At 65.7% G+C, this 57,671-nt stretch carries 46 protein-coding genes, 1 pseudogene and 1 riboswitch (2 of these 48 only partly in view); of the genes and pseudogenes, 12 read left to right on the top strand and 35 right to left on the bottom strand.

The genetic code is table 11. The annotated features are described in order from the left end of the window. On the top strand, nt 1-355 hold the end of the coding sequence (yihG, locus tag NF616_RS16720; protein ID WP_252274425.1) for a 1-acylglycerol-3-phosphate O-acyltransferase, YihG family. Its footprint begins 554 nt before the window's first position; the window shows 355 of its 909 coding nt (coding positions 555-909); the start codon falls outside the window, past its left edge; it ends in the stop codon at nt 353-355. Nucleotides 356-407: 52 nt separating this feature from the next. On the opposite strand, the gene NF616_RS16715 is transcribed toward yihG, so the two are convergent. From NF616_RS16715 to NF616_RS16695, 5 genes are all read right to left on the bottom strand, one after another. Next, on the bottom strand, nt 408-2,558 hold the full coding sequence (locus NF616_RS16715) for a putative bifunctional diguanylate cyclase/phosphodiesterase (protein ID WP_252274424.1): 2,151 nt from the start codon (nt 2,556-2,558) through the stop codon (nt 408-410). Between the two features lie 26 nt (nt 2,559-2,584). Next, nucleotides 2,585-5,971 carry a CHASE domain-containing protein gene (locus tag NF616_RS16710; RefSeq protein WP_252274423.1) on the bottom strand — a complete coding sequence of 1,129 codons (3,387 nt, stop codon included), beginning with the start codon at nt 5,969-5,971 and terminating at the stop codon, nt 2,585-2,587. Between the two features lie 158 nt (nt 5,972-6,129). Beyond that, nucleotides 6,130-6,810, bottom strand: coding sequence for a YiaD family glycine zipper/OmpA-like lipoprotein (locus NF616_RS16705; protein WP_252274422.1), 681 nt, complete (start codon nt 6,808-6,810; stop codon nt 6,130-6,132). 78 nt (nt 6,811-6,888) lie between these two features. Next, nucleotides 6,889-7,533 (bottom strand): MBL fold metallo-hydrolase, encoded by a 645-nt coding sequence (locus NF616_RS16700; RefSeq protein ID WP_252274421.1) that lies wholly within the window; start codon nt 7,531-7,533, stop codon nt 6,889-6,891. Then, a complete protein-coding gene (locus NF616_RS16695) occupies nt 7,523-8,572 on the bottom strand; it encodes an AraC family transcriptional regulator (RefSeq protein ID WP_252274420.1) in 1,050 nt (349 codons plus the stop codon). The genes NF616_RS16700 and NF616_RS16695 overlap by 11 nt, the downstream gene beginning before the upstream one ends. 121 nt (nt 8,573-8,693) lie before the next feature. Here NF616_RS16695 and NF616_RS16690 point away from each other — a divergent pair, with 121 nt between their 5' ends. Next, the gene (locus NF616_RS16690; protein WP_252274537.1) at nt 8,694-9,524 is read left to right on the top strand and encodes a metal-dependent hydrolase; all 831 of its coding nucleotides are present in this window, start codon (nt 8,694-8,696) and stop codon (nt 9,522-9,524) included. Here the strand turns inward: NF616_RS16690 and NF616_RS16685 are convergent. From NF616_RS16685 to NF616_RS16670, 4 genes are all read right to left on the bottom strand, one after another. Beyond that, on the bottom strand, nt 9,517-12,234 hold the full coding sequence (locus NF616_RS16685) for a winged helix-turn-helix domain-containing protein (protein ID WP_252274419.1): 2,718 nt from the start codon (nt 12,232-12,234) through the stop codon (nt 9,517-9,519). The two genes, NF616_RS16690 and NF616_RS16685, sit on opposite strands and share 8 nt — an antisense overlap. Before the next feature lie 127 nt (nt 12,235-12,361). Then, nucleotides 12,362-13,729, bottom strand: coding sequence for a DUF1329 domain-containing protein (locus NF616_RS16680; RefSeq protein ID WP_252274536.1), 1,368 nt, complete (start codon nt 13,727-13,729; stop codon nt 12,362-12,364). A 34-nt stretch (nt 13,730-13,763) separates the two neighbouring features. After that, nucleotides 13,764-15,686: a DUF1302 domain-containing protein gene (locus NF616_RS16675; protein WP_252274418.1), complete on the bottom strand. Its 1,923-nt coding sequence runs from the start codon at nt 15,684-15,686 to the stop codon at nt 13,764-13,766. A 218-nt stretch (nt 15,687-15,904) separates the two neighbouring features. After that, nucleotides 15,905-17,587 (bottom strand): fatty acid--CoA ligase, encoded by a 1,683-nt coding sequence (locus NF616_RS16670; protein WP_252274417.1) that lies wholly within the window; start codon nt 17,585-17,587, stop codon nt 15,905-15,907. Between the two features lie 170 nt (nt 17,588-17,757). Between NF616_RS16670 and NF616_RS16665 the strand changes: the two genes are divergently transcribed. Next, entirely contained in the window at nt 17,758-18,933 is a 1,176-nt protein-coding gene (locus NF616_RS16665; RefSeq protein ID WP_252274416.1) for a thiolase family protein, read from the top strand. A gap of 54 nt (nt 18,934-18,987) precedes the next feature. On the opposite strand, the gene NF616_RS16660 is transcribed toward NF616_RS16665, so the two are convergent. Further along, nucleotides 18,988-19,617, bottom strand: coding sequence for a LysE family transporter (locus NF616_RS16660; RefSeq protein ID WP_252274415.1), 630 nt, complete (start codon nt 19,615-19,617; stop codon nt 18,988-18,990). An 80-nt stretch (nt 19,618-19,697) separates the two neighbouring features. On the opposite strand from NF616_RS16660, the gene NF616_RS16655 reads away from it, so the two are divergent. The 4 genes from NF616_RS16655 (at nt 19,698) to NF616_RS16640 (ending at nt 23,068) form a co-directional block, all read left to right on the top strand. After that, nucleotides 19,698-20,666 carry a 2-hydroxyacid dehydrogenase gene (locus NF616_RS16655; RefSeq protein ID WP_252274414.1) on the top strand — a complete coding sequence of 323 codons (969 nt, stop codon included), beginning with the start codon at nt 19,698-19,700 and terminating at the stop codon, nt 20,664-20,666. A gap of 30 nt (nt 20,667-20,696) precedes the next feature. Continuing rightward, the gene (locus NF616_RS16650) at nt 20,697-21,695 is read left to right on the top strand and encodes a methyltransferase (protein ID WP_252274413.1); all 999 of its coding nucleotides are present in this window, start codon (nt 20,697-20,699) and stop codon (nt 21,693-21,695) included. Nucleotides 21,696-21,728: 33 nt separating this feature from the next. Then, nucleotides 21,729-21,842, top strand: a riboswitch (yybP-ykoY riboswitch). 91 nt (nt 21,843-21,933) lie between these two features. Continuing rightward, nucleotides 21,934-22,515, top strand: coding sequence for a TMEM165/GDT1 family protein (locus NF616_RS16645; protein WP_252274534.1), 582 nt, complete (start codon nt 21,934-21,936; stop codon nt 22,513-22,515). A gap of 109 nt (nt 22,516-22,624) precedes the next feature. Beyond that, nucleotides 22,625-23,068, top strand: a complete 444-nt coding sequence (locus NF616_RS16640; protein WP_252274412.1) for an ester cyclase — start codon at nt 22,625-22,627, stop codon at nt 23,066-23,068. A gap of 34 nt (nt 23,069-23,102) precedes the next feature. Here NF616_RS16640 and NF616_RS16635 read toward each other — a convergent pair whose 3' ends face one another. Next, nucleotides 23,103-23,918 carry a M48 family metallopeptidase gene (locus NF616_RS16635; RefSeq protein WP_252274411.1) on the bottom strand — a complete coding sequence of 272 codons (816 nt, stop codon included), beginning with the start codon at nt 23,916-23,918 and terminating at the stop codon, nt 23,103-23,105. A gap of 192 nt (nt 23,919-24,110) precedes the next feature. On the opposite strand from NF616_RS16635, the pseudogene NF616_RS21455 reads away from it, so the two are divergent. Next, nucleotides 24,111-25,385, top strand: a pseudogene (locus NF616_RS21455) (methyl-accepting chemotaxis protein); the annotation flags it as partial. 15 nt (nt 25,386-25,400) lie between these two features. Beyond that, nucleotides 25,401-26,243 (top strand): methyl-accepting chemotaxis protein, encoded by an 843-nt coding sequence (locus NF616_RS21450; RefSeq protein WP_434091902.1) that lies wholly within the window; start codon nt 25,401-25,403, stop codon nt 26,241-26,243. Between the two features lie 111 nt (nt 26,244-26,354). On the opposite strand, the gene ispD is transcribed toward NF616_RS21450, so the two are convergent. The 23 genes from ispD to rpsB all read right to left on the bottom strand — a co-directional run bounded on the left by ispD (nt 26,355) and on the right by rpsB (nt 52,125). Next, on the bottom strand, nt 26,355-27,059 hold the full coding sequence (ispD, locus tag NF616_RS16625) for a 2-C-methyl-D-erythritol 4-phosphate cytidylyltransferase (protein WP_252274409.1): 705 nt from the start codon (nt 27,057-27,059) through the stop codon (nt 26,355-26,357). Continuing rightward, nucleotides 27,056-27,337, bottom strand: coding sequence for a septum formation initiator family protein (locus tag NF616_RS16620; RefSeq protein ID WP_252274408.1), 282 nt, complete (start codon nt 27,335-27,337; stop codon nt 27,056-27,058). The genes ispD and NF616_RS16620 overlap by 4 nt, the downstream gene beginning before the upstream one ends. A gap of 60 nt (nt 27,338-27,397) precedes the next feature. Beyond that, a complete protein-coding gene (gene eno, locus NF616_RS16615; RefSeq protein ID WP_252274407.1) occupies nt 27,398-28,687 on the bottom strand; it encodes a phosphopyruvate hydratase in 1,290 nt (429 codons plus the stop codon). A 72-nt stretch (nt 28,688-28,759) separates the two neighbouring features. Beyond that, a complete protein-coding gene (gene kdsA, locus NF616_RS16610; protein WP_252274406.1) occupies nt 28,760-29,605 on the bottom strand; it encodes a 3-deoxy-8-phosphooctulonate synthase in 846 nt (281 codons plus the stop codon). A gap of 153 nt (nt 29,606-29,758) precedes the next feature. After that, a complete protein-coding gene (pyrG, locus tag NF616_RS16605; protein ID WP_252274405.1) occupies nt 29,759-31,387 on the bottom strand; it encodes a CTP synthase in 1,629 nt (542 codons plus the stop codon). A gap of 157 nt (nt 31,388-31,544) precedes the next feature. Further along, nucleotides 31,545-32,861, bottom strand: coding sequence for a tRNA lysidine(34) synthetase TilS (gene tilS, locus NF616_RS16600; protein ID WP_252274404.1), 1,317 nt, complete (start codon nt 32,859-32,861; stop codon nt 31,545-31,547). A 56-nt stretch (nt 32,862-32,917) separates the two neighbouring features. Next, the gene (gene accA / locus NF616_RS16595; RefSeq protein WP_252274403.1) at nt 32,918-33,868 is read right to left on the bottom strand and encodes an acetyl-CoA carboxylase carboxyl transferase subunit alpha; all 951 of its coding nucleotides are present in this window, start codon (nt 33,866-33,868) and stop codon (nt 32,918-32,920) included. A gap of 276 nt (nt 33,869-34,144) precedes the next feature. Continuing rightward, nucleotides 34,145-37,678, bottom strand: a complete 3,534-nt coding sequence (dnaE, locus tag NF616_RS16590; RefSeq protein ID WP_252274402.1) for a DNA polymerase III subunit alpha — start codon at nt 37,676-37,678, stop codon at nt 34,145-34,147. Between the two features lie 74 nt (nt 37,679-37,752). Continuing rightward, on the bottom strand, nt 37,753-38,361 hold the full coding sequence (rnhB, locus tag NF616_RS16585) for a ribonuclease HII (RefSeq protein WP_252274401.1): 609 nt from the start codon (nt 38,359-38,361) through the stop codon (nt 37,753-37,755). After that, nucleotides 38,361-39,494, bottom strand: a complete 1,134-nt coding sequence (gene lpxB / locus NF616_RS16580) for a lipid-A-disaccharide synthase (protein ID WP_252274400.1) — start codon at nt 39,492-39,494, stop codon at nt 38,361-38,363. The genes rnhB and lpxB overlap by 1 nt, the downstream gene beginning before the upstream one ends. Before the next feature lie 2 nt (nt 39,495-39,496). Next, nucleotides 39,497-40,273 (bottom strand): acyl-ACP--UDP-N-acetylglucosamine O-acyltransferase, encoded by a 777-nt coding sequence (lpxA, locus tag NF616_RS16575; protein ID WP_252274399.1) that lies wholly within the window; start codon nt 40,271-40,273, stop codon nt 39,497-39,499. Beyond that, nucleotides 40,270-40,710 (bottom strand): 3-hydroxyacyl-ACP dehydratase FabZ, encoded by a 441-nt coding sequence (gene fabZ / locus NF616_RS16570; RefSeq protein WP_252274398.1) that lies wholly within the window; start codon nt 40,708-40,710, stop codon nt 40,270-40,272. Before fabZ ends, lpxA begins: the two co-directional genes overlap by 4 nt. Before the next feature lie 46 nt (nt 40,711-40,756). After that, entirely contained in the window at nt 40,757-41,815 is a 1,059-nt protein-coding gene (lpxD, locus tag NF616_RS16565) for a UDP-3-O-(3-hydroxymyristoyl)glucosamine N-acyltransferase (protein WP_252274397.1), read from the bottom strand. A gap of 2 nt (nt 41,816-41,817) precedes the next feature. After that, entirely contained in the window at nt 41,818-42,321 is a 504-nt protein-coding gene (locus tag NF616_RS16560; RefSeq protein WP_252274396.1) for an OmpH/Skp family outer membrane protein, read from the bottom strand. A 36-nt stretch (nt 42,322-42,357) separates the two neighbouring features. Then, nucleotides 42,358-44,742: an outer membrane protein assembly factor BamA gene (bamA, locus tag NF616_RS16555; RefSeq protein WP_252274395.1), complete on the bottom strand. Its 2,385-nt coding sequence runs from the start codon at nt 44,740-44,742 to the stop codon at nt 42,358-42,360. 75 nt (nt 44,743-44,817) lie between these two features. Further along, nucleotides 44,818-46,170 (bottom strand): sigma E protease regulator RseP, encoded by a 1,353-nt coding sequence (rseP, locus tag NF616_RS16550; protein ID WP_252274394.1) that lies wholly within the window; start codon nt 46,168-46,170, stop codon nt 44,818-44,820. 16 nt (nt 46,171-46,186) lie between these two features. Further along, nucleotides 46,187-47,377 carry a 1-deoxy-D-xylulose-5-phosphate reductoisomerase gene (gene ispC, locus NF616_RS16545; protein ID WP_252274393.1) on the bottom strand — a complete coding sequence of 397 codons (1,191 nt, stop codon included), beginning with the start codon at nt 47,375-47,377 and terminating at the stop codon, nt 46,187-46,189. Continuing rightward, complete coding sequence (locus tag NF616_RS16540) at nt 47,374-48,189, bottom strand: phosphatidate cytidylyltransferase (RefSeq protein ID WP_252274392.1); 816 nt, start codon at nt 48,187-48,189, stop codon at nt 47,374-47,376. The genes ispC and NF616_RS16540 overlap by 4 nt, the downstream gene beginning before the upstream one ends. Then, nucleotides 48,183-48,944, bottom strand: coding sequence for a polyprenyl diphosphate synthase (gene uppS / locus NF616_RS16535; protein ID WP_252274391.1), 762 nt, complete (start codon nt 48,942-48,944; stop codon nt 48,183-48,185). The genes NF616_RS16540 and uppS overlap by 7 nt, the downstream gene beginning before the upstream one ends. 1 nt (nt 48,945) lies before the next feature. Next, nucleotides 48,946-49,503 carry a ribosome recycling factor gene (gene frr, locus NF616_RS16530; RefSeq protein ID WP_252274390.1) on the bottom strand — a complete coding sequence of 186 codons (558 nt, stop codon included), beginning with the start codon at nt 49,501-49,503 and terminating at the stop codon, nt 48,946-48,948. Next, nucleotides 49,500-50,243 (bottom strand): UMP kinase, encoded by a 744-nt coding sequence (gene pyrH / locus NF616_RS16525; protein WP_252274389.1) that lies wholly within the window; start codon nt 50,241-50,243, stop codon nt 49,500-49,502. The genes frr and pyrH overlap by 4 nt, the downstream gene beginning before the upstream one ends. Nucleotides 50,244-50,399: 156 nt before the next feature. Beyond that, on the bottom strand, nt 50,400-51,263 hold the full coding sequence (tsf, locus tag NF616_RS16520) for a translation elongation factor Ts (protein ID WP_252274388.1): 864 nt from the start codon (nt 51,261-51,263) through the stop codon (nt 50,400-50,402). A gap of 121 nt (nt 51,264-51,384) precedes the next feature. Continuing rightward, nucleotides 51,385-52,125, bottom strand: a complete 741-nt coding sequence (rpsB, locus tag NF616_RS16515; RefSeq protein ID WP_252274387.1) for a 30S ribosomal protein S2 — start codon at nt 52,123-52,125, stop codon at nt 51,385-51,387. Nucleotides 52,126-52,381: 256 nt separating this feature from the next. Here rpsB and map point away from each other — a divergent pair, with 256 nt between their 5' ends. The 3 genes from map (at nt 52,382) to dapC (ending at nt 57,185) form a co-directional block, all read left to right on the top strand. Further along, nucleotides 52,382-53,182 (top strand): type I methionyl aminopeptidase, encoded by an 801-nt coding sequence (gene map, locus NF616_RS16510; RefSeq protein WP_252274386.1) that lies wholly within the window; start codon nt 52,382-52,384, stop codon nt 53,180-53,182. Nucleotides 53,183-53,267: 85 nt separating this feature from the next. Beyond that, on the top strand, nt 53,268-55,970 hold the full coding sequence (locus NF616_RS16505; RefSeq protein WP_252274385.1) for a [protein-PII] uridylyltransferase: 2,703 nt from the start codon (nt 53,268-53,270) through the stop codon (nt 55,968-55,970). A gap of 18 nt (nt 55,971-55,988) precedes the next feature. Further along, nucleotides 55,989-57,185 (top strand): succinyldiaminopimelate transaminase, encoded by a 1,197-nt coding sequence (dapC, locus tag NF616_RS16500; protein WP_252274384.1) that lies wholly within the window; start codon nt 55,989-55,991, stop codon nt 57,183-57,185. A gap of 15 nt (nt 57,186-57,200) precedes the next feature. Here the strand turns inward: dapC and NF616_RS16495 are convergent, their stop codons facing one another. Then, nucleotides 57,201-57,671: the 3' portion of a polysaccharide lyase family 7 protein gene (locus NF616_RS16495; RefSeq protein WP_252274383.1), read on the bottom strand. Its footprint extends 192 nt past the window's final position; the window shows 471 of its 663 coding nt (coding positions 193-663); the start codon falls outside the window, past its right edge; it ends in the stop codon at nt 57,201-57,203.

The following is a 57,671-nucleotide window of genomic DNA, read 5'->3' as shown; positions in this document are numbered from 1 at the left end:
CCTGACGCCACAGAAGCACGCCCAGCAGAACTCGCCTTTCAAGTACCTGCTCAAGCCCAAGGCCGGCGGCATCGCCTTCGTGCTGGACGCCATGGGCGAGCAGCTGGACGCCATCGTCAACGTCACCATCCACTACCCGAACGGCAATCCCGGCTTCTGGGACCTGCTGAGCGGCAACCTCGACGAGGTGGTAGTGCGCTTCGACAAGCTGGCCGTGCCCGGCGAATTCATCGGCCGCAACTACGACCAGGACGAGGAGTACCGCCTGCGCTTCCAGCAATGGGTCAATGCGCTGTGGGAGGCCAAGGACGCGCAGCTGGAGCGGCTGCACCAGCAGTTCCCAGGCCGTGGCTGAACGACCGGGCGCGCTCCTCGTCGCGCCTCGTTCCGCGTTCGACTGAACGGGATCAGCCAATCACCTGCGGCGGCTCGTCGGGCTGCCAGGTGCTCCAGTCCAGGCGCGCCGGAAAGGCCGCGGCCCGCGCCACTGGCAGCCCCGGCGCCACCAGGAAGCCCTGCATGGCCGTGCAGCGATGGGCGATCAGCCAGTCGCGCTGCTCCAGGGTTTCCACCCCTTCGGCGATGACCTCCAGGCCCAGATGGTGGCCGAGATCGATGATGGTGCTGACGATCGCCGCGTCCTTCGGCGAGTCGAGCATGTTGGCCACGAACAGGCGGTCGATCTTCAGGGTGTCCAGGTCGAAATGGCGCAGGTAGGCCAGCGAAGAATGGCCGGTGCCGAAATCGTCGATGGCGATGCGCACGCCCAGCGCGCGTAGCTGACGCAGTTGCTCGCGGGTGGCATCGAGGTCCTGCATCAGCGCCCCTTCCGTCACCTCCAGTTCCAGCTGCGACGGGTTCAGTCCGTGGCTCTCCAGTACCCGACGCAGCTCGTCGACCAGTTGCGGCATGCCGAACTGCACGGGGCTGACATTGAGGCTGAGCAGCAACTGGTCGCCGAACTGCGCCTGCCAGGCCCGGCACTGGCGCACGCCCTGATTGAAGATCCAGTCGCCCAGGCGATTGATCAGGCGCGTCTCTTCCAGCAGCGGAATGAACACGCCCGGCGTGATGGTGCCCGCCACCCGGTGCTCCCAGCGCAGCAGCGCCTCGAAACCGCGCAGGCGGCCGCTGGCCAGGTCGATCTGCGGCTGGTACACCAGCACGAAGTCGTCCTGCTCGATGGCGTTGCGCAGGCTCTCCTCGAGCATCAGCCGCGACCGCGCGCGGCCGTTCATCTCCGGCGAGAAGAAGCGGTACTGCTGGCGGCCGGCGCGCTTGGCCTCGTACATGGCCATGTCGGCGGAGCGCAGCAGGCGGTCGACCGTGTTGCCGCACTCGGGATAAACCGAGATGCCGATGCTCGCGCCCAGGGTGAAGTCGATGCCGTCGACCTTGTGCCGCACCGAGATGGTCTCGATCAGCTTCTCCGCCACCCGCGCCGCATCTTCGGGGTGGTCGAGGGTGTCCAGCAGCGCGGTGAATTCGTCGCCGCCCATGCGCGCGACGATGTCGTAAGGCCGCAGGCAGTGCTTGAGCTGCTCGCCGACCTTGCGCAGGATCTCGTCGCCGGCGTCGTGGCCGAGCGAATCGTTGATGCGCTTGAAACCGTCCAGGTCCAGGTAGAGCACGGCCATGCGCTTGCCGCTGCGGTCGATCCGCGACAGCGCGGTCTCCAGCGCCTGATGGAAACCGCGCCGGTTGTATAGGCCGGTCAGCGCGTCGGTGACCGCCTGGGATTCCAACTGGGCGTGCAGGGTGCGCACCACCGACATGTCCAGGGCTATCAGCACCATGGAGTTCTGGTACTGCGGCAACGGCGAGCAGGACAGCGCGGCCGGCAGATAGCCGCCGTCGCGGGTGGTGAGCACCGCGTCGTGCGCGCGGTAGGTCCGGCCGTCCCGCCAGTGCCGGTAGAACTCGCTGTCCTTCCAGTCGCTCGGCGCTTGCGGCGTGTGCAGGTGGGACAACAGCGCGCTGCCCTGCAGCTCCGTCACCGTGCAGCGGAGCATCTGCGCCATGGCCGGGTTGGCGAAGCGGATGATGCCGTCGCGGTCGATCACCAGGATGCCCTCGGAGGCGTTGTCCAGCACCGAGGCGTTGAAGGCGCGTTCGCGATCCAGCTGCTGGGTCAGCAGCTCCAGCTCGTGGCGGTGGCGCTCCTGCTCCAGCAACGCGCTGATCTTGTGCTTGAGCACACGCGAATCGAAGGGCTTGAGGATGAAGTCCACCGCGCCGATGGCATAGCCGCGCAGTACCGACTCCTCGGTGTGGGCAATGGCGGAGAGGAAGATGATGGGGGTGTAGCGGGTGCGCGAGCTGCCGCGCATCAGGCGGGCCACCTCGAAGCCGTCCATCCGCGGCATCTGCACGTCGAGCAGGACCAGGCCGACCGCCTCCTCCATCATGCAGCGCAGCGCCGCCTCCCCCGAATCGACGGTGCGCACGTTCCACTGGCCGTCGCCGAGCAGTGCCTCCATGGCCACCCGATTCTCCTCGCGGTCGTCCACCACCAGCAGTATCTGCTCGTCCGTCGCGGCCTCCTGCAATTGCGCCATCGGGCCCTCCTCTCCTCGCATCTGGTTCACCTCTGTACCCGGCGCTGCGCGTCGGGTTCCGCCAGCCAGCGATGCAGCATCTCCAGCAGGTCCTGGCGCGCCACGGGCTTGGCCAGGTAATCGTCGCAACCGGCGGTGATGCACTTCTCCCGGTCGCCCTTCATCGCGTGGGCGGTCAAGGCGATGACCGGCACGGTGCAGTCGCGCTCGCCCTTGAGGATGCGGGTGGCGGTGTAGCCATCCATGTTGGGCATGGCCATGTCCATCAGCACCAGGTCGCAGGGCTCGCGGCCGAACACCTGCAGCGCCTCCTCGCCATCCTTGGCGGTGATGACCGTCAGGCCGATTTCTTCCAGCAGCGCGGTCATCGCGTAGATGTTGCGGATATCGTCATCGACCAGCAGAACACGCCTGCCGTTCAGCTCGGAGTTGTCGGGCTGTGGCTCGAGCACATCGGCGAGGAACCCCTTGAGCGCGTTCGCCAGCGCGCCGACGTCCTCGCCGCTCTTGCGCGCCACCACCGCCGAGTAGCGGCGCAGGCGCTGCAGGTCGTGGCGGGTGACGTCGAGGCCGGTGTTGATCACCACCTGGCTGTCATGCAGCGGGCGCTGGCGATGCAGCGCCTCCAGCAGCAGGAAGCCGTCCTGCTCGGGCAGGTCCAGATCGATCACCAGGGCGTCGAAGGCCCTGGCCGCGTAGGCCTCGCGCGCCGCCTCGGCGCTGCCCACGGCGGTGACCACGAAACCCATCTGGCTCAGCTGCTCGCGGTAGTGCTCGCGCTCCACCTCCACGTCCTCCACCAGCAGCAGGCTGCGATTCGGCAGACCGCCGGCGGCGATGCCCTGGAACACCGCCTCCATATCGTCGCGACCGACCGGCTTGACTAGGTAGCGGGCGCCGTCGCTTCGCCAGTCCTGCGGTTGCGGCACGCAGGAGACGATGTGCACCGGCACCTCGCGGTACTGCACCAGGCCACGCAGGCGACGGTAGATCTGCCAGCCGCTGATGTCCGGCAGGAGGATGTCGAGTATCACCGCGACGAAGCGCTCCTCCTGCAGCAGGGCAATGGCCTGGCGGCCGGTGCGGCAGTGCACGCTGGAGAAGCCGTGGGCGTGCGCCTGTTCGGCGATCACCGCGGCGAAGTTGGGGTCATCCTCAACGATCAGCACCGCAGGGCCGCTGCCCACCCGCTGGGGAGGCGCATCGGGCTCCTCGTCGTGGGCCTGGGTGCTCAGCGCCACCACCGGCAGGCGCACGATGAAACGCGAGCCCTCCCCCGGCTTGCTCTGCAGGCTGATCCGGCCGCCCAGCACCTCGACCAGCTGACGGGTGATGGCCAGCCCCAGGCCGGTGCCGCCGAAGCGCCGGCTGGTGGAGCCGTCGATCTGCTGGAAGGCCTGGAAGATGCGTTCGTGCTGCGCCGGGTCGATGCCGATGCCGCTGTCGCGGACGACGAACTGCAGCGTCTCGCGCTCGTCGTCGAGCGACAGTGGCGAGCGACCGATGGACAGCTCCACCTCGCCGTGCTCGGTGAACTTGAGGGCGTTGGACAGCAGGTTGCGCAGGATCTGCTGCAGGCGTCCGCGGTCGCTGTGGATCATCCGCGGCACGCCCGGCTCGAGGTGGGCGATCAGGCGCAGGCCCTTGATCTCGGCCATCGGCCGCAGGCTGGAATCCAGCTCCACCAGCAGGTCATGGATGTTCAGCGGCTCCAGCTTGAGCTGCACGCGGCCGGCCTCGATCTTGGCCAGGTCGAGCACGTCGTTGATCAGGCGCAACAGGTCGTTGCCGGCCTTGTAGACGATGTCCGCGTGCTTGACCTGCTTCTCGCTGAGGTTGCCGGCCACGTTGTGCCGCAGCTGCTCGCTGAGGATGAGGATGCTGTTGAGCGGCGTGCGCAGCTCGTGGGACATGTTGGCCAGGAATTCGGACTTGTAGCGGTTGGCCAGCGCCAGTTGCTCGGCCTGCTCACGCAGGCGCTGCTCGGCGTCCTTGCGCTCGCTGATGTCGATGATCACCGCCTGCACCAGTAGTTCATCGCCGGCACGGATGGGCGCCAGGCCGACCTCCAGAGGTATCAGGCGGCCATCCCGGTGCTGGCCGAACAGCTCGCGGTTGCCGCCCATGCGGCGTTGCTCGGGCGCACGGTGAAAGGCCTGGCGCATGGCGACATGGCCCTGGCGCAGGGGCTCGGGCAGCAGGCGCTCGACCGGTTGGCCGAGCAGCTCGGCCCGCTCGTAGCCGAACAGCAGCTCGACCTGGCGGTTGACCATGGCGACATTACCCGCCTGGTCGACCAGCACGATGGCGTTGGGCGAGGCCTCCACCACCAGGCGAAAGCGTACCTCGCTCTCGTGCAGGCGCCGACGCTGCACCTCGCTCTGGTTCAACGCGCGCTCGCGCAGGAACAGGAAGCCACCGACCAGCAGCGCCAGAAGCGCGGCCGCGAGCAGGCCGAAGATCAGGCCGACCGGCTGGCCGACGTCACTGAGAGCTGCCTCGTACGCCGAGGTGCTGGCAACTCCGAGTTGCCAGTCGCGGCCGTAGATGCTCAGCGTGCGCTGGGCCTGGAAGCGCGGCGTTGGAGTAAACAGGTCGTCCCTGCTCAGCAGCGGATGGTCGGTGTCACCCAGGTCGATCAGCGTCACCTCGAACTGCGCGGCGCTGCTGCCGAGGATGCCTTGCATCAGGTCATCCAGGCGGAAGGTTCCGGCGACCATGCCCAGTAGCGCGGCGCGACGTCCCTCGACCGTGCTCATCGGTGCGTTCTGGCGGAACACCGGCAGGTACAGCAGCATGCCGGTCTGCACATCTTTCTCGGTTTCCTGGCGCAGGCGCAGGGGGCCGGTAAGCGCTGCCTCGCCGCTGTCGCGGGCACGCTCGATGGTGGCGCGCCGGGTCGCTTCGCTATACATGTCGAAGCCAACTACGCGACGGTTGCGCCAGTTCAGCGGGTTGATGAAGTCTGCGACCAGATGGGCTTCGCGCTCGCCGGGCGGATAGACCTGAAAGTCCCCGCGCCCGTCCGCCCGCACCGCCTCGACGAAGGCCGCCAGCTCACCCCGGCGCAGGTAGCGGCTCCAGGACAGCGCCTGGATGCCCGGATACTGCTCCTGCAGCTGCAGCTGGTCGGTGGCGCGCTGCCATTCCAGATCGGAAACGCTGTCGCTGCCGGCCATCAGCCCCGCCATGCTGCGCAGCACCATTTCGTAGGCGCGCATGCGCTCGCGCACGCCAAGCTCGACGCCGTCGACGGCCAGGTTGAAGCGCTGTTCCTGGGCCTGCCGGCTGGTCTTCTCCAAGGTGTGCCATTGCCAGAACACCAGCGAGCCGAGGCCGCACAACAGCAGCAAGCTCACCAGCAGGGGAATCCAGGGTTTGCGGGTGGGAAGCGTGGGAGCGAGATCGTCCATGGGGTCTCCTGATCCTGCGCCGACGTGCCTGCTCACCGAGACACGACCGCCCGCGCGCCTGGGCGCGGTCTATGTTGGGAGTGTAGTCAGGATTCTCGTCGGCGCCGCGCCCCAAAAATGCGAGAGGCCCCTCGCGGGGCCTCTGCATGATGCGGCTGTCAGTACTGTGCGCCCGGCAATGGACGCAAGGTGACCTCAACCCGCCGGTTCTGCGCACGCCCATCGGCCGTAGCATTGCTGGCGACCGGCTGGTCCGGGCCGGCGCCGCGGGTGCTCATGCGCGAGGCGTCGACACCCTGGGCCGAGAGGTAGTTGGCAACGCTCTGCGCGCGGCGCTGCGACAGGTTCATGTTGTGCGCATGGCTGCCGGTGCTGTCGGTATGGCCGACGATCTCGATGCTGTTCTGGTTGTACTGGCGGAACGAGCTGGCCAGGTTGTTCAGCGGTGTATAGAAGCTGCTGGCGATCTCCGCAGAGTCGGTGGCGAAGGTGATGTTGCCGGGCATGATCAGCTGGATGGTGTCGCCCTGACGCTGCACCTCCACGCCCGTGCCCTGCATGCTGCGGCGCAGCTCCTCTTCCTGCTTGTCGGCGTAGTAGCCATAGCCCGCGCCGGCGGCACCGGCCACCGCGGCTCCGATCAGCGCGCCCTTGCCACGGTTGTCGTGGTCGATCGCCGCACCGGCCACTGCGCCTGCCAGCGCGCCGAGGCCGCCGTACTTGGTGGTCTTGCTCATGCCGCCGGATTGCTGCGGCGCGTCATAGGGATTCTGCGAGGCACAGCCCGCCGTCAGCGCCAGCAGAACGGCAGCGAGGGTCAGGCGTGAGGGGATAGACATGACGGATACTCCAGAAGCGGAAAGACAGTCGGACGGACCGACAGCCGTTAGAGCGCAACGGCTGTGCAAGATTCCCGCTCAGGCGCGAATGAACGGATTTTCGCGCATCTCGTCGCCCAGACGGGTATCCGGCCCGTGACCGGTGACCACTGTGGCGTCTTCGTCGAGGGTGTAGAGGCGGCGAATCGAGCGCTCGATGGTGGCGTAGTCGCCGCCCCACAGATCGGTACGACCGATGCCACGGCGGAACAGGGTGTCGCCGGCGATCAGCAGCTTGGCCTCGGGAAACCAGAAACTGGTGGAGCCCGGCGTATGTCCCGGCGTGTGCAGCGCCACGCCGCAGCCGCAGGCCAGCGCCTCGTCGTCGGCCAGCCACTGGTCGGGCGCCGGCACTGGGGTGTAGGGCACGCCGAACATCTGGCATTGCATCTCCAGGTTGTCCCAGAGGAACTGATCGTCCTTGTGCAGGTGCAGCGTCGCGCCGGTCTTCTCCTTCATCTGCCCGGAGGCGAGGAAGTGATCAAGGTGCGCATGGGTGTGGATGATGCTGACCACCTTGAGGCCATGCTTATCCAGCCGCGCCATGATCAGCTCGGGATCGCCGCCCGGGTCGACCACGATGGCCTTCTTGCTCACGGGATCGCCGATGATGGTGCAGTTGCACTGTAAAGGCCCTACCGGGAAGGTCTCGCGGATCAGGCTGGGTTGCGGGCTATCGGTCATCGAAAATCTCCTCGGGCGTCACGGGCCGCGCACGATAATCGGTGGGCGCCTTGCCCGTCCATTTGCGGAATGCGCGGCGGAAGTTGGACGGGTCGCTGAAGCCCAGCAGCAGGGCGATCTCGAACAGCGGCAGGTGGGTGGTTTCCAGGTACTGCAGGGCCAGGCGCTTGCGCACCTCGTCGAGCACCTGCTGGTAGCTGGTGCCGGCCGCCGCCAGGTGACGACGCAGGCTGCGGCCGCTGGTGTGCAGGGCGCTGGCCGCGCTGTCCAGATTGGGGAAGTCGCCGGGCCGAGCCAGCAGCAGGCGGCGCAGGCGGCTGAGCAGCCCCTCCTGCACATCCAGGCTGGCCAGCAGCGCTTCGCACTGCCGCTCGCACATCTGCATCGTGGCCGGGTTGGCCAGGGCCATGGGGCGATCCAGGTAACGGCGCGGCAGGCGGAACCAGTGCCAGGGCTGCTCGAAGAGCGCATCGACGCCGAAGGCCTCGCGGTAGCGCGAAGCATGCTCCGGCCGCCTGTGAGCGAAGCCGATTTCCACACCTTGGGGCGCCTCGCCCAGCAGGAACTCGGCGATGGCGAACAGGCTGCCGAACAACCCCTCGGCGGCGAAACGGCCGAAGCCACCCAGCGGGATCGATTCGCTGGCGCGCAGCTCGAGCGAATCGGGATTGTCCACCAGCTCCAGCTCGAAGGTCAGCCCCAGCACCCGGTAGTACTTCAGCGCAAAGTGCACGGCCTTGCCCAGATTGGCGCTGGACAGCAACGCGTAACCGAGAATGCCGTGGGCCGAGGCGTTGAGGCGCAGCCCCAGCAGCAGCCCCAGCGCCGGCTCATCGCACAATAGCAACGCGGAACCGGCGAGCCGGTGGAAATCGGTGAAGGACAGCCGGCCGGTCGGGCTCTGCAACAGCTTCGCGTTGAAGCCGGCGCTGCCCAGCAGCTGCTCGCGCCCGACGCCATATTCGCCGGCCAGCTCCAGCAGCGCCTCGGCGTAGGTGACCGGGACCAGCTCGGAACTCAGGGTCAGGGGTTTGCTCATCTGCTCGAACCGGAGGGGCTGTGGCCGGATATGACCCGAAACATGGCTGAAGATAACCTTGTCCACGCAAAGCCCACAACCCATAGTCCGGCCCATGGATAACAACAAGATGGGAGGCCGCATGCACTGCTCGACCCCGCACCAACTGACCATCAAGCCGCGCCAGCCGGAATTCGCCCTGCCCTCGCCGTGGCGCCGTCACTGGCATGGCGGCGACGCCTTCAAGAGTCATTTCTTCGATGCCATGTCGCTGCTGTTCCCGGACGGCGAGCGCTTCTTCATCGACTCGGTGCGCGCTTACCGCGACCAGGTCACCGACCCGCAGCAGCAGGCGCAGATCCGCGGTTTCATCGGCCAGGAGGCGCACCACAGTCGCGAGCACCAGCACTACAGCGATGCCCTGCGCGAGACGGGTTACGACCTGGACTACCTGGAACGTCGACTGAAGAAGCGCCTGGCTTTCGTGCGCAAGCACCTGCCGCCCAAGGCGCACCTGGCGGCGACCACGGCGGTGGAGCACCTGACCGCGATCATGGCCGATGCCATCCTGCAGAACCCGGAGTGGCTGGAGGGCGCCGACCCGGACATGGCACGCCTGTGGCGCTGGCACGCGCTGGAGGAGAGCGAGCACAAGGCGGTGGCCTTCGACCTCTATCAGCAGGTCTGCGGCAAGGTGTGGATCCGTCGTCGCGCCATGCTGCAGAGCACCTTCTTCTTCACCCTGGACACCTTCAAGGGCCTGGTGCACATGCTGCGCCGCGACGGTCTGCTGTGGAACTGGCGCGTGTGGCGCGACGGCCTGGCCTGGCTGTGGGGCAGCCGCGGCATTCTGCGCCCGCTGGTACGGGCCTACTTCGACTTCTATCGCGCCGATTTCCATCCCTGGCAGCACGACAACCTGCAAGTGATCCTCGAACGCCGCCGCGAGTTCGATCCGGTCGAAGTCAGCTGATCAGCCCCAGGCCCTTGGCTCGCGCCACGGCCTGGGTGCGGCGCTCGACGCCGAGCTTGCTGTTGATGTGGCGTGCGTGGGTCTTGACCGTGTGCAGGGAGATGAACAGCCGCTCGCTGATCTCCTGATTTGAACAGCCGAGGGCGATCAGCCGCAGCACCGCCAGTTCGCGGGTGCTCAGCGCCTCGGCCGCAGCGACGGGCGTTGATTCGGTTTCGATCTCGCACGGCAGGCAACGGCGCAGCGCCTCGCCCAGAGGCGTGTCCGGCGCCGTCTGCAACTGCACCCGCAGCCAGTCGGGCTGGTGCGCGAGCAGTTCGTGAAACGGCAGCAAGGCGCCGCCCCCCGCAGCCTCCAGCCCGGCCAGCAACTGTTGCTGCGCCTCTCGCTCGCGCCCCGACACATAGAGCAGCAGGGCAAGCTGGACCTGGGCGAACGCACCCAGCAACTGTCCACCCTGCACCTGGGCCCGCTGGACCAGCGCACGCAGGCGCCGCTCGGCGGCCTCCGGCTGTCCCAGGCGACGCTCCAGGGCGGCGCGCTGCATTTCGATGTGCAGTGGAAGCTGCGGATGGAATTCCGGCGCCGCGGCCGATTGCTCACCGCCGTAGGTTTCGGCCAGGCGCAACAACCAGGCATTGGCCAGATCGATCTGCCCCTGGCCGAGCCACAGCTCGCACTTGGTCACGGTGATCATCGCCAGGTAATACACCGGCGGCACGTCCCAAACATGCATCAGCCGCTCGGCCTCGGCCAGCAGTGCAAAGGCCTCGTTGAGCCGGCCCAACCGCCCCTCCTGGCTGGCGAGGATGCAATAGCCCACCAGCAGGCTGATGTCCCGGCAGGCACGCGCTTCGGCGATGCCGGCCCGAAGCCGCGCACTCGCTTCTTCGGGACGCAGGCGCAAGGCCAGCAACACGCCTTCGTACAGGGTCAGCCGCGCGCGCACGGCGTAGACGCGCTGGTTGGACAGGCCGCGCAGGCGCTCCAGGCCGGCCCGGACCTCCTCCAGTGCCCGCACGATCTCGCCACGGGCCAGCAGCACGCGGCCGCGGTCGTAGTGACAGAAGGCTTCGAACAGCGGATTGCCGTGGCGCTGGGCCAGCTCCAGAGCCTCGCGGTTGAGACCGCGGGCGCGCCACAGGTCGCCGCGCACCACCGCCAGGTTGGCCAGGGTCGACAGGCACAACAGGCGCGACCCGTAGTGCTGGCTCGGCATGCCGGCCAGGGCCTGCGCGCAATAGAGTTCGGCGTGGTGGCTGTCGCCACGACCACGGGCGATGACACCGCTGATCGCCAGCCACTGGGCGAGCAGCGACTGCTGCTCGGAGGCACAGGGCGCCGGCAAGAAACGCACCAGATGGTTGGCCAGGTCCTCCGCCGCATCGAGCTGGCAGGCCAGGGCGAGCGCCCAGCTGTACAGCAGGATCAGCCGTGGCGTGCTGGTCAGCAGGCTGTCCGGCAGGTCCATCTTCCAGCGCAGCAGCATGGCGACGTTCTGCTCGGCCAGCAGGTGCTCCTCGGAGAAATTCTGTACCAGACTGGCCGCCACATCCGGCTGGCCGGCACGCAGGGCCTGCTCGACCGCTTCGTCCAGCAGGCCCTGCCCGCTGAACCAGCGGCAGGCGCGCAGGTGCAGGCGCGCCAGGGGTTGGGTCAGCTGGTTGCCGGGGGTGGTCCGCAGCAGGTCGGAGAACAGATGGTGATAGCGGAACCAGCGCCCCTGCTCGTCGAGCGGAACCAGGAAGACCTGATGCGCCTGCAGATGCTGGAGGATGGCGGCGCTGTCGTGGCTGTCGCGTACGGCGTCGCAGAGTTCGGCACAGAAGCGCTCGAGGCAGGCGGTGTCGCAGAGAAACGCTTGGACTTCTGCCGGCTGCCGCTCGATGACTTCTTCCAGCAGGTAGTCACGGATCATGCCCTGGGCGCCGTGCGGGCCGCGCTCGTCCTCGCCGGCGGTGAGCAGCCACAGGCGCAGGCCGGCGACCCAGCCCTCGCTGCGCTGCAACAGGTTGTCCAGCGCCTCGCCGGGCAGCTCGGCGCCCTGCGCCGAGATCAGCTCGCGGGTCTCCTCCAGGGTCAGGCGCAGATCCTGCTCCTGTAGTTCCAGCAGCTGGCGTGACAGGCGCAGGCGCGCCAGGTGCCAGTCGGGGCGCTGGCGACTGGTCACCAGCACCAGCATGCCGGCCGGCAGATGGTTGAGGAAGAACTGCAGGCAACGGTCGAGCACTGCGCCCTGGGCCAGGTGGTAGTCGTCCAGCACCAGCAGCAGCGGATTGTCGGGGTCGAGACGCTCGCCCAGTTCGTCGAGCAGGCCGTCCAGCCACTCCTCGAAGGCGAAGGGCTGGTGGCGCTGGCGCATCTTCAACAGGCCCAGCGCCTCATCGCCTATCCGCGGGAAGTGCTGCCGCAGCCCTTCCAGCAAGCGTTCGAGAAAGCGCCCGGGATCGCCATCGCGACGACTGAGGCCGAGCCACAGGCTGCGCCAGTCGACCGGCAACCGCTCGCAGAACTCCACGGCCAGCGAACTCTTGCCGAACCCGGCCGGCGCGCAGACCAGCAACAGGCGCCCGTCCATGCCCACCTCCAGCCGCTCGCACAGACGCGGCCGGCGCACGTGGCCGGCGGGTAGTGGAGGCCTGAAGAAACGCGCCTCCGCCGTGGACGGCAAAAGGCTGGACGCACCGGACGAGCGGGAGAGATCGGTCAAGGAATCGGTCTTGGCAGAGTGTGAACTGACCCGCAGCCTATCCCGTCGAGCCCCGCATTTGAAGTCCGCACACGACCACAAACAAAAAAGCCGGCACAAGGCCGGCTTCTTCGATGACGCGGAGGACTTAACGCACGCCGGCCTGACGCAGGGCAGCCGGGGTGAAGTCGGTGGTAGCGGCCTTGTAACCGAAGTCGTAGGCCTTCTTCTCCTCGTTCTTCATGCCAAGGGCCAGGTAACGACCGGAGATCACGTCGTAGAGGGTTTCCAGGGTGTACCACGGTACCTGCTTGTCGTAGTAGTACTGGGAGTGAGCCTCGGCGACGCGCCACAGGGAACCACGGCCATCGTAGTGATCGATGACGGCGGCTTGCCAGGTGTCCTCGTCGATGTACATGTCACGCTTGGCATAGATGTGACGCTCGCCGGCCTTCAGGGTCGCGGTCACGTGCCAGACGCGGTGCAGCTCGTAGCGAGCCAGATCCTGGTTGATGTGGCCAGCCTTGATGATCTCGTCGTACTTCAGCTTCGGCGAGTCGAGGTCGTAGGAGTTGTACGGAATGTAGATCTCCTTCTTGCCATTCAGCTTCCAGTCGTAGCGATCCGGAGCACCGTTGTACATGTCCAGGTTGTCGGAAGTACGCAGTCCATCGGCAGCGGTACCCGGGCCGTCGTAGGACACCTGCGGTGCACGGCGAACACGACGCTGGCCGGCGTTGTACAGCCATGCCAGACGCGGCTCCTTCACCTGGTTCAGGGTCTCGTGGACCAGCAGCACGTTACCGGCCAGACGCGCCGGAGCGGTTACACGCTGCTTGAAGTAGAACAGGATGTTGCTCGACTTGCTCGGATCGTAGTCGGTCAGGCTGGTCGGGAAGACGAACTCATCCTGGAAGTACACCAGGCTGAACGAGCCGTTGGCCTGAGGAGTAGCCTGGGTCACCAGACGGCTCACGCTGCCGCCGCGGTAGCGGGTGATCTGGTTCCAGACCACTTCCAGGCCGTTCTGCGGAATCGGGAACGGGTTGGCGGTCTTGAAGTTCTCCAGACCGTTGCCGCCCTCTACCAGCTTGGCATTGGTGGCGTTCTGCTTGGTGTCGTCCAGCACGTTCTGCGGCAGGTTCGCAGAGCGGTGCGTGGTGTACACCGGCATCTTGAAGGTTTCCGGATAGCGCTTGAACATCGCCAGCTGGCCGGGGGTCAGCTTGTCCTTGTACTGATCGACGTTCTGCGCGGTGATGGTGAACAGCGGCTTTTCGCTGGCGAACGGGTTCGACAGGAAGCCCTTGTCGTCCACGGTGCCTGCGTCCTTCGGCAGACCGCCGGTCCACTCGGGAATCGAGCCATCGGCGTTGCCGGCCTTCTCGGCGCCGACCGGGGTCAGCGTGGTGCCGAGCTTGGCAGCCTCATCGGCAGAAACGGCAGCCATTACGCTAGTGGCCAGCATCGACAGGGCCAGAACACCGGATTGCAGCATGTACTTTGTTGTTTTCATTTGCATGTGTATTCCTCAGAGATCCTGGTCTCGCTTAGAAGCTGGCGCCAAAGCTCAGTGCCACGAAGTCGCGGTCAACCGAGGTGTTGTAATCGCCACCGAAGAAATCGGTGTAGGACAGGTTCGCGGTGTAGGTGTTCTGGTACTCGGCCTCCAGACCAAGGCTTACGGCTTTGGAGTCCTCGGTGAACAGGTTGTTCGGACCGTAGCCGTCCACGTCATGCGACCAGGCAACGCTCGGGCGCAGGTTCACACCAGCGAACACGTCCGGGTAGTCCCAGATGGCGCGAGCGCGGTAGCCCCAAGAGGTCGACGTGACGAAACCGTCATCGTTGCAATGCTTGCTGACATTCTCTGCGGTGGGGCTGCCGAGGGTGCCGGCGTTCAGGGCGACACAGGTCGGCAGGCCGCTGAGGGTGCCAGGCAGTGCGCCAGGGCCATAAATCGGATCGCGCCCATAGCGAACTTCACTGCTGTTTTCCAGACCACCGACATGGACCACGCCGACTTCACCGACCAAGGTCAGACGCGATGCGCCCATGACCTGATCGAAGAAGTGGGTGAAGGTAGTCTGGAACTGGGTGATTTCCTTGCGGCGGTAGCCATGCAGATCGCTGTCGGCCTGACCGTCCAGCAGCGAGGCGTTGGCGTAGACCGGAATACCACCCACGCTGATCGGCGCCAAACCGGCGTAAAGGATATCGGTGGTGTTCAGCTGCACCGGCGCGTTCGGACGATAGCTCAGCTCGCCGGACCAGGCGGTCCCGGTGGGCAGGGTGGTCGAGAAGCTCACACCGTAGAGACGGATGTCCTCGGGATACTCGAGGAAGTAGCTGCCGTTACCCGCCATGCCAGCCGCGGCCAAGCGCGCCGCAGTCGAAGTACCGACCAGACCAGCCGCGCCAGTGGCAACGGTATTGATCGCGTCTACCGCAGCCTGGGAAGGACCGCCACCACTGAACACCGGAGTACGGCTGTGGTAGTTCATGAAGTAGGCGCCGAACTCGGTATCCAGCGGCTCGGAGAAATAGCGCAGAGCGAGGCCGAACTGGCCGCCGTCGCGAGCGTCACGGTCGCCGCCACGGCGAACCACGATGCCCTCGTTCCAGGGAGAGCTTTCGATACCGAAGCCGGCTGGAGCAAGGAACGAGTTGACGAGGGCGATGGACGCCGGATCGTTGCTCAACACAGCCAGATTCTGGTCGCAGCCGTCGGCGACGATGTCGGCCTGGGAGAAGAAGGTGCCGCAGTTGTCGACTACGGTCTGATCCCACTCGAGCTGGTAGAAGGCTTCGGCCGACAGGTTGTCGGTCAGGCTCTGGGACACATAGAACATGTTGACCGGAATCAGGCCTTCCTTGATTTCGGCACCAGGGCGACGAAACGCCGACACGTCTACTGGGTTGATCGAGTTGATGCTGTTCAGGATGAAGGTACTTTCACCCCAGCTCACCACCTGCTTGCCGAGACGGACGCTACCCGGCTGCTCCAGCATGGAGTAGTTGTGGTAAACGAAGGCGTCGAGAATTTCCGCACCGGAAGACTGGGCGCCTTCTTTGCGATTGTGGTCGTCGATGTCCTTAAATTCGCGGTGCTCATCCTTCAGTTCGAAGTCGTACCAGTACTTGCCACGAACGAACACACCGGTATCGCCGTACTTCAGCTCCAGATCGTGGATGCCCTTAAAGATCTTCGAGAAGGTCTCGCCCTTCTTGAAGTTCATGTGGCCATCGTCGGAGGTCTGGGACAGGCCATCGCCGCCATTATTGACCCCGATCAGATCCGGATCGGCGCTACGCACCGACCAGCTGGCACCAACGGACAGAGAGGAATCGAGCTGACCCTCGATCTCACCGATATTGAAGGTGACACCGAAAGCCGGGGCAGCGAGGGTTGAGGCAAGGCTGACTGCCAGAGGCAGTTTGGCCAGACGCCAGAACGGTTGGGTGATTGTCATCGACGCTACTCCATGTGTTTTTTGTTATGGATGCCGCGGACTATAGCTACCACCCCCCTAGGCTTGATCCCCCTAAAGTGTGATTTCCTGCCCCCGGCCTCTCTAGACCGGCCGGTCACGCGATGCGAGCCGGCCGGATTCTTCTCGCGACAGCAATTTACAAGCCAAGCGTTTGCTCGGACGAGTCGCCAAAAGCGCCCCGCCCCCGCCTTCAGGGCTCAGAGCGTAGACAGAAATGCACTGCCCGCCGCCTGCCACTGGGCGATGTCCAGACGAATTCGTTTCTTGTCCAGCTTACCCACACTGGTTTTGGGAATATCGGTAACAACCGCGATCTGACTGGGTATGGCCCACTTGTTGATGCAGCCTTGCTCGACATAGGGCTTGAGGTGTTCCTTGAGCACCTTGGCATCCAGGTTCTGCCCCTCACGCAGAACCAGCAGGGCAAAGGGTCGCTCTCCCCACTGCGGGTCGGGAATGCCGACCACCGCCACTTCGCGTACGGCCGGGTGGCGACTGATCAGGTCCTCCAGTTCCAGGGAAGACAGCCATTCGCCGCCGGTCTTGATCACGTCCTTGATGCGGTCGCGGATATCGATGTAGCCGAAGTCGTCCAGAGTGGCGACGTCGCCGGTGTGCAGCCAGCCGCGCTCCCACAACTCGGCGCTCTTCTGCGGCTCGTTGAAGTATCCCATGGTCAGCCAGGGCGCGCGCAGCACCAGCTCGCCCTGGGTCTCGCCGTCGGCTGGCAGCAGCTGGCCGTCCAGCCCCATCAACGCGGCCTCGACCAGCGGCACCGGCACGCCGGCCTTGATCCGGTAGGTGACACGCTCGTCCTCGCTGCCGGCCTTGAGCTCCTCGTTGATGTGCGCACAGGAGATCAGCGGACAGGTTTCGGACATCCCATAGGCGGCCGTGAGCTGGATGCCGCGCGCCTTCGACGCCTCGTACAGGGCGCGGTTGAGCGCGCTGCCACCAATGATCACCTTGAGGCCGCCGAAGTCGTAGCCCTGGGCCCCGGGCGCGTTGAGCATCATCTGCAGGATGGTCGGCACGCAGTGGGAGAAGGTCACCTTTTCCTCACGGATCAGTCGGCACAGCATGTCCGGCTCGTAGCGGCCCGGGTAGACCTGCTTGACCCCCATCATGGTGGCGACGTAGGGAATGCCCCACGCGTGAACGTGGAACATCGGGGTGATCGGCATGTACACGTCGTCGGTACCGAGCAGGCGCACGCTGTCCAGGCTGCCCAGCACGCTGGCCTCGGCCAAGGTGTGCAGCACCAGCTGGCGATGGGTGAAGTAGACGCCCTTAGGATTGCCGGTCGTACCGGTGGTGTAGAAGGTGGTGGCCACCGAATTCTCGTCGAAGTCCTCGAAGTCGTAGCGGGTGCTCGCCGCGGCCAGCAGGCTCTCGTACTCGCCCACCAGATCGGGCAGCCCGGCGGTCTTTTCCGGGCCGTCGGTGAGCAGGAGGGTCTTCTGCACCGTGGTCAGCTGGGCCTCGATGCTCTTGTAGAGCGGCACGAACTCGCTGTTGACCAGCACGAAGCGGTCCTCGGCGTGGTTCATGGTGTAGAGGATCTGGTCGGCGGACAGGCGGATATTGATGGTGTGCAGCACCGCACCGATCATCGGGATGGCGAACATGCATTCCAGGTACCGGTGGCTGTCCCAGTCCATCACCGCCACGGTGTCACCGGCCTTCACGCCCGCCTCGCTCAGCACGTTAGCCAGGCGCGCCACGCGCTCGTTGAAGGTGGCGTAGCTGTAGCGCATCTGGTCGCGGTAGACGATCTCGCGGGTCTTCTCGTAACGGCTGCCGGAGAGCAGCAGGCGCTTGATCAGCAGCGGAGCCTGGTTGGCGTTTTCGGTTGGCGGGATGACGCGGGTCTTCAGCATGGCGGTAACCTGTTCTTGGATTTTTTCTTCGCCGCCAATCTAGAGCCGCTCTGGCCCGGACTTAATCAACCCAAAGAATGATTTTCGCGTGACCCTTTGGCCACTTTTGGTCACGCAGTAGAATCGGCTCATACCTGCCGTTCCGGCTTCACTCTCCAGAGGTAACACCGATGTCCGATATCGTCATCGTCAGCGGCGCCCGCACCCCCATGGGCGGCTTCCAGGGCAGCCTGTCCAGCGTTCCGGCCGTGGAGCTGGGCGCCGCCGCCATCCGCGAGGCCGTGGTCCGTGCCGGCATCGCGCCGGCCGATGTGCAGGAAGTGATCATGGGCTGCGTGCTGCCCGCCGGTCTCAAGCAGGGCCCTGCGCGGCAGGCCTCGCTGAATGCCGGCCTGCCGTCCGCCACCGGCTGCACCACCATCAACAAGCTCTGTGGCTCGGGCATGAAGGCCGTGATGCAGGCATTCGACGCGCTCAAGGCCGGCAGCAACGAAGTGATGGTCGCCGGCGGCATGGAGAGCATGTCTAACGCGCCCTACATCATCGAGAAAGCCCGCACCGGCCTGCGCATGGGCCATGGCGAAATCAAGGACCACATGTTCTTTGACGGCCTGGAAGACGCCCGCACCGGCCGTCTGATGGGCTCCTTCGCCCAGGAAACCGCAGACAAGTACGGCATCACCCGCGAGGAGATGGACGCCTACGCCATCGAGTCGCTCAAGCGCGCCCAGGCCGCCATCCAGAGCGGCGAGCTGGCCAGCGAGATCGTTCCGGTCACCGTCACCAGCCGCAAGGGCGAGGTCGTGGTGAAGGATGACGAGCAGCCGCTGACCGCCAACCTGGACAAGATCCCCGGCCTCAAGCCGGCGTTCAAGAAGGACGGCACCATCACCGCCGCCAACGCCAGCTCGATCTCCGACGGCGCCAGCGCCCTGGTCCTGATGACGGCCGAGGAAGCCGCCAAACGCGGTCTCAAGCCGCTGGCCAGGATCGTCGCCCACGCCACCCAGAGCCAGGACCCGAGCGAGTTCACCCTCGCGCCGATCGGCGCCATGAGCAACCTGCTCAAGAAGACCGGCTGGAGCAAGGACGACGTCGACCTGTACGAGATCAACGAAGCCTTCGCCATGGTCACCATGCTGGCCATGCGTGAGCATGGCCTGGACCACGCCAAGGTCAACGTCTACGGCGGCGCCTGCGCCCAGGGCCATCCGGTCGGCTCCACCGGTTCGCGCCTGATCGTTACCCTGATCAACGCCCTGCGTAACAAGGGCGGCAAGCGCGGCGTGGCCTCGCTGTGCATCGGCGGCGGCGAAGCCACTGCCGTGGCCATCGAGCTGCTGTAACCGGCGCGCAAATGAAAAGCCCCGCCTAGGCGGGGCTTTTTCATGGACGACTGTTTATCGCAACTCGGTAAAGGCCAGCTTGATCCCCAGCCCCACCAGCACCGCCCCCATCAGCCGGTCGAACCAGTGGCCCATGCGCGCGAAACCGGCGCGCACCCGGCGCTGGCTGAACAGCAGCGCCACCAGGCAGAACCAGATCGCCGTGGCGAAGGCCAGGTACACCCCGTAACCGGCCTGCACCGCCAGCGGCGTGTGCGGATTGATCACTACGGTGAACAGCGAGAGGAAGAACAGCGTGGCCTTGGGGTTCAGGCCGTTGGTGACGAAACCGGTCATGAAGGCGCCGCGCGGCGAGCGCTCGACGCCGTCACCGGCCACCTCTAGGCTGCCCGGCGCCGCCGGCTTGGCACGCAGGGCCTTGATGCCGATGTAGAACAGGTAGGCCGCCGCCAGCCACTTCAGCGCATTGAACAGCATGATCGACTGCGACACGATCAGGCCGATCCCCAGCAGCGAATAGGCCACATGGACGAAGATGCCGGTGCCCACGCCCAGCGCCGTCCAGGTGCCGGCGCGGCGCCCATGGGCCACGCTCTCGCGCACGACGATGGCGAAGTCCGGCCCCGGGCTGGCTACGGCCAGCAGGTGGATCAGCGCCACGGTGAGAAATTCCGCCCAGTACATGCGACCTCCGGGGGGTGGGAATCGGGGAAACAGGCTGGCAACCTTACGCCTGTCCTCCGTATTCGCAACAGGTACAGCTGATGAGCAACAGCCCTCGCGCGGTCTTCCTCGACCACGCCTCCCTCGACCTCGGCGATCTCGACCTGGCCCCGCTGCGCCAGGTGTTCGGCGCACTCGTGCTGCATGACGCGTCAACCGCCGAACAGGCCGCCGAGCGGCTGCGCGGCGCTCAGGTGGCGATCAGCAACAAGGTGCGCCTGGACGCCGCCACTCTGGCCGCGTGCCCCGAGCTCAAGCTGATCCTGGTGGCCGCCACCGGCACCAACAACGTCGACCTGGCCGCCGCCCGCGAGCACGGCATCACCGTCGCCAACTGCCGCGGCTACGGCACCGCCTCGGTGGCCCAGCACACCCTGATGCTGCTGCTCGCCCTGGCCACCCGCCTGCCGGACTACCAGGCCGCGATCCGCGACGGCGCCTGGCAGCGCGCCAGCCAGTTCTGCCTGCTGGACTTCCCCATCGTCGAGCTGGAGGGCAAGACCCTCGGCCTGCTCGGCCATGGCGAGCTGGGCGGCGCCGTGGCGCGCCTGGCCGAAGCTCTGGGCATGCGCGTGCTGCTCGGCGCCCTGCCCGGCCGGCCGCCGCGCGCCGATCGCCTGCCGCTGGCCGAGCTGCTGCCGCAGGTGGACGCCCTGACCCTGCACTGCCCGCTGACCGAGCAGACCCGCAACCTGATCGGCGCCGCCGAGCTGGCGCTGATGAAGCCACACGCATTGCTAGTCAACACCGCGCGTGGCGGCCTGGTCGACGAACAGACCCTGGCCGACGCCCTGCGCGCCGGCCAGCTGGGCGGCGCCGCATTCGACGTGCTCAGCGAGGAACCACCGCGTAACGGCAACCCGCTGCTGGCGCCGGACATTCCGCGCCTGATCGTCACCCCGCACAACGCCTGGGGCAGCCGCGAGTCGCGCCAGCGCATGATCGGCCAGCTGGCCGAGAACGCCGCGGCCTTCTTCGCCGGCGCTCCCATCCGGGTGGTCAGCGGGTAAACTACGCGCCCTTTTCGCCCGGAGATCGCCATGGACCCACGAAGCGAGGTGCTGCTGCGCCAGGCCGAGCTGTTCCAGGGCGACCTGCTGCTCGCCGGCCTGCCCGCCGACGACCTGCTCGGCCAGCTGCCGCGCGCCCAGGGCTGGAGCTGGCATGCCGGCGAGCAGAACGCCCTGAAGGCGCGCTTCGCCGGCCGCAGCCGTTTCGGCACCCGCGCGCCCGATCACGCCTTCGACAGCGCGGTGCTGTTCCTGCCCAAGTCCCGCGAGCTCACCGACTACCTGCTGCAGGCCCTGGCCGCGCGCCTGGCCGGCCGCGAGCTGTACCTGGTCGGCGAGAAGCGCGGCGGCATCGAACGCGCCGCCAAGCAACTGGCCGTCTATGGCAAGCCGCGCAAGCTGGACAGCGCGCGCCACTGCCAGCTGTGGCAGGTGACGGTGGACAACGCACCCGCAGCTCCCGATCTACATGCGCTGGCCCAACGCTTCGAGCTGGATCTGGCAGACGGCCCGTTGCAAGTGCTCAGCCTGCCCGGCGTGTTCAGCCACGGTCGCCTGGATCGCGGCAGCGCCCTGCTGCTGGAGCAGCTGGACGGCCTGCCGCAAGGTCACCTGCTCGACTTCGGCTGTGGCGCCGGCGTGCTCGGCTCCGTGCTCAAGCGCCGCTATCCGCAGAGCCAGCTGACCCTGCTCGACGTCGACGCCTTCGCCGTCGAGAGCAGCCGCCTGACCCTGGCCGCCAACGGCCTGGGCGCCGAGGTGATCGCCGGCGACGGCATCGACGCGGCGCCCACCGGCCTCGCCGCCATCGTCAGCAACCCGCCCTTCCACACCGGCGTGCACACCGACTACCAGGCCAGCGAGCACCTGCTGCGCCAGGCCGCCCGTCATCTGATCAAGGGCGGCGAGCTGCGTCTGGTGGCCAACAGCTTCCTCAAATACCCGCCGCTGATCGAGCAGCACCTGGGCCCGTGCAAGACGCTGAACGAGGCCGAGGGTTTTCGCATCTACCGCGCCGTTCGCCCCTGAGGGTTGCCACCGACGGCTCGCTTGGGCAGAATGCGCGCCGTCCTAGGGGAGTAGTCTCCCGTGAGCGCCAGCTCACCCGGCGTGCGTCAACACACTTGCTCCGCAGAGCATGGCGCATGCGACCCAAGGCCCGCGCGGCCTGGGTTTGACAAGACCTATGACACGCACACCTCACCCGGGGCGGGGAGGTAGTACGTGTCATAGAACAGTCAAACCCGCCCCTTAGGAACGCCTGATGCTGGAATCCCTGCTCGTCCCTACCGGAATCGTTGCCCTCGCCGAAATCGGCGACAAGACGCAGCTGCTCGCCCTGCTGCTGGCCTGCCGCTTCCGTCGCCCCTGGCCGATCATCTGGGGCATCGTCATCGCCACCCTGGCCAACCACTTCGCCGCCGGCGCCGTGGGCAACTGGGTCGCCGGCTTCTTCTCGCCGACCGCGCTGAGCTGGATACTCGCCGCCTGCTTCGCGGCGGTGGCCCTGTGGACGCTGATTCCGGACAAGCTGGACGACGACGAGGCCTCCCATCTCAAGCGCTTCGGCCCCTTCCTCACCACGCTGATCGCCTTCTTCCTCGCCGAGATGGGCGACAAGACGCAGATCGCCACGGTGATGCTCGCGGCCCAGTACCCGGACTTCCTGATGGTGGTCATCGGCACCACGCTGGGCATGCTGATCGCCAACGTGCCGGTGGTGCTGGCCGGCAACTTCGCCGCCAACCGCCTGCCGCTGGCGCTGATTCGCCGCATCGCCGCACTGGCCTTCGCCGCGCTCGCCGTGTATGCCGCCTGCCAGGCGCTGGGGCTGGTCGACGGACTCTGACCGAGCGGCGTGAACTGGCGCACAAACGGTGAGTGGCTGCTCCTGGGGCACTGGTAATCTGTGCAGCGAATTGCGCAGTGAACGATCCCAGTGCCGAAAGGAGCAGTACATGACGCTGGATGAAATGAAGAAACGCGTGCGCCAGCACATCGACCTGACCTGGAACCGGGGTCGCCTGGCGCTCGCCGAGCAGATGCACGGTGCCGACTTCCTCTACAAGAGCTCGTTCGTCGGCCACCCGCTGAGCAGCGCCGCGTTCGTGCGCATGGTTCAGGACATCCGCAGCGCCATGCCGGACATGGAAGTGGTGGTCGAGGACTGCATCGCCGAAGGCGACAAGGTGGTCACCTGGAGCACCCTGGTCGGCACCATCGAGAAGCCGGCCCTGGGCTATCCGCCCAGCGACAAGATCCTGAGCATCTCGGCCATGGCCTTCTGGACCCTGGCGCCGAACGGTGACATCCGCGAGATCTGCACCATGTTCGACATGGAGAGCTTCCGCGCCCAGCTCGGCCTGGAGACCCGCCCCTTCGCCGAGAAAGCCCTGCCCTGATACGAAAAAACGGCGCCCGTGGGCGCCGTTGTCGTTACTGCCTGGCCTGCTGGTAGAGCGGCATCACCTTGGGAATGGCCGCCTGCAGCGCCGCAATGCGACTGCCAGAGGACGGGTGGGTGCTCATGAACTCCGGCGGCGCGCCGCCACCGGCCTTGCTCATCTTCTGCCACAGGCTGATCGCCGCGTTCGGGTCGTAGCCGGCGCGTGCCGACAGCTCCAGACCGATGATGTCCGCCTCGTTCTCGTTGGAGCGGCTGTTGGGCAGAGTCATCAAGTATTCCACGCCGGTATCGGCCATCTGCCGACCGGCCTCGCCCAGGCCCAGCAGGGCCGAGCCCACCTGGGTCGCTACCTGGGTGCCGTAGGCCTTGGACATGGCCTCGCGGCTGTGCTCGCGCAGGGCGTGGGCGATCTCGTGGCCCATCACCGCGGCCAGCTCCGCGTCGGTCAGCTGCAGCTGCTCGATCAGGCCGCTGTAGACGATGATCTTGCCACCCGGGCCGCAGTTGGCGTTGAGCTCCTCGCTATCGATCAGGTTCACCTGCCAGTCCCACTGCGCGGCGTCCGGGCGGAATACCGGGGCCTGGGCGATCAGGCGCTTGGCGATGGCGTCGACGCGCTTGGCGTTCTTGCTGCTGCGATCCAGCACGCCCTTGCTCGACGCCTCGCTGAGCGTCTGCTGATAGGCCTTGGCGTACATGCTGTCGACTTCCTGAGCGGACAGCATGCTGAACATGTACTGCTTGCGCTCCACGCCCACCGCACCGCCGCTGGTGGTATTCACGGCCTGGCAGGCCGTCAGCAGGGAAAGACCGGCCACGGCCGTCAGGCGAAACAGGGTGTGCATGAGAATCCTCCGGTAATACAGGCGCCGTATCCTAGGCCGAGCCGCGTCCGCGGACAACGCTTCGGCTTGCACTCTGACCACGGCCCATCTTTGCTAGTTGCAGAGTGCGGCTAATGCTTGCGCGCCGCACAGCCGATAAGCCGATAAGCCGATAAGCCAAGGGACTGGCACAACCCGAGATGTGGAGTCCCTATGCGATTCAAGTCCATCCAGTTTTCCGTGGTGGTCCTGGCCGGTGCCAGCGTGCTGGCCGTCGTTGTGGCGCTGGTGGTCTACGCGCTGTTCGCCGGCTCGCGCACTCAGGCCCAGGTACACGAGCGCACCCAGGCGCTGCTGGAACAGGTCATCGACCAGCGTCTGGTGGCGATGGCCGAAGCCCAGGTCGGCAAGCTGCAGCGGCAGTTCCAGGCGCCCATGACGCTGGCCAAGTCGCTCGCCACGCTCAACGGCCAGATGGCGCCCGGCGCCGACGGCGCGGCGAAGGTCAGCCTGAGCCGCGAAGAGCTCTCGGAGCTGGTCTCGGTCTATCTGGAACAGAACCCCGAGTTGATCGACCTCTACATTGGCTGGGAGCCGAACGCCTTCGATCAGGACGACGATCTGTATGCCGGCCAGGAAGCCGCCGGCTACGACGCCACCGGCCGCTTCATGCCCTGGTGGTACCGCGACAACGGCCAGATCAAGGTCGCGGCGCTGAGCGCCGAGCAGATGGAGAGCGAGAAGAAGCTGCCCACCGGCGTGCGCGAGGGCGAGTATTACCTCTGCCCCAAGGCTACTAAGCAGCCCTGCGTGATCGACCCGGCCGCCTACGACTACGGCGGCAAGCAGGTGCTGGTCTCCTCGTTCAACGCGCCCATCCTGGTCGGCGGCGAGTTCAAAGGTGTGGTGGGCAACGACCTGTCGCTGGACTTTATCCAGGGCCTGCTTGGTTCCGCCAATGCCGAGCTGTACGACGGCGCCGGCGAGCTGGCGCTGATCGCCGCCAACGGCACGCTGATCGCCGCCACCAAGGACGCCTCACTGATCGGCCAGCCGGCGGCCAAGGCGCTTGACGCTGAGCTGCTGCAGCGCCTGGAACAGAGCAGCGCGGAGGCGCCGATCCTGCTCAAGAACGACGAACTGATCGAGTTGCTGCTGCCCTTCCAGGTGGCCGGCACAGCGACTCGCTGGACACTGGCCATCGTCCTGCCCACCTCCGCGGTATTCGCCGAGCTGCAGCAATTGCATGCCGGGCTGGCCGAGCAGGCCCGCAAGGACACGCTGGGCATGGCCGTGGTCGGCCTGCTGATCGCCGTACTCGGGCTGCTGGTGATCTGGTTCGTCGGCTACGGCATCGCCCGCCCGCTGCGGCAGATGGTCGGCATGCTCGACGACATCGCCAAGGGCGACGGCGACCTCACGGTGCGCCTGCAGGTGGACCGCGCCGACGAGCTGGGACAGATCGCCAACGGCTTCAACACCTTCCTCAACAAGCTACAGAGCATGATCCGCGACGTGGTCACCTCGGTGCAGAGAGTGAGCGACTCTTCCGAGCACACGGCGGACATCGCCATCCGCACCAACCAGGGCGTGCAGCGGCAGATGGCGGAGATCGATCAGGTCGCCACCGCCGTGCAGGAAATGAGCGCCACCGCCCAGGACGTGGCGCGCAACGCCACCCAGGCGGCCGAGGCGGCCCATCACGCCGACCGCTCGGCCAACGACGGCAAGCGCGTCGTCGAGGGCACCGCCAAAGCCATCTCCGCCCTGGCCGGCGAGATCGGCCGCGCGGTGGGCGTGGTGCAGAACCTGGCCAAGGACAGCGAGAACATCAACGCCATCCTAGTGGCCATCCGCGGTATTGCCGAGCAGACCAACCTGCTCGCGCTCAATGCCGCCATCGAGGCGGCGCGGGCCGGCGAGCAGGGCCGCGGCTTCGCCGTGGTGGCCGACGAGGTGCGCAACCTGGCGCAGAAGACCCAGCAGGCCACCGAAGAGATCCAGAGCATGATCCAGCAGCTGCAGCATGGCACGCGCGAGGTCGTGGGCGTGATGGAGCAGAGCCAGGCGCGCACCGACGACAGCGTGCAGCAGGCGCAGGTGGCGGCCCAGGCGCTGGAAAACATCACCCAGGCGGTGTCGGTGATCAACGACATGAACACCCAGATCGCCAGCGCCGCCGAGGAACAGAGCGCGGTGGCCGAGGACATCAACCGCAACGTCACCAACATCGGCCAGGTCGCCGCCGAGGTGGCGGGCGGCGCCGATGAGGCCAGCGGCGCCAGCGCCGAGCTGACCAAGCTGGCCGAGCAGCAGCGGCGGTTGATCAACCAGTTCCGGGTGTAAGACTGGAAAAGGCGGGATGTTAACCCCGCCTTCCAATGCATCAGACGGTAGCCCGGACTTCAGTCCGGGACTGGTGGCGGACCCCGGACTGAAGTCCGGGCTACATCGCCGTCAGACCTTGTGCGCCCAGCGCTGGCGCAGCCACTCCAGATCTTCCGGGCGGGTGATCTTCAGGTTGTCCGCCCTTCCCTCTACCAGCTTCGGCGCCTGGCCGGACCATTCCAGCGCGGAGGCCTCGTCGGTCACCGCCACACCGGCCACCAGGGCGTCGGCCAGGGCGCGGTGAAGCGCGGCGAAACGGAACATCTGCGGCGTGTAGGCCTGCCAGATCAGGCTGCGGTCGACCGTCTCGACGACCCGGCCATCGGTGCCGACGCGCTTGAGCGTGTCGCGGGCCGGCACGGCCAGCAGGCCACCGACCGGATCGTCGGCCAGTTCGCCGAGCAGCTGGTCGAGGTCGCTGCGCGCCAGGTTGGGCCGCGCGGCGTCGTGCACCAGCACCCAGTCGTCCGGCTGCGCGCCCAGCTCAAGCAGGCGCAGCAGGCCGGCCAGCACCGAGTCGGCACGTTCGGCGCCGCCTTCGGCGCGAAGGATGCGGGGATCATCGGCGCAGGGCAGCGCCGGCCACCAGGGATCGTCCGCCGCCAGGCTTAGCACCAGGCCCTTGAGCCGCGGATGATCAAGGAAACAGTGGAGGGTGTGTTCGAGGATGGTCCGCCCGGCCAGCGGCAGGTACTGCTTGGGACGGTCGGCGCGCATGCGCGAGCCGATGCCGGCCGCGGGGATCACCACCCAGAAGGCGGGAAGCTCGCTCATTCGGCCAACTGGTAGAGGGTTTCGCCCTCTTTGACCATGCCCAGCTCGTGGCGCGCGCGCTCCTCGACGGTTTCCATGCCCTTCTTCAGCTCGATCACTTCGGCCTCGAGGATGCGGTTGCGCTCGAGCAGGCGCTCGTTCTCGCCCTTCTGATCGTCGATCTCACGCTTGAGCTCGTTGACCTGGGCGAGGCTGCCCTCGCCCACCCACAGACGGTACTGCAGGCCGGCCAGGACCAGCACGAGCGCGACGAACAGCCAGTAGGGCGACTTCGACATGGATACGGGGATTTCCATATGAAAAGGGCAGCTTGCGCTGCCCCTTTTACCATTCCCGGCTTAGCCGCGGAACTCGGCGCGACCGCGGTACGGTGCCTTTCCGCCGAGCTGCTCTTCGATGCGCAGCAGCTGGTTGTACTTGGACACGCGATCCGAACGGCACAGCGAACCGGTCTTGATCTGGCCGGCGGCGGTACCTACGGCCAGGTCGGCGATGGTGCTGTCCTCGGTTTCGCCGGAGCGGTGCGAGATCACCGCGGTGAAGCCGGCGGCCTTGGCCATCTGGATGGCTTCCAGGGTTTCGGTCAGCGAGCCGATCTGGTTGAACTTGATCAGGATCGAGTTGCCGATCTTCTCGTCGATGCCGCGCTTGAGGATCTTGGTGTTGGTGACGAACAGGTCGTCGCCGACCAGCTGAACCTTGGCGCCGATCTTGTCGGTCAGCACCTTCCAGCCGGCCCAGTCGGACTCGTCCATGCCGTCTTCGATGGAGATGATCGGGTAACGCTGGGTCAGGCCGGCCAGGTAGTCGGCGAAGCCTTCGGCGCTGAACACCTTGCCCTCGCCTTCGAGGTCGTACTGGCCGTCCTTGAAGAATTCGGAGGAGGCGCAGTCCAGGGCCAGGGTGATGTCGTCGCCCAGCTTGTAACCGGCGTTGGCCACGGCCTCGGCGATGGCGGCCAGGGCATCTTCGTTGGAGGCCAGGTTCGGCGCGAAGCCGCCCTCGTCACCCACCGCGGTGTTCAGGCCACGGGCCTTCAGCACGGCTTTCAGGTGATGGAAGATCTCGGCGCCCATGCGCAGGGCGTCGGCGAAGTTCTTGGCGCCAACCGGCTGGACCATGAACTCCTGGATGTCGACGTTGTTGTCGGCGTGCTCGCCGCCGTTGATGATGTTCATCATCGGCACCGGCATGGAGTACTGGCCCGGGGTGCCGTTGAGGTCGGCGATGTGCGCGTACAGCGGCACGCCCTTGGCCTGAGCGGCGGCCTTGGCGGCGGCCAGGGACACGGCGAGGATGGCATTGGCGCCCAGCTTGCCTTTGTTCTCGGTACCGTCCAGCTCGATCATGGCCAGGTCGAGAGTCTTCTGCTCACGGGCGTCTTTGCCCAGCAGCAGGTCGCGGATCGGGCCATTGATGTTGGCCACGGCCTTGAGCACGCCCTTGCCCAGGTAACGGCTCTTGTCGCCATCGCGCAGTTCCAGCGCTTCGCGGGAACCGGTGGAAGCACCGGACGGCGCGCAGGCGCTACCGACGATACCGCCTTCGAGGATTACATCGGCTTCTACGGTGGGGTTACCACGGGAGTCGAGAACCTCGCGGCCCTTGATGTCGACGATTTTTGCCATCGCGTATAGCACTCCAAATGTTTACGGAAGGGTACGGCCATCGGGCGCGCACTTTACCGGAGAAATGGCCGATCAGGCAGTCTCGATCGGCGGGAAGCTCTTGACCAGGTCATCCAGCTGCTTGAGCTGGGACAGGAACGCCTCCAGCTTGTTCAGGCGCAGCGCGCAGGGACCGTCGCACTTGGCCTGCTCCGGCTCCGGATGGGCCTCGAGGAACAGACCGGCCAGGCCCTGGCTCATGCCGGCCTTGGCCAGGTCGGTGACCTGGGCGCGGCGGCCGCCGGCGGAGTCGGCGCGACCGCCCGGCATCTGCAGGGCATGGGTCACGTCGAAGAACACCGGGTACTCGAACTGCTTCATGATGCCGAAGCCGAGCATGTCCACCACCAGGTTGTTGTAACCGAAGGAGGAGCCACGCTCGCAGAGGATCAGTTGGTCATTACCGGCCTCTTCGCATTTGTGCAGGATGTGCTTCATCTCCTGCGGGGCGAGGAACTGGGCCTTCTTGATGTTGATCACCGCGCCGGTCTTGGCCATGGCCACCACAAGGTCGGTCTGCCGCGAAAGGAAGGCCGGCAGCTGGATAATGTCGCACACCTCCGCCACCGGGGCGGCCTGGTGCGGCTCGTGGACATCGGTGATCACCGGCACGCCGAAGGTCTTCTTCACTTCCTCGAAGATCTTCATGCCCTCTTCCAGGCCCGGGCCGCGGAAGGAGGTGACGGAGGAACGGTTGGCCTTGTCGAAGCTGGCCTTGAACACGTACGGGATGCCGAGCTTCTCGGTGACCCGTACGTACTCCTCGCAGGCCTGCATGGCCAGGTCGCGCGACTCCAGCACGTTGATGCCGCCGAACAGGACGAACGGCTTGTCGTTGGCGATCTCGATGCCGCCGACCTTGATGATCTTCTGAGCCATATACCTTTCCTTAGAGTCTGTTCATGCTCTCGCGAGCTAGAGCCATGCAAGGCGAAAACAGGTGAGGAAGCGCAGTTTACCGAGAGTAAATGAGCATTCCGAGCCTGTTTTCAACGCAGCAGGGCCGACGCGCAGCAGAGCATGGACTGACTCTTATGCCTTGCCGGCCTGTTTCAGAGCTGCCTTGACGAAGCCGCTGAACAGCGGATGGCCGTCGCGCGGGGTGGAGGTGAATTCCGGGTGGAACTGGCAGGCGACGAACCACGGGTGGTCCGGGGCCTCGACCACTTCCACCAGGGCACCGTCGGCGGAACGACCGCTGACCTTGAGGCCGCCGGCCTCCAGTTGCGGCAGCAGGTTGTTGTTCACCTCGTAGCGGTGGCGATGGCGCTCGACGATCACGTCCTGGCCGTAGCACTCGCGCACGTTGGAGCCGGCCATCAGCTGGCAGTCCTGGGCGCCCAGACGCATGGTGCCGCCCAGGTCGGAGGCCTCGGTGCGGATCTCGGTGGCGCCGGTCGCGTCCTGCCACTCGGTGATCAGGCCGACCACCGGATAGCCGCTCTTGGCGTCGAATTCGGTGGAGTTGGCGTCGCTCCAGCCCAGCACATTGCGGGCGTATTCGATCACCGCCACCTGCATGCCGAGACAGATGCCCAGGTAGGGGATCTTGTTCTCGCGGGCGTACTGCACGGTCTTGATCTTGCCTTCCACGCCACGCAGGCCGAAGCCGCCGGGCACCAGGATGGCGTCGACGCCCTCCAGCTTGGCGGTGCCCTCGTTCTCGATCTCTTCGGAGTCGATGTAGCGCAGATTGACCTTGGTGCGGTGCTGGATGCCGGCGTGGCCCATGGCCTCGATCAGCGACTTGTAGGCATCGAGCAGCTCCATGTACTTGCCGACCATGGCGATGGTGACTTCGCGCTCGGGGTTGAGCTTGGCGTCCACCACGCGGTCCCACTCGGACAGATCGGCCGGGTTGCACTGCAGGCCGAAGCGCTCGACGACGATGTCGTCCACACCCTGTGCGTGCAGCACCGAAGGAATGCGGTAGATAGTGTCGACGTCTTCCAGGGCGATCACCGCGCGCTCTTCCACGTTGGTGAACAGCGCGATCTTGCGGCGCGAGGCCAGGTCGATCTCATGGTCGGAGCGGCACACCAGCACGTCCGGCTGCACACCGATGGAACGCAGTTCCTTGACCGAGTGCTGAGTCGGCTTGGTCTTGGTCTCGCCGGCGGTGGCGATGTACGGCACCAGGGTCAGGTGCATGAACATGGCGCGCTTGGCGCCCAGCTCGACGCGCAGCTGACGGGCCGCCTCGAGGAACGGCTGGGACTCGATATCGCCCACGGTGCCGCCAATCTCGACCATCGCCACGTCGGCGTCGCCGGCGCCCTTGATGACACGGCGCTTGATCTCGTCGGTGATGTGCGGGATCACCTGGATGGTGGCGCCCAGGTAGTCACCACGGCGCTCCTTGCGCAGCACGTGCTCGTAGACACGGCCGGTGGTGAAGTTGTTGTCCTGGGTCATGGTGGTGCGGATGAACCGCTCGTAGTGGCCCAGGTCGAGGTCGGTCTCGGCGCCATCTTGGGTGACGAACACCTCACCGTGCTGGAACGGGCTCATGGTGCCCGGATCGACGTTGATGTAGGGGTCCAGCTTGAGCATCGTGACCTTCAGGCCCCGCGCCTCCAGGATGGCCGCCAAGGAAGCCGAGGCGATGCCTTTCCCCAATGAAGAAACAACACCACCCGTGACGAAGATGTAGCGCGTCATGAAAAGTCCTAGAAGTCTGTGTTCAAGCGGTCGGGGCCGCCGGGGTAAGAGCGCAGGCCGGCCTTGGCCAACCTGAATAAAGCAAGCCGCTGCGGGTTCCGAAGGAGCCCACAGAAGCTGTGATAAGACGGGAGCGTAGTCTACTCGAAAGGCCGCATCAGCTCAAACCTTGCGCGTTGGTCGGCGGGCACCAGTCCAGCCGCCATTTTCCGCTCTGCAAACCGTCGAGCCCCGGCAGATTGGCGACGGCCAGCAGCTCGTCGCCCCGATAGAGCAGAGGCAGACGCCCGCGGACGAAGCTCGGCACTGCGCGCTCGTTGAGCAGGCGCTTGAGATCGCGGCGTCCCCGACCCGGTATCGTCATCGCCTCGCCGCCCTGGCGATAGCGCAGGCTCAAGGGACCGTCCGGCGCCCCGCCCTGCAACCTGGCCTCGCCATTACCCGGCAGGCGCAGCGGCTGCCGCGGGTCGTCCCAACTCGAAGGCGCCACGGGTTGTGCCAGCCAGGCGCCGGAGAGCCACCACAGTCGCCCGTCGGCACGTCTCAACTCGCCGCCCTCCAGGCACCAGCGCGGCGCGGCGTCGAGCGCGGCATCGCGCAGGTCGCACCAGCCGGCCCAGTGCTCGCTGTCGGGCATGCGCGTCAGAGGGGCCAGCCAGTGACGCAGCAGATTGCGTTGGCGGGCGTCGGACAGCTCTAGCAAGGGCTTCAGGCCCAGGCTCGGCAGGCCCAGCCAGGCGAAGGTGTCGTCATCGGCAGCCGCCGCCAGATCGAGCCGCGCCAACTCGCCGAGCAGCCCTTCGGCTTCGCGCATGTGCAGAGCGATGCGCGCCAGGTTCTGGCCCGCCTGCGGCCAATGCCGGGTCAGCACGGGTAGCACCTCGCGCCGCAGGAAGTTGCGGGCAAGACCTGTGTCGGCGTTGGAGGGGTCCTCCACCCAGGTCAGCCCCTGCTGGCGGACGTAGGTCTCCAGTTCGACGCGGGACACCGCCAGCAGCGGGCGTACCAGATGGCCACGCCCAAGAGGACGACTCGCCGGCATTCCCGCCAGGCCTCGCACGCCGGCACCGCGCAGCAGGCGGAACAGCAGCGTTTCCGCCTGATCGTCGCGATGCTGGCCGGTCAGTAAAAGCTCGCGCCCCCCCAATCGACGCCCGAACGCCGCATAGCGCGCCTCCCGCGCCGCACGTTCCAGGCTGGCGCCTGGGGCCACTTGCACCCGCTCGATGTGCAGCGGTACGTCGAGCCGATCGCACAGGGCCTGGCAGTGGGCGGGCCAGGCATCGGCCGCGGCCTGCAGGCCGTGATGAACGTGAACGGCGCGGAGCGGCGGCAGCGCCTCGCGCTCGCGCAAACGCACCAGCAAGTGCAGCAGCGCAGTCGAATCCAGGCCGCCGGACAAGGCGACATGCCAGGCCGGTGCGGCGCGCCAGGGTCGGAGGGATTCGAGCAGCAGGGATTCGAGTGCGATCATCCCGCCAGCTTAAACAACAACGGGCCCGAAGGCCCGTTGCGTTATGCGCCGACCGATCAGGCGATGCCGAAGCTCATCAGCTTGTCGTAGCGGCGCTTCAGCAACTGCTCGGTGTCCAGCGCCTTCAGGTCGGCCAGTTGTGCGAGCAGCTCCTCGCGGATCGAGCCGGCGGCGAACGACGGATCGCGGTGGGCGCCGCCCAGCGGCTCGGCGATCACCCGGTCGACGATGCCCAGGCCCTTCAGGCGCTCGGCGGTGATGCCCATGGCCTCGGCGGCGTCCGGCGCCTTCTCGGCGGTCTTCCACAGAATCGAGGCACAGCCTTCCGGCGAGATCACCGAGTAGGTGGAGTACTGCAGCATGTTCAGTTGGTCGCACACGCCGATGGCCAGCGCACCGCCCGAGCCGCCCTCACCGATCACTGTGGCGATGATCGGGGTCTTCAGGCGCGCCATCACGCGCAGGTTCCAGGCGATGGCCTCGCTCTGGTTGCGCTCTTCGGCGTCGATGCCCGGGTAGGCGCCGGGGGTGTCGATGAAGGTCAGGATCGGCAGCTTGAAGCGCTCGGCCATTTCCATCAGGCGGCAGGCCTTGCGATAGCCTTCGGGACGCGGCATGCCGAAGTTGCGGCGCACCTTCTCGCGTACCTCGCGGCCTTTCTGGTGGCCGATGATCATCACCGGCTGGCCGTCCAGGCGGGCGGTACCGCCGACGATGGCGGCGTCGTCGGAGAAATGACGGTCGCCGTGCAGTTCGTCGAACTCGGTGAAGATGTGCTCGATGTAGTCGAGGGTATACGGGCGGCGCGGGTGGCGCGAGAGCTGGGAAATCTGCCAGCTGCTGAGGTTGCCGAAGATGGTCTCGGTCAGCGCGCTGCTCTTGTCCTGCAGCCTGGCGATCTCGTCGCTGATGTTCAGCGCGTTGTCGTTGCCTACCAGGCGCAGCTCTTCGATCTTGGCTTGCAGGTCGGCGATCGGCTGTTCGAAGTCGAGGAAGTTCGGGTTCATAGGCATCCGTCTAGCATCGGCGGCCGCAGGGGCCGGGCGGTGTTCCATGTGGCGCCTACCTTAAGGGATAGTGCGCCCGTGGTCGAGGCCGCGCGGCAGGCCGGTGCCCTGAATCGGAACTTGGCTGTTCAATCCCGGCGGCGTCTTTTGCCGTCAGACCAGCATTGCCTCTTCTCGCCATAGCCCTGCCATGACTCGTCGCGGCGCCTTACCTGACAACAACATCCACTCGCCAACTCTTGAACGCACTTCCGATTCAGGCACCGGGCCTGCCGCTCAGCGGTATTGGAGGAAGACGTTGTCTTTGCCGAACTGGTCACGCAGAGCCTGGATCAGGTTGTCCGCCGGGTCGATGCGCCATTGTTCGCCGAACTGCAGCACCGCCTTGGCCTCGCTGCCGCTGTAGTCCAGGGTCAGCGGGCAGGCACCCTTGTGCTTGCTGAACAGCTCGCCGAGCCAGCGCAAACGGTCGCCCTGCAGCGCCTCGCGCGGCGCGCGGATGCGCAGGCTCTCGGCCAGGCCGGTGCGCGCCTCTTCCAGACTCATCACCCGCTTGGCACGCAGGCGCAGGCCGCCGGAGAACTCGTCATTGCTCACCTCGCCCTCCACCACCACCAGCGCGTCGTTCTGCAGCAACGCCTGGTTGCTGGCGAAGGCATCGGCGAACAGCGAGGCCTCGATGCGCCCCGAGCGATCGTCGAGGGTGATGAAGCCCATCTTGTCGCCCTTCTTGTTCTTCATCACCCGCAGGTTGACGATCAGACCGGCGATGGTCTGGGTGTCGCGGGCGGCGCGCAGCTCGACGATGCGCTGGCGGGCGAAACGGCGTACCTCGCCCTCGTATTCGTCGATGGGGTGGCCGGAGAGATACAGACCGAGGGTGTCCTTTTCGCCCTTCAGGCGTTCCTTGATCGACAGGTCGCGAGCCTTGCGATGATTGACGTAGACATCCGCCTCGGGCTCGGCGAACACGCCGCCAAACAGGTCCATGTGCCCGCTGTCGTGGCTGCGGGCCGTCTGCTCCGCCGCCTGCACCGCCTCCTCCATCGAGGCCAGCAGCACCGCACGGTTCTTGTCTACGCTGGCCTGATAGGCCTTGAGTTCGTCCTGATAGTACGGCCCGAGGCGATCCAGGGCGCCGGAGCGGATCAGCGCCTCCAGGGTGCGCTTGTTGACGCGCTTGAGATCGACGCGGTTGCAGAAGTCGAACAGGTCCTTGAACGGGCCGCCTTCCGCGCGGCATTCGACGATGGCCTCCACCGGCCCCTCGCCCACGCCCTTGACCGCACCCAGACCGTAGACGATGCGCCCGTCGTCGTTGACGGTGAACTTGAATTCCGAGGCGTTCACGTCCGGCGGATCGATGCGCAGCTTCATGTGGCGGCATTCCTCGATGAGGATCACCACCTTGTCGGTGTTGTGCATATCCGCCGACAGCACCGCGGCCATGAACGGCGCGGGGTAATGCGCCTTCAGCCAGGCGGTCTGGTAGGACACCAGGCCGTAGGCGGCAGAGTGCGACTTGTTGAAGCCGTAGCCGGCGAACTTCTCCACCAGGTCGAAGATGTTGCCCGCGAGGTCCGCATCGATATTGTTGTTGGCGCAACCCTCGATGAAACCGCCGCGCTGCTTGGCCATCTCCTCGGGCTTCTTCTTGCCCATGGCACGGCGCAGCATGTCCGCGCCGCCGAGGGTGTAGCCGGCCATGACCTGGGCGATCTGCATCACCTGTTCCTGGTACAGGATGATGCCGTAGGTGGGCTTGAGCACGGGCTCCAGGCCCGCGTACTGGTAGTCCGGATGCGGGTAGGACAGCTGTTCGCGACCGTGCTTGCGGTTGATGAAGTCGTCCACCATGCCCGACTGCAGCGGACCGGGGCGGAACAGCGCCACCAGTGCGATCATGTCTTCCAGGCAGTCCGGCTTGAGCTTCTTGATCAGCTCCTTCATGCCGCGTGATTCGAGCTGGAAGACCGCGGTGGTCTCCGCCTTCTGCAGCATGTCGTAGGTCTTCTTGTCATCCAGCGGGATGAAGTCGATGTCGACCAGTTCCTCGTCGGTCGCGCCTTTCTTGCGCTGCTCGCGATGGATGGTCTCCATCGCCCACTTGATGATGGTCAGCGTGCGCAGGCCGAGGAAGTCGAACTTCACCAGGCCGGCCTGCTCGACGTCGTCCTTGTCGAACTGGGTCACCAGACCGGCGCCCTCCTCGTCGCAGGAGGTCGGCGCGAAGTCGGTCAGCTTGGTCGGCGCGATCACCACGCCACCGGCGTGCTTGCCGGTGCCGCGCACGATGCCCTCGAGCTTGAGGGCCATGTCCCAGATTTCCTGGGCTTCCTCGTCGCTCTTGAGGAAGTCGCGCAGCACTTCCTCCTGTTCGTAGGCCGCCTCCAGGGTCATGCCGACCTCGAAGGGAATCATCTTCGACAGGCGGTCGGCCAGGCCGTAGGACTTGCCCTGCACCCGCGCCACGTCGCGCACCACCGCCTTGGCCGCCATGGAGCCGAAGGTGATGATCTGGCTCACCGCGTTGCGACCGTACTTGTCGGCCACGTAGTCGATCACCCGGTCGCGGCCATCCATGCAGAAGTCGACGTCGAAGTCGGGCATGGAAATACGTTCGGGGTTGAGGAAGCGCTCGAACAGCAGGTCATAGGCCAACGGGTCGAGGTCGGTGATCTTCAGTACGTAGGCCACCAGCGAGCCGGCACCCGAGCCCCGGCCGGGACCCACCGGCACGCCGTTGTTCTTCGCCCACTGGATGAAGTCCATCACGATGAGGAAGTAACCGGGGAAGCCCATCTGGATGATGATGTCGAGCTCGAAGTTGAGCCGGTCGACGTAGACCTGGCGCTTCTCCTCGTAGTTGGGCGTGGTGTCCTTGGGCCACAGCACGGCCAGACGCTCTTCCAGGCCCTCGAAGGAGGCGTGGCGCAGATAGTCGTCGATGCCCATGCCGTTGGGCGTGGGGAAATCGGGAAGGAAGTATTTGCCCAGCTGCACGTCGATGTTGCAGCGCTTGGCGATCTCCACCGTGTTCTCCAGCGCCTCGGGCAGATCGGAGAACAGCTCGGCCATCTCCTCGGGCGTCTTGAGATATTGCTCCTCGGAATAGTTGCGCGGGCGGCGCGGGTCATCGAGGGTGCGGCCCTCGCCGATGCACACGCGGGTCTCGTGGGCTTCGAAGTCGCCCGGCTTGAGGAAGCGCACGTCGTTGGTCGCCACCAACGGCACGCCGGTACGGGTCGCCAGGTCGACGGCCGCGTGCAGATGCTCCTCGTCGTTGACCCGGTTGGTGCGCTGCACCTCCAGGTAGAAGCGCTCCGGGAACACCTCCAGCCACTCGTTCAGGAAGGCTTCGGCGCGGCCCTGCTCGCCGGCCAGCAGGGCCATGCCGACCTCGCCCTCGCGGGCGCCGGACAGGGCGATCACGCCCTCGGCCGCCTCCTTGACCCAGTCGCGCTGGATGATCACCAGGCCGTTGTCCTGGCCCTCGGTCCAGCCACGGGAAATCAGTTCGGTGAGGTTGCGATAGCCCTTGGCGTTCATCGCCAGAAGGGTCAGACGCGACAGCGGACCGTCCTCGTCCGGGCTGGCCAGCCAGATGTCGGCACCGCAGATCGGCTTGATGCCGGCGCCCATGGCGGTCTTGTAGAACTTCACCAGCGAGCACATGTTGCTCATGTCGGTGACGGCCACGGCCGGCATGCCGGCGCCGGCCACCGCCTTGACCAGAGGTTTGACCCGCACCAGGCCGTCGACCAGGGAAAACTCGGTGTGCAGGCGCAGATGGACGAAGCTGGCGGTCATGGCAATCCCGTTGGTGACACAGAAACAAGAAGGCCCGGATTGTACCGGGCCTGGTGACAAAGGGCAGCCGCCGTCTACTGCTGGCCGGCCGCCTCCAGCGCCTCGCGCACCGGCGCGAAGGAGCGCCGGTGAATGGGCGTGGCGCCCAGGCGTTTGAGGGCTTCCAGATGGACGGGTGTGGGGTAGCCCTTGTGCCCGGCGATGCCATAGCCCGGATAGAGCGCATCCAGCGCGGCCATCTCGCGATCACGACTGACCTTGGCCAGGATCGACGCCGCCGCGATGGCTGGCACCTGGGCGTCACCACCGACCACCGGTGCGCTGGGCACCGCCAGTTTCGGGCAGCGGTTGCCGTCGATCAGCGCCAGCTTCGGCGTAACGCTCAGGCCTTGTACCGCGCGCTGCATGGCCAGCATGGTGGCATGCAGGATGTTGAGCTGGTCGATCTCCTCGACTTCGGCGCGAGCGATGCACCAGGCCAGGGCCTTCTCGCGGATCTCGTCGAACAGCTTCTCGCGGCGTGCCTCGGTGAGCTTCTTCGAATCGTTGAGGCCGGCGATCGGCCGCGCCGGGTCGAGAATCACCGCGGCGGTGACCACCGGACCGCAGAGCGGGCCGCGGCCGACTTCGTCGACACCGGCGACCAGCTCCTCGACCAGGGCGAAATCCAGACCGAGCTGCATCAGGCCTCTCCCACCAGCTTGAGCACGGCATCGGCGGCCTGCTGCGAGGCATCCTGGCGCAGAGCACGGTGGATCACGTCGAAGCCCTCGGTCTGCACCGCACCGTCGTCCAGCAGCGGTGCCAAGGTCTGAGCCAGGGCGTCTGGCGTCGCGGCATCCTGGATCAGCTCCGGCACCAGCATGCGCTCGGCCAGCAGGTTGGGCAGCGAGATGTAAGGGCTCTTCACCAGACGCCGGAGAATGCGATAGGTCAGCGGCGCCACCTTGTAGGCTACCACCATGGGCCGCTTGTGCAGCAGCGCCTCGAGAGTCGCGGTGCCGGAGGCGATCAACACCGCGTCGCAGGCGGCCAGCGCCTCGTGGGAGCGACCGTCGAGCAGCATAAGCGGCAGGTTACGACCAGCGAGCATGGCTTCCAGCTGGGCGCGGCGCTCGGCGTTGGCGCAGGGCAGCACGAAGCGAACGCCGGGGCGCAGCGCGCGCAGGCGCTCGGCAGCATCGAGGAACAGCGCGCCCAGGCGTGCCACTTCGCCGCCGCGACTGCCCGGCAGCAGCGCCACGACGCTTTCGTCCTGGGCCAGGCCCAGCGCCTCGCGAGCGCCGGCGCGATTGACCTGCAGCGGGACGGTGTTGGCCAGCGGATGACCGACGAAGCGCACCGGCACCTGATGCTCCAGGTAAAAGCGCGCCTCGAAGGGGAACAGGGTCAGCATCAGGTCGCAGGCCTCGCGGATCTTCAGCACGCGCTTCTGCCGCCAGGCCCAGACCGACGGGCTGACGTAGTGCACGGTGCGGATTCCGGCCTGGCGCAGGCTGAGCTCGAGGGTCAGGTTGAAGTCCGGCGCATCGATGCCGATGAACACGTCCGGCTTGGCGGCAATCAGGTCCCTGATCAGGCGCTTGCGCCGGCCCAGCAGCTCGCGCAGACGCCCGAGCACCTCGACCAGCCCCATCACCGCCAGGCGCTCCATGGGGAACGCGGAGACCAGCCCCTCGGCCTCCATGCGCGGGCCGCCGACGCCGATGAATTCGATCTGTGGATAGCGAGTCTTGAGCGCCTGCATCAGGCCGGCGCCGAGGATATCGCCGGAGGCCTCGCCGGCCACCAGCGCAACGCGAAGGGTACGGCTCATGATCAGCGGGTGATGCCGCGGGTCGAGGCCTGGACGGAGTCGCGGAACACCGCCACCTCCGGGAACTGGGCGGCGGACTCGGCCAGCTCGGCCAGCGCCTGTTCGACGGTCAGACCCTGGCGATAGACCACCTTGTAGGCGCGGCGCAGGGCGGCGATGGCCTCGGCGCTGAAACCGCGGCGGCGCATGCCTTCGAAGTTCATGCTTCGCGCCTCGGCCGGGTTGCCGAAGACGGTGACGTAGGCCGGCACGTCCTTGCCGATGGCGGTGCCCATGCCGGAGAAGCTGTGGGCGCCGATGCGGCAGAACTGGTGGACAAGGGTGAAGCCGGAGAGGATCGCCCAGTCGTCGACCCACACGTGGCCGGCCAAGGCGGTGTTGTTGACCAGGATGCAGTGGTTGCCGATCACGCTGTCGTGGCCGACATGTACATAGGCCATCAGCAGGTTGTGGTCGCCGAGGGTGGTCTCGCCGCGGTCCTGCACGGTGCCGCGATGGATGGTCACGCCCTCGCGGATCACGTTGTGATCGCCGATGACCAGGCGAGTCGGCTCGCCCTTGTACTTGAGGTCGGGCGTGTCCTCACCCACCGAGGAGAACTGGTAGATCTTGTTGTGCTTGCCGATCACGGTCGGGCCCTTGAGCACCACGTGCGGACCGATCACGCTACCCTCGCCAATCTCCACATCGGGTCCGATGATCGACCACGGGCCGACCTGGACGTCCGCGGCCAGCTTGGCCGACGGATCGATGATGGCGCGAGGGTCGATCAAACTCATAGCTTGCGTTCCGCACAGATGATTTCGGCCGAGCAGACTTCCTTGCCATCGACGCTGGCGCGGCACTCGAACTTCCAGATGCTGCGCTTGGCGCTGAGGAACTTGGCCTCGAGCACCAGCTGGTCGCCCGGCATGACCGGTTGACGGAAGCGTAGCTTGTCGGAGCCGACGAAGTAGTAGAGGGTGCCGTCGGACGGCTTCACGTCGAGCATCTTGAAGCCGAGGATGCCGGCCGCCTGGGCCATGGCCTCGATGATCAGCACGCCCGGCATGATCGGATGCTCGGGGAAGTGGCCATTGAAGAAAGGCTCGTTGATGCTGACATTCTTGTAGGCGCGAATGGTCTTGCCTTCCACGTCCAGCTCGGCGACGCGATCCACCAGCAGGAAGGGATAGCGGTGCGGCAGATATTCGCGAATCTCGTTGATGTCCATCATTTTGCGGAAAGCCTTTACTGAATATGGGGGCGTGCCTCGGGCACGATCAGGCATCTGATGAGGCTTGATCGCCCGGGGTCACGGCGGCGAGGCGCTTTTCCAGCTCGCGCAGGCGCTTCGCCATGTCGTCCAGTTGACGTATGCGGGCGGCACTCTTCTTCCAGTCCGCCGCCGTTTGCATGGCGGTGCCGGAAGAGTATGCGCCCGGCTCGGTGATCGAGCGGGTGACCATGGTCATGCCGGTGACGAACACGTTGTCGCACACCTCGATGTGTCCGACCATGCCGACGCCGCCGGCGATCATGCAGTGCCGGCCGATCTTGGTGCTGCCGGAAATACCGACGCAGCCGGCCATGGCGGTGTGATCGCCGATCTGTACGTTGTGCGCGATCATGATCTGGTTATCCAGCTTCACGCCGTTGCCGATCAGGGTGTCGGCCAGCGCGCCGCGGTCGATGGTGGTGTTGGCGCCGACTTCCACGTCGTCGCCCAGCACCACGCCGCCGATCTGCGCGATCTTCTGCCAGACGCCCTTCTCGTTGGCGAAGCCGAAGCCCTCGCCGCCGATCACCGCGCCAGACTGGATCACCGCGCGCTTGCCGATCTTCACATCGTGGTAAAGGGTCACGCGCGGCGCCAGCCAGCCACCCTCGCCGATCTCGCTACGCGCGCCGACCACGCAATGGGCGCCGATGGTCACATTCGCACCGATGCGTGCGCCGCTCTCGATCACCACATAGGCACCGATGCTGGCGCTGGTATCGACCTGAGCATCGGCCGCCACCACGGCGGTCGGATGCAGGCCGGCAGGCGCCGCAGGCTTGGTATCGAACAGGTGGGAAAGTCGGGCGAAGGCCAGATAGGGATTGGCCACCAACAGGGCATCGCCGGCGTAGCCCTCGGCATCGGCCTCGGTCAACAGGACCACGCCGGCACGGGTCTCGGCCAGGTACCTGCGGTACTGCGCATTGGACAGAAAGCTCAGCTGATCCGGGCCGGCGTCCTGCAGGGTCGCCAGGCCACGAATCGGCTTGTCTGCGGCACCGCGCAGGGTGGCACCGAGACGCTCGGCCAGCTGGCCGAGGGTGTAGACCGGCGCACTCATTCTCAGCGCAGCGAATTCATGCGTTGAATGACCTGGCGGGTGATCTCGTACTGCGGCTTGACGTCGACAACGGCACCACGTTCCAGCACCAGGTCGTAGTTGCCCTGCTTGATCACTTCCTCGACGGCCTTGTCCAGCTTCGGCTTCAGCTGCTTGAGCATGTCACGGTCGGAAATCGCCTTGGCTTCGTTCAGTTCTTTGGACTGGAACTGGAAGTCGCGGGCCTTCTGCTTGAATTCCAGCTCCATACGCTCGCGCTCGGCCTGCTGCATCTTCTCGCCATCCTTGACCAGACGGTCCTGGATGCGCTTGGCGTCGGCCTCGAGCTGCTTGAGCTTGTTCAGCTGCGGGCCGAACTTCTTCTCGGCGTCCACGGCGTACTTCTTGGCGGCATCGGACTCGAGCAGGGCCATCTGATAGTTCATCACCGCGATCTTCATCTCGGCGAAGGCGGGGGTCGCCATCAGGGCGGCTGCGACCAGAACCAGTTGAGTCAACTTACGCACGATGCACTCCTGCAACAAAACACGTTGTCTAGCAAATTAGAAAGTTTGGCCCAGCGAGAACTGGAATATCTGGGTATCCGCATCCTCGGGCTTCTTGATCGGCGCCGCCAGGCTGAAGCTCAGCGGGCCGAGCGCGGTGACCCAGGTCACCCCGACACCGACGGAGCTCGCCAGGTCGCCGAAGTCGATATTGTTGCAGCTCGGCGACGAGGAGGCGCAGGACGTGTCGTAGACATTACCCACATCCCAGAACAGCGCGGTACGCAGGGAACGCTGATCCTTGACGAACGGCAGCGGGAACAGCAGTTCCGCGCCACCCTGGATCAGCACGTTGCCACCGAAGGGCAGCGGGTCCTGATCCGGGTCGGTGTAACGGCCGTATTGGTCCTGCTTGTTGTAGACCAGCGTGCCATTGTCGTAGACCCGACTCGGCGTACTGCGCGGACCCAGGCTGCTGTCCTCGAAGCCGCGGACCGAGTTGAAGCCGCCGGCGAAGTAGTGCTCGTAGAACGGCAGCTCCGAGGTGGACCCGTAGGCATCGCCGAAGCCCAGCTCGGTGTGGAAACGCAGGGTGTACTGGTCGTTGATCGGCGCGAACACCTGGCCACGGTAGTCCAGCTTGAAGAACGACAGGTCGCTGCCCGGCACGGTGCTTTCCAGCACCAGGCTCTGGGAATGACCGCGGTTGGCCAGCACGCCACGGTTGAGGGTCGACTCGGACCAACCGATGGACGCCTTCAGGTTCAGGTAGCTGTCGCCCTCCTGTTCCATGAAGTCGATGATCTCGTCGACGGTGTAGTCGCCGGTGTTGATGCTGTCCTGCTGAATGGTCAGGCCGTAGGTCAGACGCGAGGTCTCGCTGATCGGATAGCCGATGCTCATGCCGGCACCGTAGCTGTCCACCGCATAGCTGGACACGTCGACGTCGAGGTCGTCGTAGTCGGTGGTGCGGTAGAAGGCGTTATAACCGAGGCTGACACCATCGACGGTCCAGTAGGGGTCGACGAAGCCGAAGCTGTAGCGGGTCTGGTACTCGGAGCGGGTCAGACCGACGCTGACCTTGTTGCCGCTACCCAGGAAGTTGTTCTGGCTGATCGAACCACCGAGGATCAAACCGGCGTTCTGGGCGAAACCGACGCTGGCGGTGATGGAGCCGGAGGGCTGCTCTTCCACGGTGTAGTTGACGTCGACCTGGTCGTCGGTGCCCGGTACCTGTGGGGTCTCGACGTTGACTTCCTTGAAATAACCCAGACGTTCCAGGCGCACCTTGGACTGATCGATCAGGTAGGTGGAGGCCCAGCCGCCTTCCATCTGACGCATCTCGCGACGTAGCACCTCGTCCTCGGTCTTGGTGTTGCCGCGGAAGTTGATGCGGTTGACGTAGGCACGCTTGCCCGGGTCGACCACGAAGGTGATGGCGACGGTCTTGTCTTCGTCGTTGGGCTGGGGCACGCCGTTGACGTTGGCGAAGGTGTAGCCCTCGTTGCCCAGACGGCGGGTGATCAGCTCGGAAGTGGTGGTCATCACCTTGCGCGAGAACACCTGGCCCTGCTTGACCAGCAGCAGCTTCTCGATCTCTTCCTGCGGCACCTTCAGGTCACCGGACAGCTTCACTTCGCTGACGCTGTACTTCTCGCCTTCGTCGACGTTGACGGTGATGTAGACGTGCTTCTTGTCCGGGGTGATGGATACCTGGGTGGAGGAGATATCCATGTTGATGTAGCCGCGGTCCAGGTAGTAGGAACGCAGACGCTCCAGATCACCGGACAGCTTTTCGCGGGCGTACTTGTCGTCGTTCTTGAAGAAGGACAGCCAGTTGGTGGTCTTCAGCTCGAACAGCGACGTCAGGTCTTCCTCGGGGAAGACGCTGTTGCCGACCACGTTGATATGCTGGATGGCGGCGACCGAGCCTTCGTTGATGGTGATCTTCAGGGCGACGCGGTTGCGCGGCTGCGGGATCACTTCGGCTTCGATCTCTGCGGAGTAACGGCCCTGGGCCACGTACTGGCGCAGCAGCTCGTTGCGCACGCCTTCGAGGGTGGCGCGCTGGAAGATCTCGCCTTCGGCCAGGCCGGACTGCTGCAGACCCTTCATCAGGTCTTCGGTGGTGATCGCCTTGTTGCCTTCGATCTCGATGGTCGAAATGGACGGGCGCTCGATAACGTTGATGACCAGCACATCGCCTTCGCGGCCAAGCTGGATATCCTGGAAGAAACCGGTCTTGAACAGCGAGCGGGTCGCGTCTACCAGGCGACGATCATCGACCTGGTCGCCGACGTTGAGCGGCAGCGCACCGAACAGGCTGCCGGCGGAAACCCGCTGCAGGCCGTTAACGCGAATGTCAGTGATGGTGAAGGACTCGGCGTGAACTTCGGCGATCATCAGTGCGGCAAGAACCGCAGGTAGCAGCAGACGTTTCATGAAGTCCTTTCTTATTCCAACTGATAATAAAGAAACTGCCGCGGGACGCGCGGCAGCTTCGAATTCAGCTTTCGATTACAGACGACTCAAATCATTGACCAGGGCCAGCAACATCACCCCCAGCACCAGACTGATACCGATCTGAATGCCCCAACCCTGTACTCGTTCGGACAGCGGGCGGCCACGCACCCACTCGACCATGTAGAACAGCAAATGCCCCCCATCCAACACGGGAATGGGCAGCAAATTGAGAACCCCCAGGCTAATGCTCAGATAGGCGAGGAAATTGAGGAAATCCGCCACGCCGGACTGAGCCGAAGCGCCCGCCACTTTAGCAATGGTTATCGGCCCGCTCAAGTTTTTTACCGAGAGCTCGCCGAACAGCATTTTCTTCAGCGAATCAAGGGTTAGCACCGTCATGCCCCAGGTGCGGCGCAGACTCTCGGCCACTCCTTCGAGCGGGCCGAAGCTGACTTCGTGCAGCATCCGCTCGGGCCACTCGCTCCCCTTCACCCCCACACCGAGATAGCCGGCACGGGCCTCGTCCTCGCCTCTCGCCGCCAGGACGAGTGGCAGCTCGATCTGCGCACCTTCCCGCGAAAGCCGCAGCGTCACTTCCTCACCAGGGCGTTTGCGCACCCAGTCGACCACCTGCTGCCAGTCGTCCACCGGCATCGCGCCGAGCGCCAACAGGCGGTCCCCGAGGCGAACACCGGCTGCCTGGGCCGGCCCCTCCGGGTCCAACTCACTGACCACTGGCTCGGTGGCCGGACGCCACGGCTGTATGCCCAGCGAGGCGAGCGGCTCGGGTTCGTCGACCCCGCGTAGCCAGTCGCGCAGCTGAACGTGACGGGTGGAAATCAGGCTGCCACCTTCATCCCGCACCTGCACCTCGACCACGCCGCTCTCGCCCAGGCGACGCACGAGCTGCAGATTGACCGCCGACCATCCCGGCGTCGCCTCACCGTCGACGGCGACGATCTCCTGCCCCGCCTCGAGACCGGCCGCCGCCGCCAGGCTGTCCGGCTGGACCTGGCCGATGACCGGACGCACCTGCTGGGTGCCGAGCAGCGCGATCATCCAGAAGAACAGGATCGCCAGAAGGAAATTGGCCACCGGGCCGGCGGCAACGATGGCGATCCGCTGCTTCACCGTCTTGCGGTTGAAGGCCTGGTCGAGCTGCTCGAACGGCACATCACCCTCGCGCTCGTCGAGCATCTTCACATAGCCGCCCAGCGGTATGGCGGCCACCACGAACTCGGTGCCCTGGCGGTCATGCCAGCGCACCAGCGGGCTACCGAAGCCGACGGAGAAGCGCAGTACCTTGACGCCGCAGCGGCGCGCCACCCAGAAGTGGCCGAACTCGTGAAAAGTGACCAGCACGCCCAGGGCGATCAGGGTGCCGAAGACCATGTACAACGCACTCATTCCATCTTCCTCCGGGCTAGCGCCCGTGGCGATTCAACCAGTCGACTGCCAGGGAGCGGGCCCGGGCATCCGCCGCCAGAACGGCGTCCAGGTCCTCGACCGCAGCCGACGCGTCGCGATTCAGGGTGTCCTCGATGATACTCGCGATCTCCGGGAAGCGGATGCGCCGTTCGAGAAACGCGGCCACGGCCACCTCATTCGCCGCATTGAGCCGGGCGGGAGCGCAGCCACCGGCCTCGGCGGCCTGGCGCGCCAGGCGCAGGCAGGGAAAGCGCTGCTCGTCGGGGCGCTGGAAGTCGAGACGCGCCACGGCGAACAGATCCAGCGGCGCCACTCCCGAATCGATGCGCTCGGGCCAGGCCAGGGCGTTGGCGATGGGTGTGCGCATGTCCGGATTGCCCAGCTGGGCCAGCACCGAGCCATCGACATAATCGACGAGGGAGTGGATCACGCTCTGCGGGTGGATCACGACCTCCACCCGGGACGGATGGGCATCGAACAGCCAGCAGGCCTCGATCAGCTCCAGCCCCTTGTTCATCATGCTCGCCGAGTCCACCGAGATCTTGCGCCCCATGGACCAGTTGGGATGGGCACAGGCCTGCTCGGGGGAAACCCGCTCCAGCTCGTCCAATGGCGTTTGGCGGAACGGGCCGCCTGATGCCGTCAACAGGATGCGCCGCACCCCCACCGCGCCAAGGCCGCGCGCATAGTCGCCTGGCAGGCACTGGAAGATCGCGTTGTGCTCGCTGTCGATCGGCAGCAGCGTGGCGCCGTGCTCCTTCACCGCCTGCATGAAGAGGTCGCCGGACATCACCAGCGCCTCCTTGTTGGCCAGCAGCACCTTCTTGCCCGCCCGCACCGCCGCCAGGGTCGGCTTCAGGCCGGCGGCGCCGACGATGGCGGCCATCACGGCGTCCACCTGAGGATGGGCAGCCACCTCACAGAGCCCGCCCTCGCCCGCCAGCACGCGCGTCGTCAGACCGGCGCCGCGAAGCGTGTCCTGCAATGCGCGCGCACTGGACTCGTCGGCGGTCACGGCGAACCGGGGACGATGCTGCAGACAGAGGCGCTCCAGCTCGCCCAGGCGAGAAAAGCCGCTCAGCGCGAACGCCTGGTAACGCTGCGGATGCCGCGCGATCACATCGAGGGTGCTGAGGCCGATGGAGCCGCTGGCTCCCAGAACGGTGATCTGTTGCGGCTGACTCACTGCACGCCCCATCCCGCGAGCCAGAGCAGCACGGCGAATACCGGAATGGCGGCGGTCAGGCTGTCTATACGATCGAGCACGCCGCCGTGACCGGGCAGCAGGTTGCTGCTGTCCTTGATGCCGGACTGGCGCTTGAACATGCTCTCGGTCAGGTCGCCGATGACCGAAACGGCAACCACCAGCGCGGCACCCACCAGCGCCAACAGCAGGTCGACGACCTGCCATCCCTGCTGCAGTCCGACCGCCAGAGTCAGCAACAGACTCGTGGCCAGACCGCCGTAGAAGCCCTCCCAGCTCTTGCCGGGGCTGACCCGCGGCGCGAGCTTGCGCTTGCCGAAGGTCTTGCCGGAGAAATAGGCGCCGACGTCGGCCGCCCACACCAGCACCATGACCGCGATGATCAGGGCATTGGCCTGGGGCCACTGCTTGAGCAACACCAGGCCCTGCCAGGCCGGCAACAGGATCAGCAGGCCGATCAGCAACTTCCCGGACAAGCCGCCCCAGTAGCGACTGCTCTCGGGGTAGTTCAGCACCAGTATCGTCGCCGCCAGCCACCAGAGCACGGCGGCGCCGAGCAGCCAGGGGGCCAGCGCCGGCGCCAGCCAGGCGCCGTAGATCAGCACCGCCACCAGCGCCGCGTAGGCCACACGCAATGGCTGCGCCTCGAGGCCAGCCAGCCGCGCCCACTCCCAGGCGCCGAGCGCTACCACGATCGCGATGAACAGGGCGAAAGCCCCGCCATCCAGCAGAAAGAAACCACCCAAGGCGATGGGCAGCAGGATCAGGGCGGTGATGATTCGCTGTTTCAGCATTGGCTGCGAGCCTCGGCTTCCACCTGGTCGCTGGTCTTGCCGAAACGACGCTGGCGGGTGGCGAAATCGGCCAATGCCTGACGCATGGCCTCGTGCTTGAAATCCGGCCAGTACAGGTCGGAGAAATACAGCTCGGAATACGCCAGCTGCCAGAGCAGGAAGTTGCTGATGCGATGCTCGCCGCCGGTGCGTATGCACAAATCCGGTGGCGGCAGGTCGGCAGTGGCGAGGCAGCCCTGCAGCAGGCCGGGCGTGATGTCCTCCGGCTGCAGATGGCCGGCCTGAACCTCACGCGCCAGGCGCTGGGCGGCCTGGGCGATATCCCACTGACCGCCATAGTTGGCGGCGATCTGCAGGACGAAGCGGTTATCCCCGGCGGTCTGCAGTTCGGCCTCACGCATGGCGGCCTGCAATTCCGGGTGGAAGCGCGAACGATCGCCGATGATGCGCAGGCTGATGGCGTTGTCCTTGAGCCGACGCGCCTCGCGGCGCAGGGCGCTGAGGAACAGTTCCATCAGCGCGCCGACCTCTTCGGCCGGGCGCTGCCAGTTCTCACTGGAGAAGGCGAACAGGGTCAAAACCTCGACGCCGGACTCGGCGCAGACCTCGATGACGGCACGCACCGCATCGACGCCGGCCTTGTGGCCGGCCACGCCGGGCAGCAGGCGCTTCTTCGCCCAGCGGTTGTTCCCATCCATGATGATGGCGACATGCCGGGGTACCGCCGCCGCGACGTCCTGCTTGGCTTTGTTCACATCACACCGCCATCAGGTCGGCTTCTTTGGCTTCCAGGGCCTTGTCGATGTCGGCGACGAACTTGTCGGTGAGTTTCTGCACCTCATCGGCGGCACGACGCTCTTCGTCTTCGCTGATTTCCTTGTCCTTGGACAGCTTCTTCAGCTCGGCCAGGGCATCGCGACGCACGTTGCGCACGGCCACCTTGGCATCTTCGGCAACGCCACGCGCCTGCTTGGTGTAGCCCTTGCGGGTCTCCTCGGTCAGGGCCGGCATCGGCACGCGAATGGTGGTGCCGGCGCTGCTCGGGTTCAGGCCGAGGTCGGAAGTCATGATGGCCTTTTCGATCGCCGCGCTCAGGGTCTTGTCGTGGGCGACGATTTTCAGGGTACGGGCGTCTTCCACGGTGATCGCGGCGACCTGGTTCAGCGGCATGTCGCTGCCGTAGGCCGGAACCTTGACGCTATCCAGAATGCTCGGATGCGCACGGCCGGTGCGGATGGAGGCCAGGTTGCGCCCCAGAGACTCCAGGGATTTGACCATACGCTCCTGGGCGTCCTTTTTGATCTCGTTGATCATTGTGCATCCTCCTCGATCAGGGTTCCTTCGGCGCCACCCACCACGATGTTCAGCAGGGCGCCTGGCTTGTTCATATTGAAGACCCGCAGCGGCATCTTGTGGTCGCGCACCAGGCAGATGGCCGTCAGGTCCATCACACCCAGCTTGCGGTCGAGCACCTCGTCGTAAGTCAGGTGATCGAACTTCTCCGCATTGGGGTCCTTGAAGGGGTCGGCAGTGTACACGCCATCGACCTTGGTGGCTTTCAGCACCAAGTCGGCCTCGATCTCGATGGCGCGCAGGCAAGCCGCCGAGTCGGTGGTGAAGAAGGGGTTGCCGGTACCGGCGGCGAAGATCACCACCTCGCCGGTGGACAGGTGGCGCATGGCCTTGCGGCGGTCGTAATGATCGGTCACACCGACCATCGAGATGGCCGACATCACCAGTGCGGGGATATTGGAACGCTCCAGGGCATCACGCATGGCCAGGGCATTCATCACGGTGGCCAGCATGCCCATGTGATCGCCGGTGACGCGATCCATGCCAGCGGCGGACAGCGCCGCGCCACGGAACAGGTTGCCACCGCCGATCACCAGACCGACCTGTACGCCGATGCCGACCAGCTGGCCGACTTCGAGCGCCATGCGATCCAGCACCTTGGGATCGATGCCGAACTCTTCCGAACCCATCAGGGCTTCGCCGCTTAACTTGAGCAGAATGCGTTTGTAGCGAGGTTGACGACCACTCACCTGCTGAGCCATTGCGTATCTCTCCTGCGGCGTTGTTTGGCTAATTTCATTCTACCTGGCAGTCAGACCGCTGCCCGGCGAATTTGCTGCGAGATGTGCTCCCGCTCTTTGCAAAAGAGGCTGCACGCGCGAGCGGGCAGCCTCTTCGATGCGACAGTTAGAACCGTCTTACTGCTTGGCAGCGGCGACCTGAGCAGCCACTTCGGCGGCGAAGTCGGCCTCGACCTTCTCGATACCCTCGCCCACTTCGTAGCGGGTGAAGGAAACGATTTCGGCGCCGGCTTTCTTGACCAGGTCACCGACCTTGACTTCCGGATCCATGACGAAGGCTTGCTCGACCAGGCTGGCTTCGGCCAGGAACTTGGCGATACGGCCCTTGACCATGTTCTCGACGATGTTCCCCGGCTTGCCGGCGATCTTCTCGGCGTTCAGCTGCAGGAAGATCTCCTTTTCCTTGGCGATCAGCTCTTCGGATACGTCCGACGGGCTCAGAACGGCAGGGTTGGAAGCCGCAACGTGCATGGCGACGTGCTTGGCCAGTTCTTCGTTGCCGCCTTTCAGGACAACCAGAACACCGATGCGGTGGCCGTGCAGGTAGGAACCGACGACTTCGCCTTCAACGGCCGCCAGGCGACGGATGTTGACGTTCTCACCGCACTTGGCTACCAGCGCCTCGCGAGCGGATTCGCGGGAAGCGATCAGCGGAGCGGCTTCGGTCAGCTTCTGGGCGAAGGCTTCGTCCAGGCTTTCCTTGACGAAGGCCTTGAAGTCATCCTGCAGGGCCAGGAAGTCGGTTTGCGAGTTGACTTCGATCAGCATGCCACGGCCGCCTTCGACACGAGCGGCGATGGCGCCTTCGGCAGCGACGTTGCCGGCTTTCTTGGCGGCCTTGATGGCACCGGAAGCGCGCATGTCGTCGATGGCCTTCTCGATGTCGCCACCGGCGGCAACCAGGGCCTTCTTGCATTCCATCATGCCTTGGCCGGTACGCTCGCGCAGTTCTTTAACCAGGGCTGCAGTGATTTCTGCCATGTTCACAATCCTCTTGAAGTGGTGTTCAACCATTCAACCCGGCCGCGCCGGGCACAAAATTCGCAAGTGGCAAAAAGGGGGCCTAGCCCCCTTCTCGCGCAACGGGATGCTCGATCCCGTATCAGCCTTCGCTGGCCTCGGAAGCAGCTTCCTCGACGAACTCGTCGGTGCCGCCAGCGGAGTTGCCACGACCACGGATCACGGCGTCGGCCATGGCACCCATGTACAGCTGGATGGCGCGGATGGCGTCGTCGTTACCCGGGATGATGTAGTCAACGCCTTCCGGGCTGCTGTTGGTATCGACAACGCCGATGACCGGAATGCCCAGCTTGTTGGCTTCGGTGATGGCGATGCGCTCGTGGTCGACGTCGATCACGAACAGAGCGTCCGGCAGACCGCCCATGTCCTTGATGCCGCCCAGGCTGCGATCCAGTTTTTCCAGATCACGGGAGCGCATCAGGGCTTCTTTCTTGGTCAGCTTGGCGAAGGTGCCGTCCTGGGACTGGGTTTCCAGGTCACGCAGGCGCTTGATCGAAGCACGGATGGTCTTGAAGTTGGTCAGCATGCCGCCGAGCCAGCGGTGATCGACGTACGGGGAACCGCAACGTGCGGCTTCTTCGGCGACGATCTTGCCAGCGGAACGCTTGGTGCCGACGAACAGAATCTTGTTTTTACCCGAAGCCAGCTTCTCGACGAACGACAGGGCGTCGTTGAACATCGGCAGGGTTTTTTCGAGGTTGATGATGTGGATCTTGTTGCGCGCGCCGAAAATGAACTTGCCCATTTTCGGGTTCCAGTAACGGGTCTGGTGGCCGAAGTGCACACCGGCCTTCAGCATATCGCGCATGTTGACTTGGGACATGATAGTTCCTTGATAAGTCGGGTTAGGCCTCCACGCATCCCAATCTCCAACCCTTGCGGGCACCCAGGAAATCGTGTCGATACGTGTGCGGGTTAGTGCTTCGCAGGCTCAGTGCCCGTAAAGCGGCGCGTTTTATACCACACAAAGGTGGGCCAGGCTAGCCGAACCCGACTTTGCCGCCGCCGGTCGGCATTCTTTGTTAGAATCGCCGCCTTTATCTGATTCACCTTGCGCCGCTGGCGCCGAGAGAGACCGCATGACCGTCACCATCAAGACTCCCGACGAAATCGAAAAAATGCGCGTGGCCGGCCGCCTGGCCGCCGAAGTGCTGGAGATGATCGGCGAGCACGTCAGGCCCGGCGTCACCACCGAAGAGCTGGACCGCATCTGCCACGACCACATCGTCAACGTGCAGAACGCCATCCCCGCTCCGCTCAACTACGGCGCCGCCCCCGGCCGCCCGGGCTTCCCCAAGTCGATCTGCACCTCGATCAACCACGTGGTCTGCCACGGCATCCCCAACGACAAGCCGCTGAAGGATGGCGATGTGCTCAACATCGACGTCACCGTGATCAAGGACGGCTACCACGGCGACACCAGCAAGATGTTCATGGTCGGCAAGGCGCCGGAATGGGCGCAGCGCCTGGCCCAGGTCACCCAGGAGTGCATGTACAAGGGCATCCAGCTGGTCAAGCCGGGCGCGCGCCTGGGCGACATCGGCGAGGTGATCCAGAAGCACGCCGAGAAGAACGGCTTCTCGGTGGTCCGCGAATACTGCGGCCATGGCATCGGCGCGGTCTTCCACGAGGAGCCGCAGGTGCTGCACTACGGCCGCGCCGGCACCGGCGTCGAGCTCAAGGAGGGCATGACCTTCACCATCGAGCCGATGATCAACCAGGGCCGCCCGGAAACCCGCCTGCTCGGCGATGGCTGGACCGCCATCACCAAGGATCGCAAGCTCTCCGCCCAGTGGGAGCACACCGTGCTGGTCACTGAAGGCGGCTACGAGATCCTCACCCTGCGCAGCGACGACACCCTGCCGCGCACCTCGGCCTGACGGCTGTCGCGTGCGGCGCGCCTGCCGCACCGGTTTTCCTGGCGCACGGTGCGCAGCGCGCACCCATATATATGAGGAAGGCGCGATGCCGCAGATGGACCCGGAGTTGTTCGACCGCGGCCAGTTCCAGGCGGAACTGGCACTCAAGTCCAGCCCCATCGCCGCCTTCAAGAAGGCCATCAAGCAGGCGCGCGAGGTGCTGGATACGCGCTTTCGCGAGGGCCGCGACATCCGCCGCCTGGTCGAAGACCGCGCCTGGTTCGTCGACCAGATTCTCCAGGAGGCCTGGAAGCGCTTCGCCTGGAGCGAAGACGCCGACATCGCCCTGCTGGCCGTTGGCGGCTATGGCCGCGGCGAGCTGCACCCCTACTCCGACATCGACCTGCTGATCCTCCTCGACAGCGCCGACCACGAGACCTTCCGCGAACCCATCGAGGGCTTCCTCACCCTGCTCTGGGACATCGGCCTGGAAGTCGGCCAGAGCGTGCGCAGCGTGGATGAATGCGCCGAAGAAGCGCGCGCCGACCTGACGGTGGTCACCAACCTGATGGAGAGCCGCACCATCGCCGGCCCCGAGCGCCTGCGCCAGCGCATGCAGGAGGTCACCAGGAGCGCGCAGATGTGGCCGAGCAAGCACTTCTTCCTGGCCAAGCGCAAGGAAGCCAAGGCACGCCACGCCAAGTACAACGACACCGAGTACAACCTGGAGCCCAATGTGAAGGGCTCGCCCGGCGGCCTGCGCGACATCCAGACCATCCTCTGGGTCGCCCGCCGCCAGTTCGGCAGCCTCAACCTGCACTCGCTGGTGCAACAGGGTTTTCTGGTCGACAGCGAGTACAGCATGCTGGCCTCGGCCCAGGAATACCTGTGGAAGGTGCGTTACGCGCTGCACATGCTGGCCGGCCGCGCCGAGGACCGCCTGCTGTTCGACCATCAGCGCAATATCGCCGCCCTGCTCGGCTTCGAGGACGGCGATGGCAAGCTCGCCGTCGAGCGCTTCATGCAGAAGTACTACCGGGTGGTGATGGGCGTCGCCGAGCTGTCCGAGCTGATCAATCAGCACTTCGAGGACGTGCTCCTGCGCGAGAGCGAGAGCGGGACGGCGCAGCCGCTGAACAGCCGCTTCCAGGTCCGTGACGGCTATATCGAGGTGGTCCACCCCAACGTCTTCAAGCGCACACCGTTCGCCATCCTCGAAGTCTTCGTGCTGATGGCCCAGCGCCCCGAGATCAAGGGCGTGCGCGCCGACACCATCCGCCTGCTGCGCGACAGCCGTCACCTGATCGACGACGAGTTCCGCAAGGACATCCGCAACACCAGCCTGTTCATCGAGCTGTTCAAGTCGCCCCAGGGCATCCACCGCAACCTGCGGCGGATGAACCGCTACGGCATCCTCGGCCGCTACCTGCCGGAGTTCGGCCACATCGTCGGGCAGATGCAGCACGACCTGTTCCACATCTATACGGTCGACGCCCACACGCTCAACCTGATCAAGCACCTGCGCAAGCTGAAATGGCCCGAGCTGGCGGAGAAATTCCCGCTGGCCAGCAAGGTCATCGACAAGCTGCCCAAGCCCGAGCTGATCTACCTCGCCGGCCTCTACCACGACATCGGCAAGGGCCGCGGTGGCGACCACTCCGAGCTCGGTGCGGTGGATGCCGAGGCCTTCTGCGCCCGCCACCAGCTGCCGAACTGGGACAGCCGCCTGATCGTCTGGCTGGTACAGAACCACCTGGTGATGTCGACCACCGCTCAGCGCAAGGACCTCTCCGACCCGCAGGTGATCTTCGACTTCGCCCAGCTGGTCGGCGACCAGACCCGTCTCGACTATCTCTACGTGCTGACCGTGGCGGACATCAACGCCACCAACCCCAGCCTGTGGAACTCCTGGCGCGCCAGCCTGCTGCGCCAGCTGTACACCGAGACCAAGCGCGCCCTGCGCCGCGGCCTGGAGAACCCGCTGGATCGCGAAGAGCAGATCCGCCAGACCCAGACCTCGGCCATCGACATCCTGGTGCGCAACGGCACCGACCAGGACGACGCCGAGCAGCTGTGGAGTCAGCTCGGCGACGACTACTTCCTGCGCCACACCGCCGCCGACGTGGCCTGGCACACCGAGGCCATCCTCCAGCACCCGGCCGGCAAGGACCCGCTGGTGCTGATCAAGGAAACCGCCCAGCGCGAGTTCGAGGGCGCCACGCAGATCTTCATCTACGCCCCGGACCAGCACGACTTCTTCGCCGTGACCGTGGCGGCCATGGACCAGCTCAACCTGAACATCCACGACGCCCGGGTAATTACCTCCACCAGCCTGTTCACCCTGGACACCTACATCGTCCTGGACACCGACGGCGGGCGCATCGGCGACAACCCGGCGCGCATCAAGGAAATCCGCGACGGCCTGGTCGAGGCCCTGCGCAATCCGGACGAGTACCCGGCGATCATCCAGCGCCGCGTGCCGCGCCAGCTCAAGCACTTCGCCTTCGCCCCGCAGGTGACCATCCACAACGATGCCCAGCGTCCGGTCACCGTGCTGGAGATCACCGCGCCGGACCGCCCCGGCCTGCTAGCGCGGCTCGGCAAGATCTTCCTCGACTTCGACCTGTCGCTGCAGAACGCCAAGATCGCCACCCTGGGCGAACGGGTGGAGGACGTGTTCTTCGTCACCGACGCCCACAACCAGCCGCTGTCCGACCCCGAACTCTGCGCCCATCTGCAGGACGAGATCACCCGCCAGCTATTGCCATCCGGCGGCGAAACCGCCACGCCCAGCTCGCTGAGCATCTGAACACGCAAGTAGAGACCGATGAACCACGCCCTGACCCAGCTGCAGCCCTACCCCTTCGAGAAACTGCGCGCCCTGCTCGCCGGTGCCAACCCGCCGGCGGACAAGCGCCCCATCGCCCTGTCCATCGGCGAGCCCAAGCACGAGTCGCCGGCCTTCGTCGCCAAGGCGCTGGCGGACAACCTCGACCAGCTGGCGGTCTACCCGACTACTCTGGGCATCCCGGCGCTGCGCGAGGCCATCGCCGCCTGGTGCGAACGCCGCTTCGGCGTGCCGGCCGGCTGGCTGGACGCCGCCCGCCACGTGCTGCCTGTCAACGGCACCCGCGAGGCGCTGTTCGCCTTCACCCAGACCGTGGTTCGCCGTGAGGCCAAAGGCCTGGTGGTAAGCCCCAACCCGTTCTACCAGATCTACGAAGGCGCTGCCCTGCTCGCCGGCGCCGAGCCGCATTACCTGCCGTGCCTGGAAGACAACGGCTTTAACCCGGACTTCGACGCCGTGCCGGCCGACGTCTGGCAGCGCTGCCAGATCCTCTTCCTCTGTTCGCCAGGCAACCCCACCGGCGCGCTGATTCCTCTCGCCGAATTGAAGAAGCTGATCGCCCTGGCCGACGAGCACGACTTCGTAATCGCCGCCGACGAGTGCTACAGCGAGCTGTACTTCGATGAAGAGAATCCGCCGCCCGGCCTGCTGAGCGCCTGCGCCGAGCTGGGCCGCAGCGATTTCAAGCGCTGCGTGGTGTTCCACAGCCTGTCCAAGCGTTCCAACCTGCCGGGCCTGCGCTCCGGCTTCGTTGCCGGCGACGCCGACATCCTCAAGGCCTTCCTGCTGTATCGCACCTACCACGGCTGCGCCATGCCGGTGCAGACCCAGCTGGCCAGCGTCGCCGCCTGGCAGGACGAGGCCCACGTGCGCGCCAACCGCGACCAGTACCGCGCCAAGTACGACGCCGTGCTGGAGATTCTGCAGCCGGTGCTGGACGTGCAGCGCCCGGACGGCAGCTTCTACCTGTGGGCCAAGACCCCGGGCGACGACACTGCCTTCACTCGCGAGCTGTTCGCCCAGGAGCACGTCACCGTGGTGCCGGGCTCCTACCTGTCGCGCGAAGTGAATGGCGACAACCCGGGCGCCGGCCGCGTGCGCCTAGCCCTGGTCGCGCCACTGGCCGAATGCATCGAAGCGGCGCAGCGGATCCGCCGCTTCATTCAGGGCCAGTAGCGTTCAGCCCACACCTCAAGGGGTGTGGGTGACTCCCAGCGCCTCGAAGGACACGCGACCGCCCTCATTCGCCGTGCCGACGTTGTCCAGGTTGTACATGCCGGCCTTGTAGTAGAAGTGGTGGTTTTTCCAACTCGGGTCAATCTGGCCCTGGTAGACCATGCCCGCGACATTGACCTTGACCACGCCACTGCGCGACACATCGATCGAATAGCTGAACGGGTAATTCAACGGCATGCCCTTGTAGGTCATCACCGTCGGGCTGGCAGTGTCGGTCGGTTTGTGGCGCAGCGACACGTTGATGTAGCCGACGCCGTTGAGCTCGCGATAGACCAGCTTGATGTAGGGCGAAATGTTGTCCTTGGAGTGCATCTGCCCGATCACCACGGTGCCGTTGGACGGCACCTGAACTACTGCCAGGGTGGCGCGCAGGCTGTGGGTACCTTCGTGGTACAGCCAATTGCGCGCCTTGCCATCTTTGTAGGT

The sequence above is a fragment of the Pseudomonas subflava genome (assembly GCF_023823685.1).
GTDB classification, from domain to species: domain Bacteria; phylum Pseudomonadota; class Gammaproteobacteria; order Pseudomonadales; family Pseudomonadaceae; genus Aquipseudomonas; species Aquipseudomonas subflava.
The sequence above is the reverse complement of the archived record's forward strand: the minus strand, read 5'-3'. Positions and strand labels throughout refer to the sequence as shown.

What these genes read in the sequence shown, in the direction of transcription:
- NF616_RS16715 (WP_252274424.1), bottom strand. Translation starts at nt 2,558, where the DNA reads ATGGCGCAATTGCAGGAGGCCGCGACGGACGAGCAGATACTGCTGGTG.
- NF616_RS16710 (WP_252274423.1), bottom strand. Translation starts at nt 5,971, where the DNA reads ATGGACGATCTCGCTCCCACGCTTCCCACCCGCAAACCCTGGATTCCC.
- NF616_RS16705 (WP_252274422.1), bottom strand. Translation starts at nt 6,810, where the DNA reads ATGTCTATCCCCTCACGCCTGACCCTCGCTGCCGTTCTGCTGGCGCTG.
- NF616_RS16700 (WP_252274421.1), bottom strand. Translation starts at nt 7,533, where the DNA reads ATGACCGATAGCCCGCAACCCAGCCTGATCCGCGAGACCTTCCCGGTA.
- NF616_RS16695 (WP_252274420.1), bottom strand. Translation starts at nt 8,572, where the DNA reads ATGAGCAAACCCCTGACCCTGAGTTCCGAGCTGGTCCCGGTCACCTAC.
- NF616_RS16690 (WP_252274537.1), top strand. Translation starts at nt 8,694, where the DNA reads ATGCACTGCTCGACCCCGCACCAACTGACCATCAAGCCGCGCCAGCCG.
- NF616_RS16680 (WP_252274536.1), bottom strand. Translation starts at nt 13,729, where the DNA reads ATGAAAACAACAAAGTACATGCTGCAATCCGGTGTTCTGGCCCTGTCG.
- NF616_RS16675 (WP_252274418.1), bottom strand. Translation starts at nt 15,686, where the DNA reads ATGACAATCACCCAACCGTTCTGGCGTCTGGCCAAACTGCCTCTGGCA.
- NF616_RS16670 (WP_252274417.1), bottom strand. Translation starts at nt 17,587, where the DNA reads ATGCTGAAGACCCGCGTCATCCCGCCAACCGAAAACGCCAACCAGGCT.
- NF616_RS16665 (WP_252274416.1), top strand. Translation starts at nt 17,758, where the DNA reads ATGTCCGATATCGTCATCGTCAGCGGCGCCCGCACCCCCATGGGCGGC.
- NF616_RS16660 (WP_252274415.1), bottom strand. Translation starts at nt 19,617, where the DNA reads ATGTACTGGGCGGAATTTCTCACCGTGGCGCTGATCCACCTGCTGGCC.
- NF616_RS16655 (WP_252274414.1), top strand. Translation starts at nt 19,698, where the DNA reads ATGAGCAACAGCCCTCGCGCGGTCTTCCTCGACCACGCCTCCCTCGAC.
- NF616_RS16650 (WP_252274413.1), top strand. Translation starts at nt 20,697, where the DNA reads ATGGACCCACGAAGCGAGGTGCTGCTGCGCCAGGCCGAGCTGTTCCAG.
- NF616_RS16640 (WP_252274412.1), top strand. Translation starts at nt 22,625, where the DNA reads ATGACGCTGGATGAAATGAAGAAACGCGTGCGCCAGCACATCGACCTG.
- NF616_RS16635 (WP_252274411.1), bottom strand. Translation starts at nt 23,918, where the DNA reads ATGCACACCCTGTTTCGCCTGACGGCCGTGGCCGGTCTTTCCCTGCTG.
- NF616_RS21450 (WP_434091902.1), top strand. Translation starts at nt 25,401, where the DNA reads ATGATCCGCGACGTGGTCACCTCGGTGCAGAGAGTGAGCGACTCTTCC.
- ispD (WP_252274409.1), bottom strand. Translation starts at nt 27,059, where the DNA reads ATGAGCGAGCTTCCCGCCTTCTGGGTGGTGATCCCCGCGGCCGGCATC.
- NF616_RS16620 (WP_252274408.1), bottom strand. Translation starts at nt 27,337, where the DNA reads ATGTCGAAGTCGCCCTACTGGCTGTTCGTCGCGCTCGTGCTGGTCCTG.
- eno (WP_252274407.1), bottom strand. Translation starts at nt 28,687, where the DNA reads ATGGCAAAAATCGTCGACATCAAGGGCCGCGAGGTTCTCGACTCCCGT.
- kdsA (WP_252274406.1), bottom strand. Translation starts at nt 29,605, where the DNA reads ATGGCTCAGAAGATCATCAAGGTCGGCGGCATCGAGATCGCCAACGAC.
- pyrG (WP_252274405.1), bottom strand. Translation starts at nt 31,387, where the DNA reads ATGACGCGCTACATCTTCGTCACGGGTGGTGTTGTTTCTTCATTGGGG.
- tilS (WP_252274404.1), bottom strand. Translation starts at nt 32,861, where the DNA reads ATGATCGCACTCGAATCCCTGCTGCTCGAATCCCTCCGACCCTGGCGC.
- accA (WP_252274403.1), bottom strand. Translation starts at nt 33,868, where the DNA reads ATGAACCCGAACTTCCTCGACTTCGAACAGCCGATCGCCGACCTGCAA.
- dnaE (WP_252274402.1), bottom strand. Translation starts at nt 37,678, where the DNA reads ATGACCGCCAGCTTCGTCCATCTGCGCCTGCACACCGAGTTTTCCCTG.
- rnhB (WP_252274401.1), bottom strand. Translation starts at nt 38,361, where the DNA reads ATGCAGCTCGGTCTGGATTTCGCCCTGGTCGAGGAGCTGGTCGCCGGT.
- lpxB (WP_252274400.1), bottom strand. Translation starts at nt 39,494, where the DNA reads ATGAGCCGTACCCTTCGCGTTGCGCTGGTGGCCGGCGAGGCCTCCGGC.
- lpxA (WP_252274399.1), bottom strand. Translation starts at nt 40,273, where the DNA reads ATGAGTTTGATCGACCCTCGCGCCATCATCGATCCGTCGGCCAAGCTG.
- fabZ (WP_252274398.1), bottom strand. Translation starts at nt 40,710, where the DNA reads ATGATGGACATCAACGAGATTCGCGAATATCTGCCGCACCGCTATCCC.
- lpxD (WP_252274397.1), bottom strand. Translation starts at nt 41,815, where the DNA reads ATGAGTGCGCCGGTCTACACCCTCGGCCAGCTGGCCGAGCGTCTCGGT.
- bamA (WP_252274395.1), bottom strand. Translation starts at nt 44,742, where the DNA reads ATGAAACGTCTGCTGCTACCTGCGGTTCTTGCCGCACTGATGATCGCC.
- rseP (WP_252274394.1), bottom strand. Translation starts at nt 46,170, where the DNA reads ATGAGTGCGTTGTACATGGTCTTCGGCACCCTGATCGCCCTGGGCGTG.
- NF616_RS16540 (WP_252274392.1), bottom strand. Translation starts at nt 48,189, where the DNA reads ATGCTGAAACAGCGAATCATCACCGCCCTGATCCTGCTGCCCATCGCC.
- frr (WP_252274390.1), bottom strand. Translation starts at nt 49,503, where the DNA reads ATGATCAACGAGATCAAAAAGGACGCCCAGGAGCGTATGGTCAAATCC.
- pyrH (WP_252274389.1), bottom strand. Translation starts at nt 50,243, where the DNA reads ATGGCTCAGCAGGTGAGTGGTCGTCAACCTCGCTACAAACGCATTCTG.
- tsf (WP_252274388.1), bottom strand. Translation starts at nt 51,263, where the DNA reads ATGGCAGAAATCACTGCAGCCCTGGTTAAAGAACTGCGCGAGCGTACC.
- rpsB (WP_252274387.1), bottom strand. Translation starts at nt 52,125, where the DNA reads ATGTCCCAAGTCAACATGCGCGATATGCTGAAGGCCGGTGTGCACTTC.
- map (WP_252274386.1), top strand. Translation starts at nt 52,382, where the DNA reads ATGACCGTCACCATCAAGACTCCCGACGAAATCGAAAAAATGCGCGTG.
- NF616_RS16505 (WP_252274385.1), top strand. Translation starts at nt 53,268, where the DNA reads ATGCCGCAGATGGACCCGGAGTTGTTCGACCGCGGCCAGTTCCAGGCG.
- dapC (WP_252274384.1), top strand. Translation starts at nt 55,989, where the DNA reads ATGAACCACGCCCTGACCCAGCTGCAGCCCTACCCCTTCGAGAAACTG.